This window comes from Gelidimonas diazotrophica (genome assembly GCF_055694025.1).
The window spans coordinates 3,221,096-3,277,515 of sequence record NZ_CM146349.1; the positions used below are offsets into that span (position 1 = coordinate 3,221,096).

General features: G+C 56.4%; 55 protein-coding genes and 1 riboswitch (1 of these 56 cut by a window edge). Of the genes, 21 read left to right on the top strand and 34 right to left on the bottom strand.

Annotated features, from left to right (window positions below):
- The 6 genes from folE2 to KGFNPO_RS14995 form a co-directional block, all read right to left on the bottom strand.
- Positions 1 to 195 carry the beginning of a GTP cyclohydrolase FolE2 gene (gene folE2 / locus KGFNPO_RS14970; protein WP_472632030.1) on the bottom strand. It extends 621 nt beyond the left edge of the window, so only the first 195 of its 816 coding nucleotides appear in the window; the start codon lies at positions 193 to 195; its stop codon lies off the left edge, out of view.
- A 55-nt stretch (positions 196 to 250) separates the two neighbouring features.
- The gene (gene dxs, locus KGFNPO_RS14975; RefSeq protein WP_472632032.1) at positions 251 to 2,149 is read right to left on the bottom strand and encodes a 1-deoxy-D-xylulose-5-phosphate synthase; all 1,899 of its coding nucleotides are present in this window, start codon (positions 2,147 to 2,149) and stop codon (positions 251 to 253) included.
- Position 2,150: 1 nt separating this feature from the next.
- Complete coding sequence (locus tag KGFNPO_RS14980) at positions 2,151 to 3,014, bottom strand: polyprenyl synthetase family protein (RefSeq protein WP_472632033.1); 864 nt, start codon at positions 3,012 to 3,014, stop codon at positions 2,151 to 2,153.
- A gap of 69 nt (positions 3,015 to 3,083) precedes the next feature.
- Positions 3,084 to 3,344 carry an exodeoxyribonuclease VII small subunit gene (locus tag KGFNPO_RS14985; protein ID WP_472632034.1) on the bottom strand — a complete coding sequence of 87 codons (261 nt, stop codon included), beginning with the start codon at positions 3,342 to 3,344 and terminating at the stop codon, positions 3,084 to 3,086.
- Between the two features lie 112 nt (positions 3,345 to 3,456).
- The gene (locus tag KGFNPO_RS14990) at positions 3,457 to 3,927 is read right to left on the bottom strand and encodes a CreA family protein (protein WP_472632035.1); all 471 of its coding nucleotides are present in this window, start codon (positions 3,925 to 3,927) and stop codon (positions 3,457 to 3,459) included.
- 153 nt (positions 3,928 to 4,080) lie between these two features.
- Positions 4,081 to 4,953: an S-methyl-5'-thioadenosine phosphorylase gene (locus tag KGFNPO_RS14995; RefSeq protein ID WP_472632036.1), complete on the bottom strand. Its 873-nt coding sequence runs from the start codon at positions 4,951 to 4,953 to the stop codon at positions 4,081 to 4,083.
- A gap of 205 nt (positions 4,954 to 5,158) precedes the next feature.
- Here KGFNPO_RS14995 and KGFNPO_RS15000 point away from each other — a divergent pair, with 205 nt between their 5' ends.
- Positions 5,159 to 5,521, top strand: coding sequence for a translation initiation factor Sui1 (locus tag KGFNPO_RS15000; RefSeq protein WP_472632037.1), 363 nt, complete (start codon positions 5,159 to 5,161; stop codon positions 5,519 to 5,521).
- A 112-nt stretch (positions 5,522 to 5,633) separates the two neighbouring features.
- Positions 5,634 to 6,242, top strand: a complete 609-nt coding sequence (locus tag KGFNPO_RS15005; protein ID WP_472632038.1) for an HD domain-containing protein — start codon at positions 5,634 to 5,636, stop codon at positions 6,240 to 6,242.
- Positions 6,243 to 6,527: 285 nt separating this feature from the next.
- Here KGFNPO_RS15005 and KGFNPO_RS15010 read toward each other — a convergent pair whose 3' ends face one another.
- From KGFNPO_RS15010 to KGFNPO_RS15020, 3 genes are read right to left on the bottom strand one after another with little or no spacing between them, the layout of a single operon-like run.
- On the bottom strand, positions 6,528 to 7,901 hold the full coding sequence (locus KGFNPO_RS15010; protein WP_472632039.1) for a sensor histidine kinase: 1,374 nt from the start codon (positions 7,899 to 7,901) through the stop codon (positions 6,528 to 6,530).
- Between the two features lie 25 nt (positions 7,902 to 7,926).
- Positions 7,927 to 8,601, bottom strand: a complete 675-nt coding sequence (locus KGFNPO_RS15015; protein ID WP_472632040.1) for a response regulator — start codon at positions 8,599 to 8,601, stop codon at positions 7,927 to 7,929.
- Positions 8,601 to 8,903 carry a PepSY domain-containing protein gene (locus KGFNPO_RS15020; RefSeq protein WP_472632041.1) on the bottom strand — a complete coding sequence of 101 codons (303 nt, stop codon included), beginning with the start codon at positions 8,901 to 8,903 and terminating at the stop codon, positions 8,601 to 8,603. The genes KGFNPO_RS15015 and KGFNPO_RS15020 overlap by 1 nt, the downstream gene beginning before the upstream one ends.
- Before the next feature lie 164 nt (positions 8,904 to 9,067).
- Here KGFNPO_RS15020 and KGFNPO_RS15025 point away from each other — a divergent pair, with 164 nt between their 5' ends.
- The 3 genes from KGFNPO_RS15025 to KGFNPO_RS15035 are packed head-to-tail and all read left to right on the top strand — an operon-like array spanning position 9,068 to position 10,605.
- Positions 9,068 to 9,445: a DUF1924 domain-containing protein gene (locus KGFNPO_RS15025; RefSeq protein ID WP_472632042.1), complete on the top strand. Its 378-nt coding sequence runs from the start codon at positions 9,068 to 9,070 to the stop codon at positions 9,443 to 9,445.
- A 33-nt stretch (positions 9,446 to 9,478) separates the two neighbouring features.
- Entirely contained in the window at positions 9,479 to 9,946 is a 468-nt protein-coding gene (locus KGFNPO_RS15030) for a diheme cytochrome c (protein WP_472632043.1), read from the top strand.
- Complete coding sequence (locus KGFNPO_RS15035; protein WP_472632044.1) at positions 9,943 to 10,605, top strand: cytochrome b/b6 domain-containing protein; 663 nt, start codon at positions 9,943 to 9,945, stop codon at positions 10,603 to 10,605. The genes KGFNPO_RS15030 and KGFNPO_RS15035 overlap by 4 nt, the downstream gene beginning before the upstream one ends.
- A gap of 138 nt (positions 10,606 to 10,743) precedes the next feature.
- Here KGFNPO_RS15035 and KGFNPO_RS15040 read toward each other — a convergent pair whose 3' ends face one another.
- Both KGFNPO_RS15040 and KGFNPO_RS15045 read right to left on the bottom strand, forming a co-directional pair.
- Positions 10,744 to 11,070 (bottom strand): helix-turn-helix domain-containing protein, encoded by a 327-nt coding sequence (locus tag KGFNPO_RS15040; protein WP_472632045.1) that lies wholly within the window; start codon positions 11,068 to 11,070, stop codon positions 10,744 to 10,746.
- Between the two features lie 13 nt (positions 11,071 to 11,083).
- Positions 11,084 to 11,404: a type II toxin-antitoxin system RelE/ParE family toxin gene (locus KGFNPO_RS15045; RefSeq protein ID WP_472632046.1), complete on the bottom strand. Its 321-nt coding sequence runs from the start codon at positions 11,402 to 11,404 to the stop codon at positions 11,084 to 11,086.
- A 234-nt stretch (positions 11,405 to 11,638) separates the two neighbouring features.
- Between KGFNPO_RS15045 and KGFNPO_RS15050 the strand changes: the two genes are divergently transcribed.
- The 3 genes from KGFNPO_RS15050 (at position 11,639) to KGFNPO_RS15060 (ending at position 16,782) form a co-directional block, all read left to right on the top strand.
- The gene (locus KGFNPO_RS15050; RefSeq protein WP_472632047.1) at positions 11,639 to 12,586 is read left to right on the top strand and encodes a DMT family transporter; all 948 of its coding nucleotides are present in this window, start codon (positions 11,639 to 11,641) and stop codon (positions 12,584 to 12,586) included.
- Positions 12,586 to 13,464 carry a sulfurtransferase gene (locus KGFNPO_RS15055; protein ID WP_472632048.1) on the top strand — a complete coding sequence of 293 codons (879 nt, stop codon included), beginning with the start codon at positions 12,586 to 12,588 and terminating at the stop codon, positions 13,462 to 13,464. Before KGFNPO_RS15050 ends, KGFNPO_RS15055 begins: the two co-directional genes overlap by 1 nt.
- Before the next feature lie 300 nt (positions 13,465 to 13,764).
- Complete coding sequence (locus KGFNPO_RS15060; RefSeq protein WP_472632049.1) at positions 13,765 to 16,782, top strand: transglycosylase domain-containing protein; 3,018 nt, start codon at positions 13,765 to 13,767, stop codon at positions 16,780 to 16,782.
- 326 nt (positions 16,783 to 17,108) lie between these two features.
- On the opposite strand, the gene KGFNPO_RS15065 is transcribed toward KGFNPO_RS15060, so the two are convergent.
- Complete coding sequence (locus tag KGFNPO_RS15065) at positions 17,109 to 17,873, bottom strand: DUF3108 domain-containing protein (protein WP_472632050.1); 765 nt, start codon at positions 17,871 to 17,873, stop codon at positions 17,109 to 17,111.
- 2 nt (positions 17,874 to 17,875) lie between these two features.
- Positions 17,876 to 19,069: a DUF3108 domain-containing protein gene (locus tag KGFNPO_RS15070; RefSeq protein ID WP_472632051.1), complete on the bottom strand. Its 1,194-nt coding sequence runs from the start codon at positions 19,067 to 19,069 to the stop codon at positions 17,876 to 17,878.
- 89 nt (positions 19,070 to 19,158) lie between these two features.
- On the opposite strand from KGFNPO_RS15070, the gene KGFNPO_RS15075 reads away from it, so the two are divergent.
- Positions 19,159 to 20,460 (top strand): branched-chain amino acid ABC transporter substrate-binding protein, encoded by a 1,302-nt coding sequence (locus tag KGFNPO_RS15075; RefSeq protein ID WP_472632052.1) that lies wholly within the window; start codon positions 19,159 to 19,161, stop codon positions 20,458 to 20,460.
- Between the two features lie 90 nt (positions 20,461 to 20,550).
- Positions 20,551 to 21,207: a PhaM family polyhydroxyalkanoate granule multifunctional regulatory protein gene (locus tag KGFNPO_RS15080; RefSeq protein WP_472632053.1), complete on the top strand. Its 657-nt coding sequence runs from the start codon at positions 20,551 to 20,553 to the stop codon at positions 21,205 to 21,207.
- A gap of 166 nt (positions 21,208 to 21,373) precedes the next feature.
- Here the strand turns inward: KGFNPO_RS15080 and KGFNPO_RS15085 are convergent, their stop codons facing one another.
- From KGFNPO_RS15085 to adh, 9 genes are all read right to left on the bottom strand, one after another.
- Positions 21,374 to 22,183: an ABC transporter ATP-binding protein gene (locus KGFNPO_RS15085; protein WP_472632054.1), complete on the bottom strand. Its 810-nt coding sequence runs from the start codon at positions 22,181 to 22,183 to the stop codon at positions 21,374 to 21,376.
- Positions 22,184 to 22,418: 235 nt separating this feature from the next.
- The gene (locus KGFNPO_RS15090; RefSeq protein ID WP_472632055.1) at positions 22,419 to 23,216 is read right to left on the bottom strand and encodes an ABC transporter permease; all 798 of its coding nucleotides are present in this window, start codon (positions 23,214 to 23,216) and stop codon (positions 22,419 to 22,421) included.
- Positions 23,201 to 24,223: an ABC transporter substrate-binding protein gene (locus KGFNPO_RS15095; RefSeq protein WP_472632056.1), complete on the bottom strand. Its 1,023-nt coding sequence runs from the start codon at positions 24,221 to 24,223 to the stop codon at positions 23,201 to 23,203. The genes KGFNPO_RS15090 and KGFNPO_RS15095 overlap by 16 nt, the downstream gene beginning before the upstream one ends.
- Positions 24,224 to 24,268: 45 nt before the next feature.
- Positions 24,269 to 25,066 (bottom strand): ABC transporter permease, encoded by a 798-nt coding sequence (locus KGFNPO_RS15100; RefSeq protein WP_472632057.1) that lies wholly within the window; start codon positions 25,064 to 25,066, stop codon positions 24,269 to 24,271.
- Complete coding sequence (locus KGFNPO_RS15105) at positions 25,063 to 26,316, bottom strand: ABC transporter substrate-binding protein (protein ID WP_472632058.1); 1,254 nt, start codon at positions 26,314 to 26,316, stop codon at positions 25,063 to 25,065. Before KGFNPO_RS15105 ends, KGFNPO_RS15100 begins: the two co-directional genes overlap by 4 nt.
- Positions 26,309 to 27,298, bottom strand: coding sequence for a PQQ-dependent catabolism-associated beta-propeller protein (locus KGFNPO_RS15110; protein ID WP_472632059.1), 990 nt, complete (start codon positions 27,296 to 27,298; stop codon positions 26,309 to 26,311). The genes KGFNPO_RS15105 and KGFNPO_RS15110 overlap by 8 nt, the downstream gene beginning before the upstream one ends.
- Before the next feature lie 22 nt (positions 27,299 to 27,320).
- A complete protein-coding gene (locus KGFNPO_RS15115; protein WP_472632060.1) occupies positions 27,321 to 28,037 on the bottom strand; it encodes an ABC transporter ATP-binding protein in 717 nt (238 codons plus the stop codon).
- A 1-nt stretch (position 28,038) separates the two neighbouring features.
- Positions 28,039 to 28,413, bottom strand: coding sequence for a DUF779 domain-containing protein (locus tag KGFNPO_RS15120; RefSeq protein ID WP_472632061.1), 375 nt, complete (start codon positions 28,411 to 28,413; stop codon positions 28,039 to 28,041).
- A gap of 141 nt (positions 28,414 to 28,554) precedes the next feature.
- Positions 28,555 to 30,075, bottom strand: a complete 1,521-nt coding sequence (adh, locus tag KGFNPO_RS15125; protein ID WP_472632062.1) for an aldehyde dehydrogenase — start codon at positions 30,073 to 30,075, stop codon at positions 28,555 to 28,557.
- 461 nt (positions 30,076 to 30,536) lie between these two features.
- On the opposite strand from adh, the gene KGFNPO_RS15130 reads away from it, so the two are divergent.
- The gene (locus KGFNPO_RS15130) at positions 30,537 to 32,255 is read left to right on the top strand and encodes a PQQ-dependent methanol/ethanol family dehydrogenase (protein ID WP_472634501.1); all 1,719 of its coding nucleotides are present in this window, start codon (positions 30,537 to 30,539) and stop codon (positions 32,253 to 32,255) included.
- A gap of 426 nt (positions 32,256 to 32,681) precedes the next feature.
- Here the strand turns inward: KGFNPO_RS15130 and pqqE are convergent, their stop codons facing one another.
- The 5 genes from pqqE to pqqA form a co-directional block, all read right to left on the bottom strand.
- A complete protein-coding gene (gene pqqE / locus KGFNPO_RS15135) occupies positions 32,682 to 33,866 on the bottom strand; it encodes a pyrroloquinoline quinone biosynthesis protein PqqE (RefSeq protein ID WP_472632063.1) in 1,185 nt (394 codons plus the stop codon).
- Positions 33,844 to 34,107, bottom strand: coding sequence for a pyrroloquinoline quinone biosynthesis peptide chaperone PqqD (pqqD, locus tag KGFNPO_RS15140; protein WP_472632064.1), 264 nt, complete (start codon positions 34,105 to 34,107; stop codon positions 33,844 to 33,846). Before pqqD ends, pqqE begins: the two co-directional genes overlap by 23 nt.
- Positions 34,108 to 34,116: 9 nt before the next feature.
- Entirely contained in the window at positions 34,117 to 34,854 is a 738-nt protein-coding gene (gene pqqC / locus KGFNPO_RS15145; protein WP_472632065.1) for a pyrroloquinoline-quinone synthase PqqC, read from the bottom strand.
- Positions 34,851 to 35,771, bottom strand: a complete 921-nt coding sequence (gene pqqB, locus KGFNPO_RS15150) for a pyrroloquinoline quinone biosynthesis protein PqqB (RefSeq protein ID WP_472632066.1) — start codon at positions 35,769 to 35,771, stop codon at positions 34,851 to 34,853. Before pqqB ends, pqqC begins: the two co-directional genes overlap by 4 nt.
- Before the next feature lie 94 nt (positions 35,772 to 35,865).
- On the bottom strand, positions 35,866 to 35,940 hold the full coding sequence (gene pqqA, locus KGFNPO_RS15155; protein WP_472634502.1) for a pyrroloquinoline quinone precursor peptide PqqA: 75 nt from the start codon (positions 35,938 to 35,940) through the stop codon (positions 35,866 to 35,868).
- 110 nt (positions 35,941 to 36,050) lie between these two features.
- Here pqqA and KGFNPO_RS15160 point away from each other — a divergent pair, with 110 nt between their 5' ends.
- Positions 36,051 to 36,989, top strand: coding sequence for an alpha/beta fold hydrolase (locus KGFNPO_RS15160; protein ID WP_472632068.1), 939 nt, complete (start codon positions 36,051 to 36,053; stop codon positions 36,987 to 36,989).
- Between the two features lie 29 nt (positions 36,990 to 37,018).
- Here the strand turns inward: KGFNPO_RS15160 and KGFNPO_RS15165 are convergent, their stop codons facing one another.
- A complete protein-coding gene (locus tag KGFNPO_RS15165) occupies positions 37,019 to 38,923 on the bottom strand; it encodes a sigma-54-dependent Fis family transcriptional regulator (RefSeq protein WP_472632069.1) in 1,905 nt (634 codons plus the stop codon).
- A gap of 290 nt (positions 38,924 to 39,213) precedes the next feature.
- Here KGFNPO_RS15165 and pedF point away from each other — a divergent pair, with 290 nt between their 5' ends.
- Positions 39,214 to 39,687, top strand: coding sequence for a cytochrome c-550 PedF (gene pedF, locus KGFNPO_RS15170; protein WP_472632070.1), 474 nt, complete (start codon positions 39,214 to 39,216; stop codon positions 39,685 to 39,687).
- A 72-nt stretch (positions 39,688 to 39,759) separates the two neighbouring features.
- Positions 39,760 to 40,593: a substrate-binding periplasmic protein gene (locus tag KGFNPO_RS15175; protein WP_472632071.1), complete on the top strand. Its 834-nt coding sequence runs from the start codon at positions 39,760 to 39,762 to the stop codon at positions 40,591 to 40,593.
- 20 nt (positions 40,594 to 40,613) lie between these two features.
- On the opposite strand, the gene KGFNPO_RS15180 is transcribed toward KGFNPO_RS15175, so the two are convergent.
- Complete coding sequence (locus tag KGFNPO_RS15180; protein WP_472632073.1) at positions 40,614 to 41,645, bottom strand: FAD:protein FMN transferase; 1,032 nt, start codon at positions 41,643 to 41,645, stop codon at positions 40,614 to 40,616.
- Positions 41,646 to 41,655: 10 nt separating this feature from the next.
- Complete coding sequence (locus KGFNPO_RS15185; protein WP_472632074.1) at positions 41,656 to 43,761, bottom strand: 4Fe-4S binding protein; 2,106 nt, start codon at positions 43,759 to 43,761, stop codon at positions 41,656 to 41,658.
- Positions 43,762 to 44,184: 423 nt separating this feature from the next.
- Here KGFNPO_RS15185 and KGFNPO_RS15190 point away from each other — a divergent pair, with 423 nt between their 5' ends.
- Positions 44,185 to 45,075, top strand: coding sequence for a cache domain-containing protein (locus tag KGFNPO_RS15190; protein WP_472632076.1), 891 nt, complete (start codon positions 44,185 to 44,187; stop codon positions 45,073 to 45,075).
- 294 nt (positions 45,076 to 45,369) lie between these two features.
- On the opposite strand, the gene KGFNPO_RS15195 is transcribed toward KGFNPO_RS15190, so the two are convergent.
- Positions 45,370 to 46,416 (bottom strand): porin, encoded by a 1,047-nt coding sequence (locus KGFNPO_RS15195; protein WP_472632077.1) that lies wholly within the window; start codon positions 46,414 to 46,416, stop codon positions 45,370 to 45,372.
- Positions 46,417 to 46,875: 459 nt separating this feature from the next.
- Between KGFNPO_RS15195 and KGFNPO_RS15200 the strand changes: the two genes are divergently transcribed.
- A complete protein-coding gene (locus KGFNPO_RS15200; RefSeq protein ID WP_472632078.1) occupies positions 46,876 to 49,032 on the top strand; it encodes a TonB-dependent receptor family protein in 2,157 nt (718 codons plus the stop codon).
- Between the two features lie 12 nt (positions 49,033 to 49,044).
- On the opposite strand, the gene bluB is transcribed toward KGFNPO_RS15200, so the two are convergent.
- The 3 genes from bluB to KGFNPO_RS15215 all read right to left on the bottom strand — a co-directional run bounded on the left by bluB (position 49,045) and on the right by KGFNPO_RS15215 (position 53,084).
- Complete coding sequence (bluB, locus tag KGFNPO_RS15205) at positions 49,045 to 49,794, bottom strand: 5,6-dimethylbenzimidazole synthase (protein WP_472632079.1); 750 nt, start codon at positions 49,792 to 49,794, stop codon at positions 49,045 to 49,047.
- 42 nt (positions 49,795 to 49,836) lie between these two features.
- Positions 49,837 to 50,024, bottom strand: a riboswitch (cobalamin riboswitch).
- A gap of 382 nt (positions 50,025 to 50,406) precedes the next feature.
- The gene (locus KGFNPO_RS15210; protein ID WP_472632080.1) at positions 50,407 to 52,662 is read right to left on the bottom strand and encodes a TonB-dependent receptor; all 2,256 of its coding nucleotides are present in this window, start codon (positions 52,660 to 52,662) and stop codon (positions 50,407 to 50,409) included.
- 80 nt (positions 52,663 to 52,742) lie between these two features.
- A complete protein-coding gene (locus KGFNPO_RS15215) occupies positions 52,743 to 53,084 on the bottom strand; it encodes a DUF2946 family protein (RefSeq protein ID WP_472634503.1) in 342 nt (113 codons plus the stop codon).
- Between KGFNPO_RS15215 and KGFNPO_RS15220 the strand changes: the two genes are divergently transcribed.
- The 5 genes from KGFNPO_RS15220 to KGFNPO_RS15240 all read left to right on the top strand — a co-directional run bounded on the left by KGFNPO_RS15220 (position 53,017) and on the right by KGFNPO_RS15240 (position 56,317).
- Positions 53,017 to 53,178, top strand: a complete 162-nt coding sequence (locus KGFNPO_RS15220) for a hypothetical protein (protein WP_472634552.1) — start codon at positions 53,017 to 53,019, stop codon at positions 53,176 to 53,178. The two genes, KGFNPO_RS15215 and KGFNPO_RS15220, sit on opposite strands and share 68 nt — an antisense overlap.
- A gap of 157 nt (positions 53,179 to 53,335) precedes the next feature.
- The gene (locus KGFNPO_RS15225; protein WP_472632081.1) at positions 53,336 to 53,740 is read left to right on the top strand and encodes a DUF2946 domain-containing protein; all 405 of its coding nucleotides are present in this window, start codon (positions 53,336 to 53,338) and stop codon (positions 53,738 to 53,740) included.
- Between the two features lie 379 nt (positions 53,741 to 54,119).
- Entirely contained in the window at positions 54,120 to 54,797 is a 678-nt protein-coding gene (locus tag KGFNPO_RS15230) for a Crp/Fnr family transcriptional regulator (RefSeq protein WP_472632082.1), read from the top strand.
- 194 nt (positions 54,798 to 54,991) lie between these two features.
- Positions 54,992 to 55,360: a copper homeostasis periplasmic binding protein CopC gene (copC, locus tag KGFNPO_RS15235; protein WP_472632083.1), complete on the top strand. Its 369-nt coding sequence runs from the start codon at positions 54,992 to 54,994 to the stop codon at positions 55,358 to 55,360.
- A 216-nt stretch (positions 55,361 to 55,576) separates the two neighbouring features.
- Complete coding sequence (locus tag KGFNPO_RS15240; protein ID WP_472632084.1) at positions 55,577 to 56,317, top strand: copper resistance D family protein; 741 nt, start codon at positions 55,577 to 55,579, stop codon at positions 56,315 to 56,317.
- Positions 56,318 to 56,420: the final 103 nt, after the last annotated feature.

The window sequence follows — 56,420 nt, forward strand, 5'->3', positions numbered from 1 at the left end:
CGTGCCCTTCTGGTGCTCAGACAAATGCACATACATGTTCCAGTTGCCGATCGTAGCCTGGACCCCTGCCGAGGTTTTTACTGCTACCGGGTAGCGCACGCCTTTGACGCCGACGCGCTGGATTGCAATGTGCCGGGTATCGGGCGTGCTCTGGACATCGGGAATGCTAGTCATAGGATCGTCATGAGTATTCATCAAAAACCTTTATGTTGGCGTGCAAGCGCGCAGCTTGCACGCTTCCACTTAGATATTATTTAATTGCAATCGACTGCGGTATCGACTGTGGTACCCGCTGCTGCGCCGGCTGCAAAATATGTTCAAAACGCTGCTGTATCGATGCCTTGATGCCATCTGCGTCGAGGCCGCACAACGTCAGCAATTGCGCGCTATCGCCATGATCGATGAAGCGGTCCGGCAAACCCAGCATCAACATTGGTTTGACTATGCCGGCAGCCGCCAGCGCTTCAGCCACCGCAGACCCGGCGCCGCCCATGATCGCGCCCTCCTCGATCGTCACCAGCGCATCATGACTAGCAGCCAATTGCAGCACCAGTTCGGCATCGAGCGGCTTGACGAAACGCATATTGGCGACGGTTGCATCCAACGCCTCCGCCGCTAGCAGGCTTGGCGCCACCATGCTGCCGAACGCAAGTATGGCAATGCTTTTTCCAGTACGTTGGATTTCACCTTTGCCGATTGGTATCGTGCCCAATGCCGGAGATACTGCGGCACCGATACCGGCACCGCGCGGATAGCGCACTGCTGCCGGACCATTATATTGGAAAGCGGTGGTGAGCATCTGACGGCACTCATTTTCGTCTGACGCGGCCATTACGACCATATTCGGAATGCAGCGCAGATAGACCAGATCGTAATTGCCGGCGTGGGTGGCGCCGTCGGCACCGACCAAGCCGGCCCGGTCGAGCGCAAAAGTCACGTTCAAGTTTTGCAGCGCGACATCGTGAATCAGTTGGTCGTAACCGCGCTGCAGGAAAGTCGAATAAATCGCCAGCACCGGCTTCATGCCTTCGCACGCCATGCCGGCGGCGAAAGTTACTGCATGTTGCTCGGCGATGCCGACATCGTAATAGCGCTTCGGAAACAGTTGCTCGAAGCGCACCATGCCGGAGCCTTCGCGCATGGCCGGCGTGATGCCGACCAGGCGCTGATCGACAGCGGCCATGTCGCACAGCCAGTCGCCGAACACCTGGGTATAAGTCAGCTTGCCGGCAACCGCCGGTTTAATGCCTATCTCCGGGTTGAACTTGCCGGGGCCGTGATACAGCACCGGATCGGCTTCAGCCAGCTTGTAGCCCTGGCCTTTTTTGGTGACCACATGCAAGAACTGCGGCCCTTTCAGTTTTTTCAAGTTTTGCAGGGTCGGGATCAGCGCGTCCAGATCGTGGCCGTCAATCGGGCCGATGTAATTGAAACCGAATTCCTCGAACATGGTGGCCGGCATGATCATGCCTTTGGCGTGTTCCTCGAAACGCTTGGCTAGTTCCAGCATCGGTGCCGGCAGCACGGTCTTGCCGACTTGCCGGGCGGCCGCATAAAACTTGCCCGACATCAGGCGCGCCAGATAGCGGTTCAAGGCGCCGACCGGCGGTGAAATCGACATGTCGTTGTCGTTCAGGACTACCAGCAGGTTGATGTCGTCGTAGATGCCGGCGTTGTTCATCGCCTCGAACACCATGCCGGCAGTCATTGCGCCGTCGCCGATGACCGCAATCGCATGCCGGTCTTCGCACTTGGTACGGGCCGCCAGCGCCATCCCGAGCGCGGCTGAAATCGAGGTCGACGAATGGGCGGTGCCGAAAGTATCGTAAATGCTTTCATCGCGGCGCGGGAAGCCGGAAATCCCGTTCAATTGACGCAGCGAGTGCATCCGCTCACGCCGCCCGGTCAGGATTTTGTGTGCGTAGGTTTGGTGGCCGACATCCCAGACGATCCGATCTTCCGGCGTATTGAACGCGTAATGCAGCGCAATCGTCAGCTCGACCGTGCCCAGATTGGAGGATAAATGGCCGCCGGTTTTGGATACCGAGTCGATGATGAAGTGGCGTAATTCATCGGCCAAAGGTCTGAGCTGCGCACGCGTCAATTTCCGCAAATCTGCGGGGCTGTCTATCTGTTTGAGTAGGTTCATACTAGGTTTTCCGCTGCACGATCAGGTCCGCCAGTTCACGTAACCGCTGTGCGTTGTCTCCGAAAGGCAGGAGCGCTGCATGCGCATCCTGCCGTAATTGTTCCGCCAACACCAAAGATGCATCCAGCCCCAGGATCGAGACATAGGTCGGCTTGTTGTCGGCCGCATCCTTACCAGCAGTCTTGCCCAAAGTGGCCGAATCGGCAGTGGCGTCGAGGATGTCGTCGACCACCTGGAACGCCAGCCCGATGGCGGCGGCAAAACGATCCAGCGCCTGCTCTTCTGCGGCTGTCAGCAGCTTGCCCGCCAGCGCGCCGAGCAACACGGCTGCGCGCAGCAAGGCGCCGGTTTTCAAGCGATGCATCTGTTCCAGTTGATGCCGTGACAGATGCAGGCCGACGCTGGCCAGGTCAATGGCTTGACCGCCGCACATGCCCAGCGAACCGGATGCCTGTGCCAACAAACGCACCATCGCCAGCTTGCAACTGGCGTCGCCGGCACCTTCAGCCAGCACCAGAAATGCCTGCGCCTGCAACGCGTCGCCCGCCAGCAAGGCCGTAGCCTGACCGAATTTGACATGCACGGTAGGTTTGCCGCGGCGCAGCGCATCGTCGTCCATGCACGGCATGTCGTCATGCACCAGCGAATAGGCGTGCATCATTTCGACGGCGGCGGCGGCGCGCTGCAATTGCTGTTGCCCGGCTGCGAACAATTCGCCGGCCGCGAATGCCAATAGAGGGCGGACCCGTTTGCCGCCATCCAGCACAGCGTAGCGCATGGCTTGATGCAACACTTCGGGCGCGCTGGTGTCGGCCGGCAAAAAGGACGACAGCGCCTGCTCCATCGATGCCTGCACTGAATTCATCCAAACACTGAAAGGTTGCACAGGAGCTTGCACAACGGGTTTCATCGCTACTTTGCCAGCGTCCGCCATCTAGGCATCCCTCACAGCGTCGGCATCGGTATCGGACACAAAGGGTTTCAGCATTTCGCCTTGCAGCACCTTGACCTGGTTATCCACCTTGTCGAGTTGCGCCGCGCAATACTTGATCAGCTCCGAACCGCGCTGATATGCGGCTACGGAAGCCTCCAGCGGCAAGCTGCCGGCCTCCATTTGCGCTACCAGCTGCGCGAGTTCTGCCATCGCGTCTTCAAATGAAGCGGGCAGATGGGCGGAAGGCTGTTTTTTGGACATAAGTGATCGAATCAAGCTCTGAATGAATAGGTAATGAACAGATAAGCCGCTATTTTAGAGCAAACCGCCCGCGTTCAACGCGCAGCGAACCACGATCAAGCCTGCAAACCCGCTATTTCTTGAGTGGAATGACTGTCGTGCGCGGCACCGCCACCGCGGTCACCGCATTCTTCGGGCTGCCCGTGATCAGCTTGTCGGAATAGGTCAGGTACACCAGCGTATTGCGTGCGGCGTCGACCATGCGCACCACATGCAAGGTCTTGAAAACCAGCGAACGGCGCTCGGAAAACGCATCTTCCTGGCGCGGCAGCGCTTCCTTGAAGCGAATCGGGCCGACCTGACGACAGGCAATCGACACATCCGACACTTCTTCCGCCACTCCCACCATTCCGGCCACGCCGCCGCGCTCGGGCTTGGAAACGTAGCAAGCCACGCCTTCCACCTTGGGATCGTCGTACGCTTCCACCACCAGTTTGTGCGAGCCCATCAGTTTAAATTCGGTATTGACGCTGCCGATCTGCTGCGCCAGCGCAGTGCCGGACAACAGAACCGAAGAGATGAACAACAATAAAGTTTTATGCATGATGATCGCGCTTTCTGTGTTGAATAAAAATAGTTTCGTAGGATGGATGAAACCCATCACTTTTCAGTTGCTATCAACGCTAATGATGGGTTTCACCCATCCTACTTCCGGCTCGTGCGGCCTTGAAAGTGCGTAAAAAGTGCGCAACATCAGTTACAAGTACTTGCGCAACAGCGGCTCCAGCCTCTCGCGGGTTGCCGCCGGCATCGCTGCCGGCGGCGTCACCAGCGCTTGCGCCAGCGCCTGATGCGCCAGCGACGGCGGCGGATCGGCGGCCAGCCGCCGGATGCATGCGCGCAACACCGCTTGCGCATTCTGCGCGTTATGCATCAAATTGCCGATCGCCATTTCGGCAGTAACTGCCGCATGACTCTGATGCCAGCAATCGAAATCGGTCACCAGCGCCAGCGTCGCGTAAGCGATTTCAGCTTCGCGCGCCAGCCGCGCTTCCGGCATATTCGTCATGCCGATCACCGCAGCGCCCCAGGAACGATATAGCTGAGACTCCGCATAAGTCGAAAACGCCGGCCCCTCGATGCAGAGATACGTGCCGCCGCGATGCAGCGTGGCGCTCGGTAGTTTGCAATCGAAAAAAGCTTGCGCCACCAGATCGGACAATGTCGCGCACACCGGCTGCGCGAAGCTGATGTGCGCCACCGCGCCCTGGCCGAAAAACGAGCCTGCGCGCTGCCTGGTCATGTCGATGAACTGATCCGGCAGCACCATGTCGCGCGGCGTCAAATGCTCCTGCAGCGAACCGACGGCCGACACCGACAGCAGGTAATCGACGCCGAGCTGCTTCATGGCCCAGAGATTGGCGCGAAACGGAATTTCGGACGGCAGCAACGCATGATTGCGCCCATGCCGCGCCAGAAACGCCACCGGCACGCCGTCCAGCAGGCCGGTCAAGATGGCGTCGGAAGGCGCGCCGAACCGGGTTTCGATATGGACTTCCCGCACCTGCTGCAAGCCGGCCATGCTGTACAGGCCGCTGCCGCCGATGATGCCGAAACGGATTTTGTTCATGATGTGTCCAGAGTGTTATTCTGTTATTTAAAGAAACGTATGGAGTATGCTTAAAAAGCATGACTTTACCGCATTCATTCAATGACTTTCAAAAAATACACAATAGCGTATATGGATTGCGCAAAGACCTTCAGCGGCGCGCTGTCAGCAGCGTCTGCCAATCTGGCGGTGATACACACTTCACAAACTCCAGAGCACATACATCATGAATCGTAGCGCAAAAGGCGGCCTCGTATACTCCACCGATGTCGGCCGCACATGTCCCGAATGCCGGCTTGCGCTCGCGGAGTGCGCCTGCAAGGCCAGCGCCAGGGCCGCGCTGGCAGGCGATGGCGCGGTGCGCGTGTCGCGCCAGACCAAGGGCCGGGGCGGCAAGAGCGTGACCCTTATCAAAGGGCTCGCGCTCGATTCTATTGCGCTGGCCGCGCTGGGCAAGCAGTTGCGCACGGCCTGCGGTTCGGGCGGGACGGTCAAGGATGGCGTGATCGAAGTACAGGGCGACCATTGCGAACTCGTCATGGAGGCGCTTAAAAAGCTCGGCCATGGCGCGAAGCGGATGGGCGGCTAGGCATTTGAAATGCATTCACCTGCGACCGAGTCACTGGCCGCAAACGACCCAAAGCAGACTGTCATCGCAGCCGTTCTATATACTATGAAGTCACATTTGGATTAAAAAGATTATGCAATTAACAGCATTAGAAAAGCAGTTAAGTTTTCTAAGAGAAATCGACCGACTGAAGACCGTAGTACGGCAATCACCTCTGCTTGACAAAAGTCGGAAAGAAAATTCTGCCGAGCATTCTTGGCACTTAGCGATGTATGCCTTGCTACTGAATGAGTATGCCTGCGGACCTGTGAATACAAATCGCGTTATACAGATGCTCTTACTGCATGACGTTGTCGAGATAGACGTTGGCGATTTTCCAATCCATAGTGGGTCTTCAAGCGAATTGCAGTCTGAACAAGAATTTAGAGCAGCAGCGCGATTGTTTGGCTTATTGCCACAGCAACAAGGCAACGAACTTTTGGCTTTATGGCAGGAATTTGAGCGTGCAGACACGGAGGACGCGAAGTTTGCGAAGGCGCTCGATCGCTTTCAACCTCTCCTTATAAATGTATTCACGGGTGGAGGCACCTGGACAGAAAACAGCGTTTCACTTGAACAGGTTTTCTCCCGCTATGGTCCCGTCATTAAAAGAGGTGCACCGCTGCTATGGGCCGTGTGTGAGCAATGGGTAACCCAACACTTTGCAGCGCAAGCATCAGGAATGCCGAAGCAAGCTAGTTGAGCATAAGGACAGGGCAATTATGAATGACTCGCTATGCGTACTTTGGTTGCGAGAAGAAGTACTTGTAGCGACTGGGCCTGTCCCAATGGGCTGTCCGCTTCTGGCCGGAAAGCCGCCGGTGAAGCATCGCTGGCTTCCCGCCAACCTTTGACAAGCTCAAACATGCATAGTCTCATCCAGTATCGACTTGATGTGGAGTATGCATAAAAACCATGCATTTACCGCACGATTCAATTGACTTATAAAAAATACACAATAGTGTATATATTTCAACGCAAAACCGCGTCAGGCAGCGCCAAACGCCGGCAGCGTCACATCGACCCGCACTCCGCCCAACCCACCTTTCGGCACAATTGCAAGGCTGCCGCCATACAGGACCGCGATTTCTTCGACGATTGCCAAACCCAGGCCGAAGCCGACTTGCGCTTCATCGAGTCGTTCGCCGCGCTGGCGTGCCAGCGTGCTGGCGACTTCATCCGGCATGCCGGGGCCGTCATCCTGTATCCGGATGCTGATCCGGGCTTTAGGATCGGCATCGGCCTGCGGACATAACCCGATCTCGACCAGACACAGCGAGTGCGCCCATTTGATCGCGTTTTCCATCAGATTGCCGAGCAGTTCGATCAAATCCTGGCGATCGATTGCGGCTTGCAGCGCTGCATCGCCTTTGACCACGATCTCGATCTGCGGCGCAATCCGGCGCAGGGCGGCGGCAACTTCCTGCGCAATCGCCAGCGGCGTGGCGCCGGTCTGCGCACTGTGCGCGGCGCTGCGGGCTGAGATGCGGGCGCGCGCCAAATGGTAAGCCACCGTGCGATTCAGTAGCGCAATTTGCTGCTGCGCCAGCGTCAAGTCCGGCGTACTGCTGGCGAGCGCATTGGTGACTACCGTGAGCGGCGTCTTCAGCGCATGCGCCAGATTGCCGACGTAGCAACGGGCGCGCTCGACGGCTTGATGATTCTCCGCCACCAGCGCATTGATCTCAGCGAACAACGGCGCAATTTCATCCGGCGCGTTCTCCGCCAGCCGTGCGTTCTGGCCGCGACGTATCGCGTGCAGCGCATTTTTAGCCTGGCGCAAGGGCCGCAATCCGGCAATCACGATCACGCATACGCCGGCCACCAGCAGCGCGCCGAGCGCAGTCAGGCCAAACAGCAGGCTGCGCCGCAGGCTGGCAATTTCGCGTTCGGTATTTTCCTGCGCAACCGCGACTTGCACCCACACCGTTTGCTTGAAATCCGGCAGCGTGATGGCGCGAGCCAACAGCCGCACATCTTCATTGCGCGGGCCTTTGATGGTGCTCCACTGCGAGCCGCTATTATTAGCGCTGTTGTTATTGTTGGACTGCGGCGATGGCAGAATTTCGTCCCACAAGGATTTGGAACGCAGCAGATTGCCGGCCGCAGTGATTTGCCAGTAGACGCCGGACAGCGGCTGATCGAACTCGGGCGTGGGCAAACTGTGCGGCAACTGGATCAGGCCGCGCGCATCGAATTCGACATTCGCGGTGACCGCGTCATGCAGGGCCGAGATCCTGGCGTCGGCGGCGTTCTGCAACTGGCGCGTGGTGGTCTGGTTCACATATAAACCGACCACCGTCAAGCCCAGCACCACCCATAGCGCGGACAGAATGGCGAGGCGCAGCGTGATGGATTTCATTGTGATGCCGACGTGTTAGACCACATTAGGCAACATTAGAAATCGGCAGCACCAGCCGGTAACCCTGGCCGCGCAGGGTTTCGATCTTGTCGTCCCCGAGCTTCTTGCGCAGGCGCGCCACCAGCACTTCCAGGGTATTGCTGTCGCGGTCGAAATCCTGGCTATACAGATGCTCGGTCAGTTCGGTTTTCGAAATCGGGCGGCCGGCGTGGTGCGCCAAATAGGCCAGCAAGCCGTATTCCATCGCGGTCAGCCGCACCGGAGAACCGGCCAGACTGACGCTTTGCGTGACGGTATCCAACTGCAAATCACCGACCACAATCGTCGCACTGGCGCGGCCCTGGGTGCGCCGCACCAGCGCATTGATGCGCGCCAGCAGCTCGGCCATCACAAATGGCTTGACCAGATAATCGTCGGCACCGGCATTCAGACCATCGACCTTGTCGGTCCAGGCGTCGCGCGCAGTCAGAATCAAAACCGGCATCGTGTGCCCATCCTGACGCCACTGGCGCAGCACGGATAAGCCATCGAGTTGCGGCAAGCCCAAATCCAGAATCACGGCGTCATAAGGTTCCGATTCGCCCAGGAATTTGCCTTCGCACCCGTCCGCCGCCTGATCGACCGCATAGCCCTGCTCCAGCAAAACGGTCTTGATTTGCCGGGCGATTTCAATATTGTCTTCCACTATCAGCACCCGCATCAGCGCTTCTCCTGTACCTGGCCCTTGGCGCCGATGATGCGGCCCGTTTGTGCATTGATTTTCAGTTTATAGACGCGGCCATTTGCCGGCAGCAACTTGAGTTTGTAGACCCAGATTTCATCATAGCGCTCCAGTTCGGTCTTGACCACCCGGCCCACATAGCGCTGCTCGACCTGGTTCAGGATTTCGGCCAAAGGTTTGATGTGCCCGGCGGCCATGGCGGCGCGGGCCAGGTCGTGCTCTTCACGCTCGTCATCATGATCGTCAGCCTGCAGGCCGCCGGAGGCGAACGCGATTAACACACTAAATAAAAGAAATCGAAATATTTTCATATACCCAAGCATGGCAACGCAAACATGAACTGTAGCTGAATGAAGCGATAAGCGCCGGTTCAGCAGCAGGTGATTAGCATCCTGCCATGGCTTGCACATCCCGTCGCCGGCCGCCATTGAATTTGGAGAAAAAAATGCAAAAAACCCTGTTACTGATGGCGATGATGCTCGGCACACCCGCTTGGGCAGCAAGTCCGCAAGAAATGATGCAGCCGTATCAAGCCGCTCCCGGCAAACCGTCGGTGCAGCGCGGCCAGCAATTTTTCACCAGCAAGCACGGGCGCGAATGGAGTTGCGCCAGTTGCCATAGTGATGTCCCGAATAAAACCACCCAGCACATTGTGACCGGCAAAAGCATCCTGCCGCTGGCACCGGCGGCGAACGAAAAACGCTTCACCGACGCCGCCAAATCCGAAAAATGGTTCAAGCGCAATTGCAAAGACGTGCTGGCCAGGGAATGCACCTCGCAGGAAAAAGTCGACATCATCGCCTGGCTGCTGACCATCAAATAAGCAATTCAATAAACAACTAACCAGGACCCCATCATGCATAAAATCACCCGCCTGATCATCACCGGCAGTTGTGCCGCGCTGCTATCGGCCTACGCGTTGGCCGATAACGTCGGCATGCCCAACAGCATGCCGAAATCCTATACAGCCGAATGCGCCAGTTGCCATATCCCGTATGCGCCGGGCTTGCTGCCGTCGAAATCCTGGCTGGGCATCATGCACTCGCTGGACAAACATTACGGCACCGATGCCAGCATCGATGCGAAGTCGGTAACCGAGATTTCCGCCTGGCTGGACAAATATTCGGCCGGCTCGCGCAAATTTGCCGAGTCGTCGCCCGACAACCGCATCACCAGCAGCGCTTGGTTTGCCCGCAAGCATCGCAAAATCGGCGATGCGGTCTGGCTGCGCACCGCGATCAAGGGTCGCGCCAACTGCTCGGCTTGCCATACCCAGGCGGCACAGGGCGATTTCGATGATGACAACGTCAGGATTCCGAAATGAAACCGCAACCCGCCGACCTGACCCTGCATCAGAATTCTGAAATGAAAGTGCAAAAGCCAGCCTTGGTGTGGGATTTGCCGACCCGCGTCTTCCATTGGTCGCTCGCGCTCTCTTTTCTGGGCGCATGGCTGACCTCGGAAAGCGAGCGCTGGCAGCTCTGGCATCTCAGCTTCGGCTATTCGATGGCGCTGCTGATTGCGTTTCGCCTGATCTGGGGCCTGATCGGCACGCGCTACGTCCGCTTCAGCCAGTTTGTGCGCGGACCGGCGGCAGTGATCACGTATTTTCGCTCCTGGCTGCAACGCCGGCCGGCCCATTATGTCGGCCACAATCCGGCTGGTGCGCTGGCGATTCTGGCAATTCTGAGCGTAACCGCGGTGTTGGTCGCCAGCGGTTACGCCAGTTACACGGAAATCGGCGGCGACTGGCTGTCCGAGGTCCATGAAACCTTGGCGAATCTGTTAATGGCAATCGTCGCGATCCATATTGCAGCCGTGATCCTGACTTCGCTGGCGCACCAGGAAAATCTGGTGCGCGCGATGTTGACCGGCAAAAAAATCGTTGCCGCAGGCGAACAAATCCGCACCGCCAAGCCGCTGCTGGCGCTGGTTTTGGTGGGCTTGCTGGCGGGGTTGTGGTGGTTTATGTTTTTTGCGTGATGCTGGCAGCCAGACATTTGAATTTAGCCTTGACATGCCTGGACTGCGTGTCGAGCTTCGCAAACCATACTCTCGTAGGGGCGGGTTCCAAACCCGCCCTTTCACCGTCAAAGTGCAGGGCGGGTTTGGAACCCGCCCCTACTGGCGGATAGACCTGCGCTTCACGTCTTTAAGCGCACGCTTAAATGCTTTCAGATCACGCGTTGAGAACAGTCGATTGCGGCCTAGCGCGCCACTTGGTTTGACTTTGCCATCATGCACATAGCGCTGGAATGTGGATATGGAAATTTCCAGGTATTCGGCAGCTTCCTGAGCGGTAAATTCAGCGTTGGCCAGATGCCCGAATACTTGCTCATGGTTCAGATTTTCATCACGAAATGCATTGATGGACAGCAGCGTAAAAAAGCGGGCGCGCTCGTTCACAGGCATCGTTTTTAGATCTTGGAAAAGTTCTTCGGCTGTCATCGTACTCATCTTGCTATCCTTCCGACTTCAAATACCGTTTGAGGTCATCGTAAAAATTCTCATGTACACCCAATTGGTAAAAATCGATCATCAGTAATTCAACCTTTACAACTTGGTGGCGCTGCTCCTCCGTTGGCGGCCGATAAGCCACCAGATATTCCTGGCGATTGAATGCAAACTTATAGACCCGAATTCCCGCCAGGTCGCCGCCTTTTGCCTCTCCTATGTCTGGATTGGCGCATACGTCCTCGACCGCATCTTCAATCGCGAGCTGCAACGGTTTATGTGCTTTTTTGACATACTGGCTAAATGGGCGTTTGTAATTAGGCTGCATGAATCAATATTAGTTCAAATATGAATCGAAATCAATTCAATATAATGAATTTTCCGGCAACCGGCGTTGCGCGCTGCGATGCCAGCTTCCCGACCACAAAACCGCACCATTTGTAAAATCTCTCAGCCAGCCCAGCTCGGCTACACTATCGGCTTTGCGATTTGCGCAAACGATTCTTACCTGAATCTCGCTTAATTCGCGCCGCCACCTCCACTTTTTTCCCGGCCCTACCCTATGCAATCACTCTGGATGCTGTGCGCCACTTTTCTGTTCGCCATCATGGGCGTCTGCGTCAAGCTCGCGTCAGACTTGTATTTGACTTCTGAAATCGTGATGTTTCGCGGCTTGATCGGTGTCCTGTTCATGCTGGCGCTGGTGCGCTTGAATGGCGGCACGCTGCGCACTGCGCTGGGACGCGAGCATCTGTGGCGCGGCGTGGTTGGGGTGATCGCGTTCTGGTGCTGGTTTTATTCGTTCAGCGTACTGCCGCTGGCGATGGCGGTCACGCTCAATTACACCGCGCCGATCTGGCTTGCTGTGATCCTGTTTGCAATCGGCTGGTGGCGCGGCAAGACGCATCTGGAGTGGGGCTTTGCGGTGGCGATTGCGGCCAGCTTTGCCGGCGTGGCGCTGCTGCTGCAACCCACCATCCATGCCGACCAGTGGGTCGGCGGCGTGTTTGCGCTGGTCTCCGGCATGCTCTCTGCGCTGGCCTATTTGCAGGTGCGCCGGCTGGGATTGATGGGCGAACCCGAGTACCGGGTCGTGTTCTATTTTTCGCTGATTGGCTTGAGCGCCGGCTTGTGCGGCACGCTCATCATGAGCCCGTCAGCGCTGCTGCAAACGCATAGCGGCCGCGGGATCGCACTGCTGCTGGGCGTAGGCATCTGCGCCACAATCGGCCAGGTCGCCATGACGCGCGCCTACCGGCTCGGCAATACGCTGGTCACCGCCAACCTGCAATACAGCGGCATCGTGTTTTCCAGCCTGTGGGGCATCCTGATCTGGGGCGATATGCTGGGGCTCAATAGCTGGATCGGCATCGCGGTGATCCTGATCAGCGGCATCAGCGCCACTTATTACAATGCCCGCAATGCCACCGATGCCCGTAATGCTACATTGGCGGCAGACGCAGAAACCATTGCGAACGACCCGGAAACCATCAACCCCAGGAGCGCCTGATGTCATTTACTACCGCATTCACCACCCTGATCACCGCCACCGAACTGGCGCAATGCCTGGCGCAAGCCCGACCCGACAACAACTGGGTCGTGCTGGATTGCCGCCACGACCTCGCCCATCCCGAAGCAGGGCGCAGTGCCTATGCCGCCGGCCATCTGCCGCAAGCGCAATTCGCGCACCTCGACTGCGATCTGGCCGGCCCCAAGACCGGCCACGATGGACAATTCTGCGGCCGCCACCCGTTGCCGGAGCGCGACGTATTCGTGGAAACGCTACGCAACTGGGGCATTGATAATGACACCCAAGTAGTCGCCTACGACGCCAGCGGCGGCATGTTCGCGGCACGCTTGTGGTGGATGCTGCGCTGGGTCGGGCACGATGCGGTCGCGGTGCTTGACGGCGGCCTGCCCGCCTGGCAACAGGCCGGCCACCCGCTGACCACCACCGCGCCGGCGCTGCGACGCGGCACGCTCACCGCCCGCGCCACGCTGACCGCCAGCGTAGACGCTGCCGCCGTGCTGACCAATCTAGCCAGCGGAGCGCGCACGGTACTGGACGCCCGCTCGCCGGACCGTTTCCGCGGCGAAAACGAAACCCTGGACGCGATTGGCGGCCATATTCCCGGCGCCAAAAACCGCTTCTTCAAGGACAACCTGCAAGCCGACGGCAGCTTCAAACCGGCGGCCCAATTGCAGGCCGAATTCGCCGCCCTGATCGACACCCCGCAAACGACCATCTCCCAATGCGGTTCCGGCGTCACTGCCTGCCACAACCTGCTGGCAATGGAAGTCGCCGGCCTGTCCGGTGCGGCGCTGTATCCCGGCTCCTGGAGCGAATGGTGCGCCGACCCAGCGCGTCCGGTGGCGACTGGCGGGTAGACATACTATTATTGGTATTTTTATTCGCCGCTTTTCTTATATGCGGAAAATTGCATATTTTTTCATATACTCCTGATATTTAATTAATATCCCTGAAAAAATATCGAATATGCCAATGTTGATGTAATGCATTTCTTGCGCCGTCTCGCGCTGCCCTTATCGTCACTGCGAGAGATATCTGCCGTACAGAAGTGTGGTTTTTAAGTGACAGGATGTTTGCTGCGCCCGTCTGGCGGGGATGTATCATACGCCCCTGACCCGCGCAGAATAATCCTCACTAAACCTCACTCAACTATCTATATGCGGGAAGAAAAATCATTATATTTTTGGTTCAAGGCAGCGCTGGCAGGCACGCTATTGATTGCACTCGTCGTCGTTGGATTGCTGACAGTGCAGGAAATGCGCACTTCGGCTTATCAGGCGCGCTTTTTTGCCTCACTGGCGCAGAAGATGACGTATGCGGTCGGACCCGGCCCCAGTCCGTCGATCCGGTTCCCGCAGAAAACACCGTATGACGAGCGCCTCGGCTATTCCGAATTACCGACTTTGATCGGCAATCTGCAAAAGCACGACTTCGAAATCATGCAGCAGGCCCGGATCTCGCCGCGCATGGCGCAGTTGGTCGACGACGGTTATTTCGCCCCGTATCCGGAGAAACTCCAGAGCGGCCTGACGATTTTCGACTGCCACAACGAGCGTTTGTTTGCGGAGCGCTATCCGCAGCGGGTCTTCAAGAATTTTGACGAACTGGCGCCGACTCTGATCGATAGTCTGCTGTTCATCGAGAACCGCGAATTGCTCGATGTGCGCTATCCGAAGCGCAATCCGGCGGTGGAATGGGATCGGCTGGCAATCGCGTCGTTCAATCAAGCCTTGCAGAAGGTCGGCGGTACCGGCAAAGCCGCCGGCGGCAGCACGCTGGCGACCCAGATCGAAAAATACCGCCACTCTCCCGACGGACGCACCGCCTCGATTGAGGACAAGCTGCGCCAGATGGTGTCAGCCTCGTTGCGCGCTTACCAACAGGGCGAAGACACCCGCGCGGCGCGGCGTCAGATCGTGGTCAATTACATGAATACCATGCCGCTCTCGGCCCGGCCCGGCTTCGGCGAAGTGCATGGCATCGGCGACGGTTTGTGGGTCTGGTACGGGCGCGACTTCGCCGAGGTGCAGCGCATCCTGAAATCCGGTCCGACCGGCGACCAAGCCGAGCAGGCGCTGCTGTACAAACAGGCGCTGAGCCTGCTGATCTCGCAACGCCGGCCGTCCTATTATTTCAACGGCAAAGAAGCCGAACTGGAGCAGTTGACCAACAGTTATCTGCGCTTGCTGGGCAGCGTCGGCGTGATTCCACCGGCGCTGCGGGATGCGGCGCTGGGGGCGAAGCTGAACCGGAATCCGAGCCGGGACGCAGCGCCCGCGTTTTCCTTCATTACGCGCAAGGCGGCCAACACGGTGCGCACGCATCTGGCCGGCTTGCTGGGCGGCAGCCGCCTGTACGATCTGGACCGGCTCGATGTCAGCGTGGCCAGCACGCTGGACGCGCCGGTGCAGGCGGCGGTCGCCGATTTGCTGCGCGGCTTGCGCCTGCCGGCCAACGCCGCAGCGGCCGGACTCGACAGCAAGAATTTACTGGGGCGCGGCGATCCGGCCAATGTGGTGTACAGCTTCACCCTTTACGAGCGCGGCTTGAGCGCCAATATGCTGCGGGTGCAGACCGATAATTTCGACCAGCCGCTCAATATCAACGAAGGCACCAAGCTCGACCTCGGCTCGACCGCCAAACTGCGCACGCTGCTGACTTATCTCGACATCATCGCCAATCTGCACCAGCGCCTGGCGCCGCTGGAGAATGCGCAATTGCGCGCGCAGGAAGTGGACCCCAAAGACGTTCTGACGCGCTGGGCGGTCGATTATATGGCCAGCGCACAAGACAAGAACCTGAGCCCGATGCTGGCTGCAGCGCTGGAGCGGCGCTATTCGGCCAGCCCGGCGGAAGGGTTTTATACCGGCGGCGGCCTGCACCATTTTGATAACTTCCAGCACGCCGACGACAGCCGTGTGATGTCGGTGCGCGACGCCTTGCGCAATTCGATCAACCTGGTGTTCATCCGCCTGATGCGCGACGTGGTGCATCACTATATGTTCCAGATCCCCGGCTCCACCGCCAAGCTGCTGCACGACGCCGACGATCCGCGCCGGGCCGAATATCTGGCCCGCTTCGCCGACCGCGAAGGGCAGGTATTCATGCGCCGCTTCCTGGTCAAATACCAGGGCAAGACCGCGCAGCAGGCCGAGGATGTGCTGCTGGAAGACGTGCGTCCGAGCGTGTCGCGGCTGGCCGCCATCTTCCGCACCATTTTGCCGGATGCGCCGGCCGATCAGTTTGCCGCCTTTCTGAAGAACCAGCTGCCGCCCGAAACCGATCTGGGCGAAAAAAGAATCGCCACGCTGTATCAGCAATACGCGCCGCAAAACATGTCGCTGGCCGACCGCGGCTATCTGGCCCGGATTCACCCGCTGGAATTGTGGCTGGTCGGCTATCTGCGCAACCATCCGGGCGCGACCCAGACCCAAGTCATGCAAGCCAGCGCCGAGCAGCGGCAGGAAGTGTACGCATGGCTGTTCAAGACCCGGCGCAAGAATAAGCAGGACACGCGAATTCTGAATCTGCTCGAAGGCGAAGGTTTTCTGGAAGTGCACCGGCAATGGGCGCGCCTCGGTTATCCGTTCGACACCATGGTGCCGTCCTATGCCTCGGCGCTGGGAGCGTCGGCCGATCGTCCGGCGGCGCTGGCGGAATTGATGGGAATCATCGTCAACGATGGCGTCAGAAAGCCGGATCTGCGCATCAAATCGCTGCATTTCGCCGCCACGACGCCGTATGAAACCTTGCTGCAACACAAATCAGGGGCGGCGGAACAAGTGCTGGCGCCCGAAGTGGCGCAAGCGGTGCGCGGCGCGTTGCGGCTGGTGGTGGAAGACGGCACCGCCAAACGGGTCCGGGGAGCATTCATCCGGCCCGACGGTAGCAGCATCCCGGTCGGCGGCAAGACCGGCACCGGCGACCACCGCTTCGACACTTACGGCGCGCACGGCCAGTTGATTTCATCGCGGGTGGTGAACCGCACCGCCACCTTCGTCTTCAACATCGACGAGCGCTTCTTCGGCACCATCATCGCCTACGTAGCCGGCCCGCAAGCGGCCGATTACGATTTCACCAGCGGCTTGCCGGTGCAACTGCTGAAAGTGCTGGCGCCGCGGCTGCTGCCCTTGATCAATGCAGCGCCAGACGGAGCCAGCGCTTGCGTGCATTGAGGCTGGGATGTTGCAGTAGGGGCGGGTTCCAAACCCGCCCTCGTAGTTTGGCGGAGAAAGGGCGGGTTTGGAACCCGCCCCTACTGGCTGGCAGCGCCGTAGGTGCGAATTTATTCGCATCAGCTTTCACATTGAATCGCTAAGTGTGCGAATAAATTCGCACCTACAAGCTAATGGCTTTCCAGTGGGGATAATCGCCAATATTTTTCACTTGCCACAGTGAGCGCAACCCAACCCACAAATTTAAAAAATTCATGAGTATAGGTAAAAACATGCCATTTACCGCATGCATATAGCGCGGTTTTAAAAATACTTTTGTCTGTATATTAATTAACCCGGTCGATGCGCTCCAGCGTTTGTTCGATGAAATCGCTATCGGCCTCGGAAAAGCGCAGCCGCACCGGATACCAGTCGCGCGTGGGCGCCAGCCAGATGTCGAGTTGCTGTTCCTTAGAATCGGCCGGCGGCATTTTAAGTACATGCATCGCTTGCAGCGTGCCGAGCGGCGTGTCGATGGCTTCTTTCCCGATCACCTTGAAGCTCCAGGCTTGTGCATCGTGCTGCCCGGCGACGAAAAACCGCCATTGCGATCCGGCCTTGAACTTGTTCGGTGCGCCGCGCGCGACCGCTACCAATTGCCAGATTGCGCTGGTGCGGTCCTGTTCGCCGCCTTTGAGCGGGTAACTAAGCTCGGATTCGGTGAAGCGGATGACCTTGTTTTGACGGTCGAAGCTGGTGGTGGTGAGCGGCTTGCGAAAGCGTTTTTCGGTCGATTGCAGCGGCGCCAGGCCAAATGCATCAATCGCGCCGCTGCTGCCGGCGTCCAGAATCCGCCCCAGAATCGCGGCCTCGGTCTGGGTGCTGATGCTGTATTGCCGATCCTGGGCGCGCCATTCGACGTTGGCCTTGCCGCTCAGGGAAATGCCGCTCTGCCTGGCTTTGATGCCGTAGAACAAGTCGGCGGAAGGCGCCAGGTTGGTGGCATAACGCTTGACCGGATGCTCGGGCAGCGGCTGCGCTGTGGCTGTGGCCGTGGCAGCAGCGCAGCACAAGCACAGGGCCAGCAAGTTGGAGTAGGTATGGCGCAACATATTTATTGTTCCTGTGGGTTGGTAGAGGGTGGCGCGATCTGCTCGATGACCGAGGCGGCCATGTCGAGGTAATCGCCATTATTTTCGGTATAGCGCAGCCGGACCGGATACCACTGATTCTGCGGCGCCAGCCAGATGTCGATCTTCTGCTCAAACGAAGCGGCGCGCGGTTGCCGCACCAGATGCCATGCCTGCATCTGACCCGCCGGCAACTGGATCTGTTCCAGTCCGATGACGCGGATAGGCCAGGTTTCGGCGTCGCGCACGCCGGCCACCATGACCTCGATCTGCGCCCCGGGCGCGAACAGGCTGCTATCGCCGCGGCCCAAAGCGGCCAGTTGCCAAATGATGCTGGCCCGATCCTGCTCGCCGCCCTGACGCGGATACGTCAGGGTGGAAGCGGAAAAGCTGACGACCTTCGGTTCGCGCCGGAAGTGGGTATTGGTGGCCGACTTGCGGAAGCGTTTTTCGGTATACAACAGCGGCGCCACGCCGAAGCTATCGAGCGCGCCTTCGCTGTGGAATTCCAGTACGGTAAAGAACAATACGCTGGCTTCGCCGTTGACGGTATAGGCATTGCCATCGGTATTCCAGGCGATTTTGCCGCTGCCGTAGACGGCCTTGCCATCCTTCTTCGATTGCACCTCGTATTTGATCAGCACCGGCGGCGGCGGGTCGATTGCCTGCTGCAATGCGGCGGCGGACTTGGTGTCGGATTCGGCGATAGATTCGGATTCAGCGTCGGGCCCAGTGCGCGCTGCCGCCACATCGTCCGGCGTCAGCACGATGGCGGGCTCGATGCTGCTGCCCGGCACTTCCATGCCGGCCATCGCATCCGCCAATGCTGTTGTCTCAACTGGGATGGTCTCTGGCGGGGCGACCGCGCTCATTGCCGGCGCGCTCGGGATGGCGTCTGCCGGCTTGGACGCCGGTTGATGCTTTGGTTTTGGCGTCGTCTTAACGGCCGGCTTGCGCACTGCGCGTGGCGGCGCTACAGAAGCCGGCGTCGGCGTCTGACGCAAGTGCAATTGCGCGGTGACGACGTTATGCGACGGTGGTGGCGCAGTTGGCGTGGGAATGCCAATCTGCCAGCCGGCCTGATTCAACACCATCCCATGCAGCAAGACAGAGGCAAGCAGCAGGGCAAGCCAGCGTTTTGGCTGGGCTGATGGCGCTGAATGGATGGATTTCGTCATCCCGCAAGTGTATATGCTGGCAGCCGGAAGCGCAGTGCAACATATTTTGGTCAGCGCGTAAAATAAGCGTTTTTTTCAGGCCGCCACCTATGCCGAAATTTTTAATCGCACTGATTTCGCTATGCTGCATTCTGTCGGCCCACAGCGCAGTCTCAGCAGCAACAGCAGCTGCCGCAACTACCGCAGGCACGCCAGCGCCGATCGAAATCGGCATGATCGAGGGCATGTCGGGCCCGTTCGCCAATGCCGGCGCTGCAGTGCAGCGCAACGTGCAACTGGCTATTGAGCGGATCAATGCCCGCGGCGGGGTCGCTTTGCCGGACGGCAAGCATGCGCTGCAATTGCGCATTTTCGACAACAAGCAAAGCGTCGAAGCGTCGCTGGTCGAATTCAGGCGCGCCACCGATTTGGGCATTCCCTTCATTATCCAGGGCAACAGTTCGGCGGTAGCGCTGGCCTTGGTCGATGCAATCAACAAGCATAACCAACGGGTACCGAAGCAGCGCGTGCTGTTCTTGAATTATTCCGCCGTCGATCCGGCCCTGACCAATGACAAATGCAGTTTCTGGCACTTCCGTTTCGATGCCAGCGCCGACATGCGCATGCATGCGCTGACCGAAGTCATCAAGACCGATAGCCGCGCCCGGCGGGTGTATCTGATCGGCCAGGATTACAGCTTCGGCCGCCTGGTGGCGCAGGCGGCGCGCAGCCAGTTGCGCGTAAAACGGCCCGACATCGAGATCGTCGGCGAACTGCTGCATCCGATCGGCAAGATCAAGGATTTCGCACCCTATATCGCCAAAATCAAGGCCAGCGGGGCCGATACCGTGATTACCGGCAACTGGGGCAATGACCTGACCTTGCTGGTCAAGTCGGCCCGCGAATCCGGTCTGAACGTCAAGTTTTATACCTTCTATGGCAACGGCCTGGGCGCGCCGGCAGCCATCGGCGAGGCGGGCGTGGGCAGCGTGCGCGCGGTGGCCGAGTGGCATCCGAACGCCGGCGGCGGCAAAAAATCGGCTTCCGACCAGTTCTATCGGGCGTTCCGGCAGCGCTATCCGCAACCGGAAGACGATTACGTCCACCTGCGCATGCATCTGATGATAGAAATGCTGGCCAGAGCCATCGAAAAAGCCCACAGCACCGAGGCCGCAGCGGTGGCAACTGCGCTCGAAGGAGCGCGTTTTGCCAACGCCTTCCATAGCGCCGCCATGCGCGCCTCCGACCACCAACTGATCCAGCCGCTGTATGTGTCGGTGATGCAAAAACTGGCCGACGGCAGCATCCGCTTTGACAACGAAGGCAGCGGCTTCGGCTTCAAGACCGAACTTTACCTGAGAGGCCCGGCCACCGCATTGCCGACCAGTTGCCGCATGGCGCGCCCGCATTGAAGCTAAAACCAGCCGCGTAACATGCGTCGTTTGCCTGCCGCAAGGCGCTGATATCTGCTACGCTGATAATTTACATAACGGAGAACAATCATGACCCAAGGTAATATGTTTGGCGCAGGACCGATGACCGATACGCTCGATTTCGTCAAGAAGCTATGGGGCGGCATGAGCGTTCCCGGCATGCCGGCGATGGTAGCGCCGACCCTGTCGGTGGAAGAGCTGGAGCAGAAAATAGCCGACCTGAAGGCGGTCGAAACCTGGCTCAACGTCAACATGACCATGTTGCGCAATACGATCCAGACCATGGAAGTGCAGCGCGCCACCATCGGCACACTGCAATCGATGAGCAGCGCCTTCCAGACGGCAGTCAATAGCAGCACCGAAGAAAAATTCGATACCAGCGCATTCTGGTCGGCACTGCAATCCGGGAACACCAGCCCGGCTGCGCCCGCCATCACTCCGCCTACGCCGCCAACACCGCCAGCACCAAAGGCGACGGTGAGCGCGCCGTCGGAACTTGCGGCCCAGATGGCCAGCCCGGCCGCATGGTGGGACATCCTGCAGAATCAGTTCAAGCAAGCGGTCAGCAATGCGATCGTCGAACCGGAAACCAAAGCCACCAGCGTTGCCGCAACGCCCACAACCCCAGCCGCGCCGCACAAACCCGCCGCCAAACCTACCCCAAAACCGGCTGCAGCAAAACCTGCGCCAGCCGCACCCAAGCGCAAGCCTGCGCCCAAAGCCTGAACCGGCAGCAAGCAGCGCGGCTTACCGCCGCTCCGGCTTGCTTTGCCGCATTGGAAGTCCTGGGTTCCGTCGCTGATTACAGGAGTATGACTGAAATATGGCACTTTTACGCATGGTTTAATTGACATATAAAAAATACACAATACAGTATATTCTCACCCTAAACTCAGCCAAGGTTGCCCTTTACCGCATACAGGGATGCGCTATGCGTGGTTTTCCCGCGCAAAGGCGCGATCTTCCCTGCCAGCAATTGCGGATATTGATCCAGCAGGGATGTATGCAATTTCTGCACCGACACGTCTTCGATGGTGCGTGGGTGCGGCAGATTGACTGGAAAATCCAGGATCACTCTGGAAGGCTGGGCCGAGAGGAACAAAATCCGGTCGGCCAGACTGAGCGCTTCGCGCAGGCTGTGGGTGACGAACAATACGGTGGGGCACGTGCGTTGCCACAGGTCTTGCAGCAGGATTCTGAGCTGATTGGCGGTGGGTGCATCGAGCGACTGAAACGGCTCGTCCATCAGCAATACATCCGGCTCGACGATGAAGGCCCGCAGCAGCGCAACCCGGCGCTGCATGCCGCCCGATAATTGGCCGGGAAACATGGCGCCGCAACCCGGCAAGCCCACTTGCGCCAGCAAATCCGGCAATTTCGCGACTTGGTGTGCGTGCGCTTGCGCGCTTAGAACCAGCGCCAAATTTTGCTGCACGGTGAGCCACGGCATCAGGCGCGGCTCCTGGAACATGAAGCCGGTCCCGGGGCTGGCCTGCCGCGCTGGCACCGAGTGCAACGCGATGCTGCCATCCATATCCCGATCAAGCCCGGCGATCAGATTGAGCAAGGTCGTCTTGCCGGTGCCGGACGGGCCGACAATCGCGACAAACTCGCCCGGCTGCGCGGTAAATGCCAGATTTTCAATCGCGCAGCAGCCGTTCGCATACGTTTTCTTGCGGATATCTACCGTCAGCAAAGCCATCCTAGATTCCTTAGTTGGACAGGCGTGAGTGTGCATTTTTCCGGCCCTCTGGCTAGGCGAGACGACGAAGCGGACTGCATTCCGCTAGGAGGAGCAACAACGCCAGAGGGCCGGAAAAGTGTGCAATCGCACATGTAGCGTGCTCACCCAAACGGCGAACTGCTTAATCATGAAAAATTTCAATGAATTCATATGTTTATCGAAGATAATAAGCGGTCAACTGAGGAATCTAGGATCATATTCGCCACCGGTTCAGGTGCGTTTCCAGCGGGCGCAACAATAAAACTTCGACACTGAATATGACCAATGCAAAGGCTAGCGTGTAAGCCAGAATGCCGGTGATATCAAAAAAGTGGAAAAAACTACTAATCTGAAAGCCGACCCCGTTGCTGCGTCCCAGCAGTTCCACCACCAGTACGATTTTCCAGATCAGCGCCAGGCCGTTGCGGGCCGAACCGAACAGATAGGGCGTGAGTTGCGGCAAATACACTTTGAAGAAAGTATCGCGGCGCGATAAGCGATATACCCTGGCCACGTGCAGCAGGTTTTTATCCACCGCTCGCGCACCTTCGCGCAGGCTGACGGCAACCATCGGGATTTTATTCACGGTGACGGCGATCACGGCCGCCGTTTCGGACAGGCCGAACCAGATGTAGCACAGGATAATGGTTACCAGCGCGGGGATATTCAGCCCCAGAATAAGGAAAGCGTCGAGCAAGCGATCCCAGTTCTTCGATCCGCCCATGAGTATCCCCAAGGCCACGCCAATCAGCATCGCAGCGACAAAACTGAGCGCGACCCGGCGCAACGTCATGCCGAGATGAAACAGTAAATCACCGGCATAAATCTCTTGCCACAAAGTGGATATCACCGCGCTTGGTGACGGCAGGGTTTTGCTTTCCAGTGTTATCGCCAGCACTTGCCACAGGCAGACAAACAGGAAAACAGGCAGGATGCGGGCCCACCGGCTTTGCGCGAACCGGGTACCGGGGCGCACAGCGGATTTCAATGCGGGTTTCAAGGCGTTTTGCATGGCGGAAGGGTAAAACCGGGCCAAAAAGTACCGCTGGCTAGGCTCTTTGACTTGCCGACCAGTTTTTCGCCGCCGCTGTCTGCCAGAATTTTGAAGGTGGCGGCGACCGCCTTCAGTGTGTCTGGATCGGAGCAGACTGGAATACCGGCGCGAAATTTCGCCCGCAGCGCCTTGAATACCGCATCGTTTTCAGCCCGCATTTTCGGTCTCAGCCGGTCCCATTGCGCGTCCGAAGTAGCCAAGATGGCTTTCGCTTCATACGATGCAGCCAGGAAATTTTTGACCGCCGCACTATTGGCTGTCGCCCAATCTTCACGAAACACCCAGCCGATCAACGGAATCGGCTTTGCTATCCCCAGCCCCTTGAGAATTTCCGGCACTTCAATTAATGGATGCATCCCGCTCACTTCCAGGCGCGCCGCATAGTGCCAGAAATTCAGAGCCGCATCGACTTGCCCGCGCAACGCCAATTCATTCAGCAATGGCGGCGCTGCATAGCTGGGCTGGGTGAATTGGGTCAGATCGACGCCGAGCTTGCGCTGCGCGTAAGCGCGCAGCAATAGCCAGGTTTTATCCGCCGGGCCGCCGGCAATGCCCAGCTTTTTGTCCTTCAAATCGGCTAACACTTTAATGCCGCTATCGGACTTGACCATCACCGAACCCACCGCGTTGGAATACGGGGCGAAGGTGTACAGATTGGACTCGGCGCGCTGGCGGTTGACCCAGATCCAGTCGGATACGATCATGTCAACCGCGCCGCCTTGCAGCGCAATCGTGGAGGCATCGCCCGACGCCAGCGGTACGATTTGCATATCTATGCCGCGCTTCTTGGCCAGTGCCAGGGTTTGGATTACATCCAGTTCCCAATTGACGGTGCCGAATTCCAGCACGCCCACCCGCACTGTTGTTAATGTTAATGGCTGGTCATTCGCGTATAGATTGGTCAGCGGGAGCAGTAAGAGCAACAGCAGTGCGCCTAAAATACGAAAGTAGAAACGAGTGGACATAATGCTGCTCCATGCGAAATAGCGGAGGATGGTTTCAACCCGGGTTTACACCGATTTAATCAATCCCCGTTGCGGGTCATAGCCGACTGCGGCAATCAGGTAAAAGACCACGGTGCTGGCGGCAACCACTGCCAGCGAAGTCGGCTCGATCTGGCCATACAAGCTAAAGCGCAGTGCTTCGATTGCATGGGTAAACGGATTGAGCCGGGTCAGCAGATGAATCCATAGTGCACCGGATTCCTCGATTTTCCACAGCGGATACAAGGCGGTCGACAAGAAGAACATCGGAAAAATCACGAAGTTCATGGTGCCGGCGAAATTTTCCAATTGCTTGATGTAGACCGACAGCATCAGACCGAATGCAGACAGCATCAACGCGCCCAGCGCCAAAACTGGCATGGCGATAACGATTTGCCTGATGGTAAGGTCGATGCCGAACAGCAGCGCCAGTATAAAAAAAGCGATTGCCTGCAGGACCGACAGGAAAGTGGTGCCAGCCAGCTTGCATCCCAACAAATAAGCGCGCGGTAACGGCGCGGTCAGCAACAAACGCATCACGCCCATCTCGCGGTCGTACACCATCGCCAACGAGGATTGCATGCCGTTGAACAGGCACACCATCATCGCCAGCCCAGGCACCATATAGACCCGATATTCGACGTAAGTGTCATACGGCGGCAGGATCGCCACCCCGAAAACGTTCTGGAATCCGGCGGCAAACACCACCAGCCACAAGGCTGGCCGCACCAGCGACGAAATCAACCGCCCGGGCTGGCGCAAGAACTTGTGAATTTCGCGGCCGGCAATCGCGCGCAGAGCCAGCAAGGCGTGCGCGGTTCTCATTTCTTGTTTCCTGAGACGTTGTTACCGCTATCGCTGAGTTTGCAGGGCGATTCCCTCTCATCTGCGCCCAAGGTATCGAGATTATTGCGGGGGTGCAAAAAACCATCGAAAGGCGCCACTCCGGCGATCCCGCCGCCGATGCCGCCGTGCGCCAGAAACACCGGTTGCCGTAACTGCTGATCCCAAAGGCGAAACGACACGCGCGCGCCTTTGAAGCCATCCAGCACCAGATCCGTGCTGCGCAAGGCGCGCCGATGTTGGCGCGCATCCGGCACTTTGAGCGCGACATCGATGATGGCCTTGGTGGCAATCCATGCGGCCCAATCGGCACCCGCCATCGGCCGGTTCGCCACTTTCTTGAAACGCCGCGACAATTGCGGCGCGCCATAGCGCTCCCATGAGGTTTGCCAGGCTTCGGCCACCAAGCCGGCGCTACCAACCACCGGACGCGGCAGATTGGTGCGGTAAGGCACATCGCGCGCGAATTCACCGTCGGCGTCCACCACCCACACCGCATCGGCATCAATCCCTGCCGTGAGCAATGCCACATTGCCCAGATCGCGCTCGCGCGGATCATTCGACAGCTTGAAAAGCTTGTCGGCCACCACCTTGATACCGTAGCGCTTGATCGCCTTCCTGGTCGCTGCGATGCGGGATGCATCGGCAGCTGCGGTGCTGGTCAGCAGCAGCACTCTGGTCCACTTGTGCGCGGTGAGGAATTGTGCGGTCGCATCCGCCATCATCGATTCGTCCGGCAGCGTATGAAACAGGTTCGCGCTGCAGGCGGCGCGGCGCAAGTTGTCCTCCGGCGCCGATACATTGAACAGCAGGACGTCGGTGGTTTGCAGTGCTTTACTCAATTCCGCCACAGTCGCGCCAGGCAGATCCAGCAGAAAATTCCGAACGCCCTTCTGCGCCATTGCAACGATCTGCTTCTGTGCCTGTTGGACGTTATCCAGCGGCACATCCTGCAACGCGATTTTCAAACCCGCATTGGCTAGCTGAAAGTTCGATTCAGCGATGGCGACTTCGGCCCCCGCTTTGGGCCGGCCCAGCGGATGGCCGGGATAACTTTTATCCAGCAGCTTAGCTGCATAGCGCGCATCGTCCGGCGCATACACGACGCCGATCGTCAATGTGCGCGCCTGTATTGCGCAACTTGCAGTTGCCAGCAAGATGCACGCCAGAACCTTGCACGCCAGCACCCTGCGCCAGCGGCCGAGTCTGAAATCAATAGCCGGATTAATCATCGATCACCACGCTATGCGGCACCCGGCCGGCCTTCACTGTTTTCACGGCGCGACCCTGGGCAACATCGACCACCGAGACATCGTCCGACAAGCCGTTGGCAACATACAGCGTCGCATTGTCGCGCGACAGCGCCAGGCCCCAGGCGCGTTTGCCGACCAGGATCAGGTTCTTCACTTTCCGGCTCGCCACGTCGACCACCGCCACATGGTTGGCCTTGCCCAGCGCCACGTACGCGGTTTTGCCATCGGCGGCCATCAGCAGGCCCACCGGAGTGACATCGTCGGCGCGGAAACCCTTGGGCTGGAATTTGACGGTGCCGGCAACGCTATTGTCAGCAGTGCGGATGATGCTCACCGAACCGCCACGTTCACAGGTAACCCATAGCTCTTTGCCGTCCGGGGTCAGCGCAAAGCGGCGCGGCCGCTTGCCGACTTCGATATTCTTGATGATCTTGCCGCTGGCAATGTCGATCACATGCACCAGGCTGGCCACTTCCGAGGTCGCATATAAGGTCTTGCCGTCCGGCGTCACCAATACGCCTTCCGGCTCTTCGCCTACCGTGATCTCGCTCAGCACTTTTTTGCTGGCAAGATCAACCGCCACGATGGTGGCATCGTCTTCATTGGAGAAATAGAGCTTCTTGCCATCGGGTGACAGATCGAAAATTTCAGCGCCCTCTTGCAACTTGATCTTGTCGACTACTTTTTTGCTGGCGACATCGACCACGATGGCACTGCCGTCATCGCCGCATAAGGCGATCAGCCGTTGTCGATCGATTGTCAATTGCATGTGACGCGGGCGCTTGCACGCGTTGATGGTTGCGATCTGTTGCTGCGTCTTGCCGTCCAGTACGGTGATCTGATTGTCTTTTTCACTGGAGATAAACACCGCTCCGGTTTGTTTGGCCGCTGCCGATGCAGAAAATGCAATCGCAACAGCCATTGCACACGTGGGCAAAAGTTTTTGGATTTTTATTGTCATGCTGCTGCGTCTCCCTTGGTACTTATTCAGTCAAGCGTAAAAAAGCATCGGTCAATGTTGCGCATTCCTGGCTGGCAAGCAGTTGTGCCGGCAGCCCATCGAATTGGACCCGGCCTTTGGCCATCACGATGATGCGATCCGCACTGTCGGCTTCATCCACCAGGTGCGTGGCCCACAAGACCGCCATGTTTTGTTCCCTGCACAGTGCTTTGACATCCGCAATGATTTGCATCCGCGAAGCCGGATCGATGCCGACGGTGGCTTCATCCATCAATAGCAACTTGGGGCGCGTCATCAACGCGCGCGCCAACTCCACCTTGCGCCGGTTGCCGCCGGACAGAACTCGGGCGCTGTCTTGTGCCCGTTCCGACAGGCCGAAGCGCGCCAGGCAATCTGCGATGCGCTGTTTTGCTTCAACCCGCGCAATGCCGTGCAGGTTGGCCTGAAACTGCAGATTGGCTGTAACGCTCAGATCCAGATCCAGGGCCGGCTGCTGGAACACGATCCCCAGTTGCGCCAAGGCGGGAATCGGCGTGATGCCGATATCTGCGCCGCAAATAACAGCGCTGCCCTGGTCGGCGATGAAGAGTCCTGAAAGTATTTGAAATAGCGTGGTTTTGCCGGCGCCGTTGGGGCCGAGCAGCGCCAGAAATTCACCGGCGGCGACATGCAGGCTGACGTTATCCAGCGCTTTGCGCTGCCCGAACGATTTGCAAATTGAAGTCACGCGCAGCGTCATGCTATTTATCCTGTTGTTCCAGGGTCGCACATTCGGCATCGGTGAATAAGCGCGAGCGCGTCAGAAAGCGTTGGCCTGAACCGTTTTCCAGTGAAAACATGCCGCCATTGCCGTTCACCACATCGATGATGAGTTGGGTGTGTTTCCAGTATTCGAACTGCTCGGCACCCATGTAAAACGGCGTGCCATTAATCTCGCCCAAATGGACGTCGGTAGCGCTGATTGCGAATTCACCTGCGGGGTAACACATCGGCGCGCTACCGTCACAGCAGCCGCCGGATTGAAAAAACATCAGCGGCCCGTGTTTCTGATGCAGCGTCTGCAGCAAATCCAGCGTTGCCTGGGTTGCCGTCACGCGTGGGATTGTGTGCGTCATAGATTGACTCCAACGTAGGTTGGTACTGAGCAAAGCGAGCCGGAATCGGTAGGTTGGGTTAGCGGCTTCATCGCGTAACCCGACATTTGCGACTGTGGATGTCGGGTTACGCTGCGCTTACCCAACCTACAACATCAAGGCTTAAAAGAAGCCGAGCGCTTTCGGGCTATAGCTGACCAGCAAGTTTTTAGTTTGTTGGTAATGATCCAGCATCATCTTGTGATTTTCGCGACCGAATCCGGACTGTTTGTAACCGCCGAACGCAGCATGGGCTGGGTACAGGTGATAGCAGTTGGTCCAGACGCGGCCGGCCTGGATTGCACGGCCGACGCGGAAGGCGCGCGAACCATCGCGGGTCCACAAGCCAGCGCCCAAACCGAACATAGTGTCATTGGCGATTTCCAGCGCTTCTGCCTCGTCCTTGAAGGTCGTGACCGATACCACTGGGCCAAAAATTTCTTCCTGGAAGATGCGCATCTTGTTATTGCCGTGGAATATCGTCGGCTTGATGTAATAGCCGCCAGCCAGATCGCCACCCAGATCGCAACGCTCGCCGCCGATCAGTTTGTCGGCGCCTTCCTGGGTGCCGATGTCCATGTAGGACATGATCTTATCCATCTGCTCTTGCGAAGTCTGAGCGCCCATCATCGTAGTTGCATCGAGCGGATTGCCTTGCTTGATGGCAGCCACGCGTTTTAACGCACGTTCCATGAATTTTTCATAGATCGATTCCTGGATCAATACCCGCGATGGGCAGGTGCAAACTTCACCCTGGTTCACCGCAAACATCGCGAAACCTTCCAGGCATTTGTCGAAGAAATCATCGTCTTGATCCATCACATCGGCAAAGAAGATGTTGGGCGATTTGCCGCCCAGCTCCAGGCTTACCGGAATTAGATTTTGCGCCGCGTATTGCATGATCAGGCGGCCGGTGCCGGTCTCGCCGGTAAAGGCTATTTTGGCGATGCGTTTGCTGGAGGCCAGCGGTTTGCCGGCTTCCAGGCCAAAGCCATTGACGATGTTCACCACACCGGCTGGCAGCAGATCCTGGATCAGTTCCATCAGAACCAGGATGGATGCCGGCGTTTGTTCGGCTGGCTTCATCACCACGCAGTTGCCGGCAGCCAGTGCAGGCGCCAGTTTCCAGACCGCCATCAGAATTGGGAAATTCCACGGAATGATCTGACCGACCACGCCGAGCGGCTCATGGAAGTGATACGCATAGGTTTCGGAATCGATCTGCGAAACGCTGCCTTCCTGAGCGCGGATGCAACCGGCAAAGTAGCGGAAATGGTCAATCGCCAGCGGGATATCGACATTCATGGTTTCGCGAATCGGCTTGCCGTTGTCGATGGTTTCGGCAGTAGCGATCAATTCCAGATTGGCTTCGATCCGATCGGCGACTTTGTTCAGGATATTGGCGCGGTCGGCTGGCGAAATTTTGGCCCAGGCATCTTTGGCGGCATGGGCTGCATCCAGCGCCAGTTCGACGTCTTCTGCGGTGGAGCGTGCGATTTCGCAGAATGGCTGGCCGGTAATCGGTGTGATATTGGCGAAGTATTCACCCTTGACCGGCGGCACGAATTTGCCGCCGATGAAATTGTCGTAGCGTTGTTTGAATGGGTTCTTGACGCCTAATTTGCTGATGTCTGCGAGATTCATGTCGTCCTCTTTCTTAAGTGATTATGTCGATTGGTCTTTGCCACAAGTGCGTCGTGCACATACCTGCTATTGCAAGCGCCATGCCAGCCTGGTTTTTCGCGCAGCAAGCCCTGCAATGGCGCATCACTTAGGGTGCCAACGCTCTAGCGGCCTAGGTGAACACATCGATCTGTCGCGCCTGATTTTGCTGAAAGTGGTTGTTTTTTGAACAGTGCAAGAATGACTGTTTCAAATTGACCCAATGTTGGACGCTGCAATCAAAAATGTACGGATACAAGCGATTGACTGGACGCGCGATGTCAGCCTGCTTTCTGCCTGCGAATGGCTGGAAAACAGGTTTTTCAAGGTGATTATCCGATGGCACGTACTTTGCCTATCTCCCTGCCGTTATGTGCTTCACATAATTGGTTCGTCTGTCATTTCAAGAGGAGATTGTTGTGCATATAAAATTATTAGGGTTAATGGTGGGCATTGCGCTGACTAGTGCATCCGCTGCGCATGCAGCGGGCGTAACGGATGCAATGATAGAAAAAAATTCAGACGGCAGCGTCTTGTCGTGGGGAATGGGGCAACAGGGACAGCGCTTTTCCAAACTGACCCAGGTCAACACCAAGACTGTCAACAAATTGACGCCTGCCTGGGCATTTTCATTCGGTGGCGAGAAGCAGCGCGGGCAAGAATCGCAGCCGCTGATTCACGATGGCAAGATGTTCGTGACCGGCTCCTATTCGCGCATTTATGCGCTGGATCTGAAAACCGGCGCCAAGCTATGGAAGTATGAACACCGCTTGCCCGAAGGCATCATGCCTTGTTGCGATGTGGTCAATCGCGGCGCCGCACTGTATGACAACCTGGTGATTTTCGGCACGCTCGATGCGCAACTGGTAGCGCTTGACCAAAACACCGGCAAAGTCGTCTGGAAAGAGAAGATAGACGATTATGCAGCCGGTTATTCGATGACGGCAGCGCCGTTGATTGCCAAGGGATTGTTGCTCACCGGCGTCTCCGGCGGCGAATTCGGCATAGTCGGCCGGGTTGAAGCGCGCAATCCGCGCACCGGCGAACTGGTCTGGATGCGGCCTATGGTGGAAGGACACATGGGCTACAAGTACGACAAGGACGGCAAAGGAATTGAAAACGGTATTAGCGGCACCGTCAACAAGACCTGGCCTGGCGATTTATGGAAAACCGGTGGCGCAGCAACCTGGCTCGGCGGCACCTACGATGCATCGACCGGCCTGGCCTATTTTGGCACCGGCAATCCGGCACCCTGGAACAGTCATTTACGCCCCGGCGATAACCTGTACTCGTCGTCCACCGTAGCGCTGGATGTGGACACCGGCAAAATCAAGTGGAGTTATCAAAGCACGCCGCACGATGGCTGGGACTATGACGGCGTCAACGAGTTCGTCACCTTCGACATGGATGGCAAACGTTTCGGCGGCAAGGCTGACCGCAACGGCTTTTTCTATGTAGTGGATGCAAAAAACGGCAAGCTTGAAAATGCCTTCCCGTTTGTCAAGAAAATCACCTGGGCCAGCGGCATCGACCTTAAAACAGGACGACCAAATTTAATTCCTGCCGGCCGCCCTGGCGACCCGACCAAAGGCGAGGAAGGCAAGAAAGGGAAAACCGCATTTGCAGCGCCCGGATTTTTGGGTGCCAAGAATCAGATGCCGATGGCATACAGCCCGCAGACCAAACTATTCTATGTGCCGTCCAATGAATGGGGCATGGATATCTGGAATGAGCCGATCTCGTACAAAAAAGGCGCAGCGTACCTCGGCGCCGGCTTTACCATCAAACCCAACTTTGACGATTACATCGGCGCGATGCGCGCAGTGGACCCCAAGACCGGCAAAATCGTGTGGGAAGTCAAGAATAACGCGCCTTTGTGGGGTGGCGTGATGACCACCGCCGGCGGCCTGGTATTTTACGGCACGCCCGAGGGCTTCCTGAAAGCGGTGGATGCCAAGACCGGCAAGGAACTGTGGAAATTCCAGACCGGCTCCGGCGTCGTGGCGCCGCCGGTAACCTGGCAGGAAGGCGATACGCAGTATGTCGCCGTCGTCTCGGGCTGGGGCGGCGCAGTGCCGCTGTGGGGTGGCGAAGTGGCTAAAAAAGTGAATTATCTGGAACAGGGCGGCAGCGTTTGGGTTTTCAAACTCGCTTCCAAATAAGGACCCGATCGGTAGATTGCGAGCGCTTGACTCCGGTAGTCGGCAGCAGCTTGTCTCCCTGCTTGCCTGGAGTCATTTTTACTGACGGCTGCGGTCGTCAGTTTTTTTATATCCGGGCTTACGCACGGCCGTAGGATGGGTGAAACCCATCGCATATCGAACCTACATGATGGCTTCACCCACCCTTGTATGCTGATTTATTCGCATTAGTTCGCATAGAATGGTGAAGAATGCGAATAAATTCGCACCTACAGGCAAATGGCATTACCTCGGGGAATGATCGCCGATTTTTTACTGGAGTATGTTAAAAAACATACTTATTTCCGAATTATTTTAATGAAATTTTTAAAATACACTAGAGCAGTATGATCTAAATCAGCACATTGGCAAACCGTGCTGCTCTCCGGTAACGACGCGGTCAGGTTGCTACTGATTCTTGGCTGATAGCTTGATGGAATTCGCGTCGGTGCGAAACAGGATGGGCTGGCTGTTTGATTGCGCGTTGCCATTTTGTGCCTGCTGCGCCTGCTGGACGATTTGCTGTAGCTGTGCGTGCTGCGGCGATTTGCTGCACACCGGGTCGGCGTTGGTGGCGTCGCCGGTAAGCGCAAGCGCCTGGCAGCGACAGCCGCCGAAATCTTTCGTTTTCTCCGGGCAGGTTTTGCAAGGCTCCTTCATCCAGGCATCGCCACGATATTTGTTGAAGGCATCGCTGTGGTACCAGATGTCGCGGATGCTGTGTTGCGTCACATGCGGGAAATCAATGCCCGGCAGCGATTTTGCCGCATGGCAGGGCAGCGCGGTGCCGTCAGCGGCAATGGCCAGAAATACCGCGCCCCAGCCATTCATGCAGGCTTTCGGCCGTTCTTCAAAATAATCCGGCACCACAAACAAGATACGGATCTTGTTGCCAACCTTGGCGCGATAGGCGTTGACGATGGCTTCCGCATGTTTGAGCTGTGCATGCGAGGGCAACAAGTGCGCCCGATTGACCAGGCCCCAGCCGTAATATTGGGTATTGGCCAGCTCCAGATATTCGACGCCCATGTCGAGCGCCATCTGAATGATGCGGTCGATGTGATCCAGATTGTAGCGATGCAGCACCACGTTGAGCACCATCGGATAGTCATATTGCTTGATCAGCTTGGCGACCCGCGACTTCAGATCGAAGGTTTTGGTGCTGGTCAGGAAGTCGTTCATTTCCTTGCTGGAATCCTGGAACGATAGCTGGATATGATCGAGACCGGCATCCCGCAGCCGCGCAATCCGGTCTTCCGTCAAGCCAACCCCAGAGGTGATCAGGTTGGTGTAATAACCGAGCCGGTAGCCTTCGGCAACCAAGTCTTCCAGGTCCTCGCGCAGCAGCGGTTCACCGCCGGAAAACCCCAGTTGCGCCGCGCCTAGTGCGCGCGCCTGCCGCATCACGTCGATCCATTGCGCGGTGCTCAGCTCATTGCGGTTCTGCGCATAGTTGACCGGGTTGTAGCAAAAGATGCAATGCAACGGACATCTATAGGTCAGTTCGGCCAGTAGCCACAGCGGTGGCGCGATGCCAGCCGGCTGATCCTGCTCGATAGTGGTGACGTGTTCAGACAAGCCAGCCGCGCGCATATGCTTCCTTCAGAAAATCCTGCACTTCATCATCCAGATTACTGACTGCAAACGCTTGCTCAAGATCGGCTACGATGGTCGCAACCGCGTTGCTGCCATCACAGCGCTTGAGGATTTCCGCTGCGCTTTGATTCAGCTTGACCATTCCTTCCGGATACAGCAGCACATAGGCATCCTGCACCTGTTCCCATTGCAGACGGAACAGTCTTGATAGTTTGGGCAACTCGGTCGATCTATCCATGTTGCGTCCTTAAATGCGCGCGGAATAGGCCAGTTCGATCGCATCCATCATCGACCACAGCACGTCGAGCTTGAATTGCAAAATCTCCAGTGCGCGCTGCTGCTGCATGCGTGTGGTGAAATGGTCTAGCGTGACTTGCAAGCCATGCACCACATCACGCTCGGCGAGCGAAATCCGGCTGCGAAAGTATTGCAGCCCCTGCTCTTCTATCCACGGATACAGCGTGGGCCAGTTGGCCAAACGTTCCTTATGGATCTTGGGTGCGAACATCTCGGTCAACGATGAACACACGCCTTCCTGCCACGGCGATTGGCGGGCGAAATTGACATACGCATCGACCGCGAAACGCACCCCCGGCACCACGTGGCACAAAGACCACAGTTCACTGCGCGGAATGCCGACCGCCTCACCTAAGCGCGCCCACGCCTCGATCCCGCCGGCATTGTCTTCCCAGCCGTCATGATCATGGATGCGCAAAATCCATTTGCGGCGGGTTTCCCGATCCGGGCAGTTGGCGAGGATCGCGCCGTCTTTTTGCGGAATATTGATCTGATAATAAAAGCGGTTGGCGACCCAACCGCGAATCTGCTCCGGGCTTAGCTGGCCGTTATTCATCCGGATGTTGAATGGGTGATGGATATGGTAGTGAATTTCCTGCGCCAACAACTGGCTCTTGAACTGTTCCCTGTCCCAGGGCAGATCGATGCGCGTTGCTGCTTGCTGCATGACGTTGATAGCGGCGTTCATAGCGTGATTTCCATTCCGTCGTGGGCGATTTCGATGCCATGCCGCAGCAGCGTCGCGTGTTGTTCCGAATCCTCATCGAGGATCGGATTGGTATTGTTGATGTGAATCAGGATCTTTCGGGCAGCATCCATGCGGTCCAGGCATTCGATCATCCCGCCCGGGCCGGATTGCGCCATATGCCCCATGTCGGCAGCAAATTTGGTGGAAAAGCCGTGCTGGATCATTTCATCGACGCTCCAGAAGGTGCCGTCCACCAACAGGCAATCCGCACTGCGCATTGCCGCTTCGACTTGCGGCTCGATTTCACCCAGACCGGGGGCATAAAATACTTTCTTGCCGGTCGCCCGATTTTCGATGATCAGACCGATGTTGTCGCCAGGATGCGGATTTTCCCGATGCGGCGAATATGGCGGAGCCTTGCTCGACAGCGCCAGCGCTGTAAACCGAATGCCATCGATACCCGGCAATTCGATTGCTTCCATACGGCCTTGCCTGATGGGCAGCGGATGCCATTGCACGCCGCAGTAATAGGACAACACCGGGACCAAAGGCAGACCGGTGCTCAGGTCGTCCCACACCGATGCGGTGCAATACAGCGGAATCGGCTTGCCTTCTCGCAGCATCAACAGGCCGGTCGTGTGATCCACCTGTGCGTCCATCAGCAACACCGCGGCAATGCCGGTGTCGCGAGACTGGCGGCAAGGTTGGAGCGCCGGCGTGGCGCGGATTTGGGTCAGGATATCGGGCGAAGCATTGATCAACACCCAATTCTCGCCATCAGCAGAAACCGCGATGGATGATTGCGTTCGTGCTCTGGCATTCAAGGTGCCGCGGCGCATTCCATCGCAATTGGCGCAATTGCAATTCCATTGCGGGAAGCCGCCGCCTGCGGAAGAACCCAATACGATGATTTTCATGATCTGGCCACAATGGCTATATTGAGTGCGGCGCTTGAGTTTGAAATAGCGCTTGAAATAGCATCAGACGCCGCACAGGGACAATTCCTTTAAATCAGCGATTGGCAATGTACATGGTAATTTCAAAGCCAAAACGCAGATCGTTAAAGGCCGGTTTGCTCCATTTCATGATGATCTCCAGGTGTTATAAAGTGTAGGTATGATTTGTGATTACCGCACTGCCATGACCGAATCGTATCGATGACAATGCCAACAATCAATCACCTAAACGCAATTTCCATGCCGCAGCCCGCACCCGCACTTTTGCGTCAAGGATATTTGCCGGTTGACAATGGCCACGCCGTCTATTTTTCCGAGCACGGGAATGCGTCCGGACCGGCCAGCGTGGTGCTGCATGGCGGTCCGGGCAGCGGCTGCAACCGTTCCATGCTCGACTGGTTCGACCTGTCACGCCAGAGGGTGATTTTGCTGGATCAGCGCGGCGCAGGGAAAAGCTTGCCGGCAGGCCATTTGGCCCACAATACGACTGCTGAACTGGTGTCAGACATCGAGCGACTGCGCCAAACCCTGAAGATCGCGCGCTGGTCGGTGGTGGGAGGCTCCTGGGGCAGCACTTTAGGCATCGTGTATGCGGGCAGCTTTCCACCAGCGGTAAGCAGTCTGATATTGCGCGGGATATTTCTTGCCAGCCGGCGTGAAATGCATTGGTTCTTCCAATCGCTCGCTGCGCTGGCGCCACAAGCATGGCTGCAATTGACGGCAGGCTGGACCCCGCAGCAGAAAAGCAATGTGCTCCAATCCTTAACGTCACTGTTGCACAATGGAGCAGCGGCAGAAATGCAAGATGCGGCGCAGCGCTGGAATGATTATGAAGCCGCCATCATGCAGGCAATGACAGGTCAACCAGCAGCACGCCAGTCACATGATTTGGGGAAATTAATCGGCAAATACCGCTTGCAATCGCATTATCTTTCGCAGCACTGCTTCCTGAATGCACGCGCCATTTTCCGCTACGCCCGCGCCGCATGCAAAGTGCCGACCGTGATCGTGCACGGCACCCATGACTGGATCTGTCCGCCGGAAAATGTCATCCGCTTACAGAGATGTATGCCCGATGCTGCGGTTCGCTGGGTCGAAAAAGGCACGCACACCGCATCTGATCCTGCAATCTGCGCCGCGCTAAGCAACGCCGTGCGTGACATGCTGCAATATTCTTGAAATAGGCGCTAAGCCCGGATGATAAGGTGTTACCTGGCTGCGGAAGTCTTGCGGTAAATGGTGTTGCGGGAGACTCCCAACGCCCGCGCAGTGGCGGAAACATTGCCGTGGTGGCTTTCCAACGATTTTTGTATCACTGAAATTTCCATCTGTTCGAGGTTGGTTCCACTGGCAACAAATTGGCTGGTGCTTGCAATCGATGCACGGTTTTGTGTGAATTCGACATCTTCAAAAAAATCGTCCGGAAGATGCTCTTTGCGAATTTCATGGCAGTCCTCGGCCATCACAATCGCGGTGCGCAGCAGATTGGTCAACTGGCGGAAATTCCCTGGCCAGTTATGCTGTTTGAATAACTGCATGATGTCCGGCGCCAACGAATAAATCACGGAGTTCGATTCCAGAGCGAGCACCTTGTTGATCACCGTTTCAAGGTCGGTGCGCTCTCGTATCGGCGGCAATTTGACGACCAGTCCGTTTAAGCGGTAATACAAATCCTCGCGAAACTCCCCTTTGGCAATCTGCTCGCGCAGATTCCTGTTGGTGGCGCAAATCAGTTCCACATTGACCGGAATCGATTTGGCACTACCCAGTGGCGTAACCATACGCTCCTGCAATACGCGCAACAAACGGGCTTGCAAACTCAGCGGCATGTCGCCGATTTCATCCAGGAACAAAGTGCCGCCGTTGGCTTGCAAAATTTTACCGAGGCTGCCTTTCTTGCGTGCGCCGGTAAAAGCGCCATCTTCATAGCCGAATAGCTCCGACTCGATCAGGGTTTCCGGTATGGAAGCGCAATTAACCGCGATAAATGCGCCTTTCGCACGCGGAGAATCGTTGTGGATGGCCTGGGCCAGCAGTTCCTTGCCGGTCCCGGTCTCGCCCATCACCAGAATCGGAATATCGCGCCCCAGAACTTTGGTGACTTTTTCGATCACCGCTGCAATTTGCGGGTCGCCGGTATTCAGGTAACGCAAGCCCGACAGCCGGCGCGTTGTCTGGATGGAGGTCTGCTGGCTGCCTTGCTGGTTTTGCTGTTGGTTTTGCTGTGATGCGCTGTCGGACTGCGGCGCCACATTGGACGAATGCTGGAATACGCTATGGGCCAAGCGCAATTGGGCCCGGCCGTATACGCGCACGCCGTTATGCAGGCACAGATTCAACAATTCCGGCGCTGCGGTACGGTAATGGTCGAACAGCGCGGACACCGGCAAGCCGAACAACGAACTGAATGTATGCGAGTGCAACGCGGAAAGCGACAAACCAAGCTGAAACAGCGCACTGCGATTGGCCGATAGAAACCGTCCATTCGGAGCAAAGGAGGCGATGCCCTCCATCAAGGTGCCGATGAACTCCGGGCGGGTATTGAAATGCAGCAGGATGCCGTCCTGAAAGGCTGACGAAAACAGCTGATTCTCGATCATTTGCGCCGACATGCGCACCAAGGCCATCGTGTGTTTATGGAAACTGCGCTGGTCGCCAGTGACATCGAGAACGCCAATTACATTGCCTAAGTAATCGAAAATCGGCGCGGCAGAGCATGTCAGAAAATGATTGGCCCGCAGGTAATGCTCGCCGGCATGAATCATGGTCGGCGTTTGCTCCACGATGGCAGTGCCGATTGCGTTGGTGCCCTTGCTTTGTTCCGACCAGATGACTCCGGGCTTGAGCGCCACCCGATCGGCTTTTTCCAGGAAATCGTCATCGCCCAGCGTATGTATGATCAAACCGTTAACGTCGGTCAGAATCACCATGTTGTGCGTATTGATGATTTGCTCATACAGCGTCTCCATCACCGGCAACGCATGAATATGCAAGTTCTGATTCTGCTCGACCAAGAACGACAAATCGGAACCGTCCAGCGCATTGAAATCGGGCTTATCGCCTTCAGCGAGCCCGTAGGCAATGGAACGCTGATGTGATTTTTCTATGGTCATGCAGATATTGCTGGCAGCAAGCGTGCCAGCCAATGATTTACAAATATTCACCATCACTGATAGTCCCGAAGTAGTTTTATATTGATATATCGATGCTGAAACTATTCACATTCGGCAAGATTTTTCAGATGAAATCATGAAATTCACCAAATGCATAATAGATATTATGTTTTTTAATGTAGCACTTGTTCAAAAAAGATGCAAAAGCAAGTTGCCATGTTGGGAAACTGCATGGCATGGCTATTGCATGTCGTCTGCCATTAGTTTTAAAACTTAAAAATGGAGACATCATGAAATCAACCCTGAACACCCTTGCCATTGCGTCTTTGCTAGCGGCGGTAACTTTGACGCCTTTCGCGGCCTTTGCCCACGGCGATGTTGTGCCACATGCGGTCGATGCCAAATCCTTGCCGCAACTCGGTGAAACATGGCGCGAAGAAAATCCTTACCGCAGCAACAAAGAAGCGGCAAAACTGGGCGCCTCGGCATACAACCAGAATTGCGCGCGCTGCCATGGACTGGAAGCAATCTCGGGTGGGATCGCACCTGATTTGCGATTATTGGATCGCGATTGCATGGGTCAGAAAAACGAGACTAAAAAACAGGCTTGCTACAAGGAAACCGATAATTATTTCCTGACCTCGGTACGTCGCGGCAAAGTCCGCAACGGCGCCGTGTACATGCCGCCGTTTGAAGGCATCCTCAGCCAGGAAGCCGTCTGGGCCTTGAAGGCATATCTTGAAACCGTTCGCGTAACAGAATAAGCAATTCATTCCATTTCTGCATGGCAGGGGTGGCTGTATCGATAATTCAATTACTTGACGGGAAATGCCATCATGAACAGTTTTTCTTTGCGCCGGACAGGCTTGGCGCTATCGCTGGCCTGTGCGGCCTTGACCGTCGTAGCGCCGGCGCATGCAGATTTGGCAAAAATCAGGCAAGCCGGAGTACTGAAAGTTGCCGTATACAATGATTTCGCGCCATTTTCAGCAAATAACGCTGGCATTGATATCGATTTGGCCCAAGCGCTGGCAAAAAAATTGGGCTGGAAAGTGAGCCTGTTGCCGTTTCCTGCTGGTGAAAACCTGAATGACGACTTACGCAACATGGTCTGGAAAGGACACTATCTGGGCTACGGCCCGGCAGACCTGTTGATGCATGTGCCAGTGGACCGTAATTTGATGGCAGAAAATGACAAAGTGGAAATTTTTGCGCCATACCACCGTGAAACGGTACGCCTGGTTCGCAACAGCACAGCAATTCCCGCATTCGACGGACTGGATGCATTGTCAGGGAAGAACATCGGCGTTGAAAAAATCTCTATTGCCGCCATCGTGTTGCTCGGTGAACAAGATGGCAAGTTCCGGGATGACATCAAAATTTATCCTACGCCGATTGAAGCTCTGGAAGACCTGAAGGCCGGCAAACTCGACGCCGTCTTGGCCAGTCAATCCGAAATCGAATCGGTATTCAAGGGCGATGTCGGTTTTCCGGTGAGCCCGGTTTCCTTCCCGCGCCTGCCGAATAAGGGCTGGGTGGTCGGAATGGCAGTGAAAAAAAATGATGCAGAACTCGCCAGGTTGTTGCAAACAGCGACCGACGAATTAATCGCTTCAGGAGAACTTGCAAAAATATTCGCAAAATATGGAGTACATGTCGTCACCCCGTAATTCAGCACTGTGTTCCCGTGTTATGCCTGTAATTCCGGGAAACGCGCCGTTTTCCGGACGGCGCCGTTTTTATCGATCAGCAGGAGATCCACATCCGGCAAGTGCGCGGCAAGTGCAAACGCCTGGTCCGCTCCCATGACCATGAAGGCGGTGGAAAGACCATCGGCCAGGATGCCGGTCGGCGCCACCACCGTGACACTGGCCAGCGCCGGAGGCGAGTCGCCGCTGGCTGGATCGAAAATATGATGATGGACGAAGTCTGAACTGAAAACCGTTGCATAGTCCCCCGATGTAGCCACCTTGCGGCCATCCATTCCCACTCTGGCCGAGATTGCATCGACTTGCCTTGGATGGCGAATACCCAGACTCCACGGCTGACCAGGCGTCTTGCTGCCAATCGAGCCGAACTCGCCAGTGTCCAGCAGCGCATGCCGCACGCCTCTTGCTTGCAAAGCCTCCAGCGCCAGATCCACCGCATATCCTTGCGCCAGCCCATTGAGCGTAATCGCCATACCCGTCGTGTGCAATCGCACTTGCTGCTGGCGAACCTCAAGCCGCCGCCAGTTGACCAGCGATTTGGCAGCGGCTATTTCTTCCGGCGCGGGAAGCGCGCTTCTGGATCGGGCCTCGCTGAATGCACGCCACAACGGTTGCACCGTGATATCGAAAGCACCCGCCGTCAGCATGGAAAGTTGCTGCGCGAACGCCAGCACATACAGCAGATGGCGATCGGGCGCATCCACGATGCCGTGCCGATTCAACTGGAAGACCTGGCTGCGCTCCTGATACAAACTCATCAGCGCATCGATTTTCTTGACCTGCTGTAAGGCGTCCTGAATCGCTGCCTGCGCCGATAGTGCATCGCCATGCAATACCTTGATAGTCACTGTGGTGCCGAAAGCCAGATCCGAACCTGAATACAGTGCCAATCCTGGGCCTGGCCATGAAGAACGGTGCAGCGGATTGGGCAGTGAACTGACGCTCGCCATGCCAGCCAGACCCGCCAGTGCGCCCAAACCGAGGGAAGCCGATAGTAATGTACGTCGCCGCATCGCAATGCCCTTAAGGTGTCAACTCAGTAGTCACATCAGTAGTCACATCCTGGATTGGAATGATTCTGGCGCGTTTCTTTTCCAGCATCAGCGGCGCGCATCTTGCATCGCTGGCATGAATCACCATGCACTCCATGCACTGGAAACATTCGTCATATTGGATATTTCCAACGGGCGTGATCGCCTGATAGGCGCATTGATAGCGGCAAGTCTGGCATGGCGTTCCGCACTCTTTGCGGCGCGGGAGCCAGTTCAGAATTCGAAAACGTCCCAGCACTGCAAGGCCGGCACCAAACGGGCACAGGAAACGACAAAAGAACTTGTACACAAACATGCTGGCGACCAGCAGGCCCAGCGCATACGCGACAAAGGGCAAGGAGCGCACGAAATTCAGGGTGATGGCGGTCTTGAACGGCTCCACCTCAACCAAGCGGTCCGTGATATTGGATGAAAAAAATGTGCTGGCCAAAATCCCCGCCAGTACCAGGTATTTAATCCGTTTCAGCCGGCTATCTGTTTGTGGCTTGAGCCTGATTTGCGGGATTTTCAGCAGCGTGCCGATTTTGGCGGCAAATTCCTGCAGCGCGCCAAAAGGACAGAGCCAGCCGCAAAATGTCCCGCGGCCCCAGATCACCAGCGAGATGCACACGAACACCGACAAAGTCACCGTCATCGGGTCGTATAGAAAAAAACTCAGGCTGCGACCAGCAATCAATGCCTGCAACACACTGGTAAAGTTGACGATGGACAATTGGCCCTGCGCATACCAGCCGATGAAGAACAAGGTGAATAACAGGTACATATTTCTGAATGCGGCGAAACGGCGCTGCTGCGCGACTAGTCTTTTTTGCCATGTCAGTGCCAGCGACAAGAGTGCCAGACCGATCACCAGTACGGCGATTTCACCCCGCCTGTCGCGCCAGATGCCGCCCCAGGATTTATTGTCGCCTTCCGGCACAGTATAAAAGCGTGCCGGGAGCTTAAAACTGAAGGTGAAATCCCGGGTGATTTTCTCTGGATAGATGACTCCTTTGGTGCGCGTTACCGGCAGCACGAAATCGAGCGGTCTGGATGGGTCCAGCCCTGCCTGGCTGATGATCCTGAAAACGGTGACCGACTCCATATCCAGAGCAGTACCTTGATCTGCCTTCAGTGCAAGATCGAGGTTCAAGTCCCGCATCTCAATCGGCAATTGATCCTGCTTCAACGCTATCCGATCCGGCGTGGTGCCGCGAATGAAGTCGTCACCAAGAATGCTGTAGCGCCCTTTCGACATCACCAGAATGGCTTGATCGCCCGGCTCCAGCCGCTCTTGCAGCTTGTTCCAGGCAGTCTCGCGCAGCAGATTGCGGCCGATGCTCGGCACCGACACATAGGCCATATATACATCAATGAACGGATCTTCCGGGTGCGCGATGGCGTCTGCATCGAGCCCGCTGCCGTTGGTCCCAACGAATTTCTTTTCGACCTCGGCATTGCCCAGCACTAGATGCTTGATCAGGCCGGCATCGATCAAATCCTTGACAGTGTGCGATTCCAAAATATCCGGTTTGATCCGCGCCATCAAATCCGGGTCACGGCCTTCGGCGAAACCGAGTTTCTTGCGCGCTACCTTGAGTGCGGAAGACAGGATGCTTTGGTTGATGATGCGCACCGATGCGGTGGCTTTCGAGACGCCGTCCAGTTGTGCGGTTGCAGCCGATGCACTCTTTACGCTATTGGAGCCGGTCAATATTTTGATGCTTTGCTTGAGCGACAGGCTCTTATATTGGCTGACGAAAGAATGCAGCGGGCCTTCGCCCAGACCATCGAGAAACACCGGCTCATGTTGCGAGATGACGCTGACATCCAGAAAATTGCCTTTCGGATCGAGTGCAATCAACAGATTGATCGGCACTCCGGAAAAACCGGGAATGGGCGCCAGATCGATCGATTCGAAAACATAAGCCACCAATCGATTTTCGGTTGCGTTCTGCTGGAAGATGGGCCACACCTGGATTGCCGCATCTTTTTCACCGACGATATAGGGCACTGGATATATTTTTACCAGTTCCGCGCGCGTCATGACTCCGGCCAGCGCGGCGGAAGCAGCCAATAGGCACCATAAAAAACTCATGCATTGCCAAAGCAGCACTGCGGATAAGTACCGGGAACCCGTGTTCAGCGAAAATAAATAGTGTGGGTGAATCTGATTTTTCATGCGCACGCCTGAATAGATATACCGGCTATTTTCTTTCGATCAATTTGATGTATTACGCATGATCTGTGCCAATACGGCATTCAGGCACTGCAGCGCCGATGTTGTTTCGATCGCATCTGCAATCATTATTTTCGATGTGTCATGCAATGGAACAACAGTTTCAGATTGGAGCAATCGGCCCCTGCGTAGCAGGCTGGCGCAATTGCTGGTACCGCGCGACTTGATGCAAAAAATGATGGCCTGTATTTTGCTAGTTCATCCCTAACACTTTTGCAATCCAACCACGCAACGCGCATTCCGGCATGGAATGGGCTTTCATCTTCTGACCTGGAGTACATCATGAAACGCAATCGCTTGGGCTTGCTCACTCTGGCCGTAGTTTCGGCCTTGATCGCAGCACCGGTAGCCAGCGCTGCCGAAGCTACCGCAACCAAACACCTGGGCGCGATTGAGCGCTCCGAAGCCAAGCGCGCCACCGGGCTGCTGGAGCGCGCGGTTGACTCCCTGCAGAAAAATGGCCCCGAAAAATCTTTCGCCGCCTTCAACGATCCCAAGGGTAGTTTCGTCAACGGCGCTTACTACGTTTTTGCGGTGGGACTCGATGGCTTCATGCACGCCAACGGCGGCTCAATGATTGGACTGGCAGGCAAGAATCAGATTGACCTGCGCGATGCTGCCGGCAAGCCTTTGATTCGGGACTTGCTGGAGCAGGCTCAAAATAACCCAACCGGCACCATTGAATATCGCTGGCTGAACCGCGTCAGCAATCACGTCGAAAGCAAGGTCAGCCAATACCGCAAGGTGGGGAAATATATTGTCTGCGTCGGTTACTACACACCGCGCGCCTCGATGGAAGAAGCGCAGGATTTACTCGACAAGGCAGTCGCATTCCTGAAAAAATCAGACGGTAATACCGCATTCGCAGCCTTCAATAACCCGCAGGGCGGCTTCATGCATAACGATCAGTATGTATTCGTGATCGGTATCGACGATGGCAAATACCGCGCATCCGGCGCATCGCCGCAGCTGACCGGCATGGATGTACGCGGCTTGCGGGATGCCGCCGGCAAAGCACTGATCGAAGACATGATCACCATGGCAAAACAGAAGGGCAGCGGCAGCGTCGATTACGTGTGGCGCAATCCGGCTACCAACGCGGTGGAGCCGAAGCATTCTTTAATCCAGCGCGTAGACAAACTGTTGCTGGGCGTCGGTTATTACACCAAGTAGCGTTGGCTGCGACTGGCGCCAGCGCTGCAATGACGCCTCGCATTCAACATATGAGTATATTTTATATTCACAATAAACATATGCGGTAAATGCCATTAAAATTGCAATACTCCATGTTTTTTATAGATCAGAATCGCATTTATCCGGGCCAGACCTTGCGCATTTCGCCGCTGGCTGCATGATCTGAGTCTTGTCTGAATCTTGTCTGAATCTGGTCCGATTCCCGCTGCCGCTTGCGTGTGCTGCAAATAAAAAAAGCCATCCCGCGGGATGGCTTTTCGCAGTTGCCTGCGCTTAGAACGCGTGCTTGATACCGACATTCAGCAAGCTGGTGTTGGTGTCGGACGCAGTGCCGCCGGCCACCACGGTAGTACGCAGACTGGCTCCCGCATCTGCCCTGGCATAGGCTAATTGACCATACAGCGTGGTGCGCTTGGACAGCGCATATTCGTCGCTCAAAAGAAACGTCGTGGTCTTGTCTGCGCTGTTATTTTTATCCTTGCCCAAATAAGCTGCAGCGATGACGGTGTTGTTAGATGCCGTTTTCCAATCCACCCCTAAACCAAGCACACCTACTTTGCTGGTCTCGACGAAGTTTGCATCTTTATTCACGCCCCGCAGGTAGTTCAGTTTGCCGGTGAAAGCGCCGATGGTATAACCGGCGCCCACCGTATAAATACTGCTGATCCGGTCGGAAGTGTTGGGCTTATTGGTGGACTGGTACGCGGCCGACAATGAAACCGGGCCGGCGTGGTAGGTGGCGCCCAGGGAAACCACCGCACCGTTACCTTCGGACACGCTATAACCGCCTGCAACACCTACCGGGCCAATCGTATTGCTATACGAAATGGCGTTTTGCAGGAATACGCCGACATCGTTGTTGCCGTTGTTACCGGTGGTAAGTGCGCCCGAGTTGTAAGCCCATGAATACAGGCCAGAGAAATTTTCGCGCAGACCGCGAGGATCTGTCGCAGCAAATGCCAAAATTGCAGGGCTGTACTGGTTGCCTAAAGTCACCGTGCCGAAGCTGGCGGACGAAATCCCGACGTTGGATTGGCGACGGAACAGGCGCGGGTCCGATACGCCGGTATCGGCATAGAAGTGACCTTCAAGATGAAAGCTTGCTTTCAAGCCATCGCCCAAATCTTCCGAACCGCGAAAGCCCCAGATGCTGGGTGAAATACCGCCATTCGCCAGGGAAGTCGAAGAAGCACCGGCTTGTGCATGATTTTGCGTCGATAAACCCAGATCCAGATTTCCATACACCGTAGTAGAAGTCTGTGCCGCAACAAAACCTGAAACCAATGCCAAGACGGCACCTGCTATTAATTTTCTTTTCATCGAATGCTCCAATATCGTTTGATTAAATCGCTACCGATTTTCCAGGCACCTGCCTATCACCTGAAATAGATGGAAATGGGTCAAGGTCTCCTCTAAATTTTCTTGGTATCGTTCAATGCATCAACTGTTTGATGCACGATGTCAAAGGCAAAAGGCATGCCTGATGGCAAAGAAATCGGTTTATGCCTGTGCGTCACGCAAGCAATCGCGGGCGATCGCAGATGCAAAACGATCGGGACTGTAGCGCCTGTATAAAATCGGATCACATGGAAAAAATTCTGCGCAATTTTCGATCGTTTCGAGTGCCGCTCAGATTGATTTAAAAATGGCATGAGCAGTCAACGAAACCATGGCAGGTATTTTGCTTATAGCTCTTTACGGTTTATTGCCATCCAGAAAATTACTTGATACATATCAGTTGGCAAAGAACCGCAATTCCAACAACGATAGAGACAAACCATGCCACCGCTTCGCCACTCCTTACGCCATCCTTTGCGCCTGACCCTGTTTGCGGCTATTGCCGCGGCCTTTGCGCCGCTTGCCAGCGCTGACGACAGCAGCGCCGAATACCCCGCAGCAGAAGTCAAGACGCTCGCGCCCATCGTGGTCACCGGCAGCCGGTTCGAACATTCCAGTTTCGATCTGCCAGCTTCAGTTGATGTGCTGAATCGAGAACAGATCACTGCAGGTCAGGCCCGGGTCAATGCGTCGGAAGCGCTGGCGGCGGCGCCCGGATTGGTGGTGCAGAACCGGCAGAATTACGCCCAGGATTTGCAGATATCGTCGCGCGGTTTCGGTGCGCGTTCCGCTTTTGGCGTGCGCGGCGTGCGCCTGCTCGCCGACGGCATTCCCGCCACCATGCCGGACGGCCAGGGTCAGGCCGCCACCTTCAACCTGGACATGGCCGAGCGCATCGAAGTATTGCGGGGCCCCTTTTCCGCCCTGTACGGCAACCATGCGGGCGGCGTAATCCAGCTTTTCACGCGCGACGGACAAGGCGCGCCATCAGTTGAAGCCAGTGTGCTGGGCGGCAGCAACGGCAGCTGGAAAACCGATCTCAGCGCCCAGGGCAAACCGGGCGCGGTCGGTTATGTGCTGGATGTATCACGCTTCAGCACCGATGGCGCACGCGACCATAGCGCCGCCACCCGCGACCAGGCGTTCGCCAAAATCACTACCCAGCCCGATGCCGACAGCCGCCTGATGCTGGTGGCCAACGGGCTGCGCCAGCACGACACGCAAGACCCGCTCGGCGTAAGCTGGGGCACCTTCCAGCGCGACCCACACGCCGGCGAGATCGACCCCACCGATACCCAGAACCCGCGACGCACCTTTGCCGAACGTTACAACACCCGCAAGAGCATCGACCATCAACAAGTAGGCGTCAGCTACCAGCGGCGCTTCGGCGCGGACAGCCTGCAGTTGACCGCCTATGCCGGCAACCGCAAAGTCACCCAGTACCAGTCTTTTTCCAAAGGCTTCCAGGCACCTGCCAGCCACTCCGGCGGCGTAGTCGATTTCGACCGCAGCTTCGGCGGCGTTGACCTGCATTGGACCAGCGTAAGCCAGCTCGGCAGCGGCAGCCTGACCAGCACCGTCGGCCTCGACTATGGCCGCTCCAGCGACGATCGCCAGGGTTTCGAGAATTTCATCGGCAACCAGTTTGGCGTCAAAGGCCGGCTGCGCCGCGACGAAACCGATACCGTCACCAGCCTCGATCCGTATCTGCAAACCGAATGGCAGAGCGGCGATTGGGTGCTCACTGCCGGCCTGCGCCACAGCAGAATGCGCATCGCGGTGGACGACCGCTTTATCAGCAATGGCAACGATAGCGGCAGCATAAATTACCGCCGCACCACGCCGGTACTCGGCCTGCTGTACAAGGTCACGCCGGCGCTGAATTTGTATGCCAGTGCGGCGAAAGGATTCGAGACGCCGACGCTCAACGAGCTGTTCTATTCCGGCAGCGGGGATGGCTTCAACTTCAACCTAAAACCGGCGCATAGCACCCATATTGAAGTAGGCGCCAAGGCATTGCTGGGCAGCGCTACGCGGGTCAATCTCGCGCTATTCCAGGTGCGCACCGACGATGAACTGGTGGTGGACGCTGCCAGCGGCGGACGCACCAGTTACAAGAACGCCGGCGCAACCCTGCGCCAGGGACTCGAATTGTCGCTCGACACTAGCTGGAAACACGGCTTTTCGGGCCGTCTCGCGTTGACCGGCCTGCACGCCGTCTACGACCAGAGTTTCAATAACGTGCCGGCCGGCAAAAAAATACCGGGCGTGCCAAAAGCCACCTTGTACGGCGAACTGGCATGGAAAGATACGCCTTCCGGCCTGAGCGCCGCAATCGAAGCGATAGCCAACAGCAAGGTCTACGTCGAAGACAGCAACACCGAAACCCCCGCCCCCGGCTATGCGGTCGCCAACCTGCGGCTCGGTGCCGAGCAGCAGGTCGGCGTCTGGCGACTGCAGCAATTTGTGCGGATCAACAACCTGCTGGACCGCAATTACATCGGCTCGGTAATCGTTGGCGACAACAGCAAGCGTTTTTACGAGCCGGCGCCAGGGCGCAACTGGATGCTGGGAGCCAGCGCGCAATACGTGTTTTAGAGCCGGTCTGGCTTAGCGGCCGGCTTCCTGTGCGGCGGCCTGGTCGCGTTGCAAGTGCCCGATCAGGGCTTGCTGGTCATCACGATTGCCCCACTGGTTGAAATACACCAGTTCTTCGATTGGCAGTCGGGGTAGCCATCCAGCACTTTCCAGTTCCGGTTTGGCATAGAAATGGCTGACGTAGCCGACGCACAGATAAGCGATGGGGGTGATGCGCTTCGGAATTCCCAGCGCTTGCTGCAGTGCGGCCTGGTGGAAAATGCTGACCCAGCCCACACCCAGACCCTCGGCCCGAGCGGCCAGCCACAGGTTTTGTACCGCACATACGCTGCTGTACAAGTCCATGGTCTTCATTTGGGTACGTCCGACTACCACTGGACCGGTGCGCTCGCGGTCGCAAGTGATGCAAATGCCGACGGGCGACTCCAGAATCCCTTCCAGTTTCAAGGTCCGATAGACGTTGCGTTTGTCTTCTTCGAACATTTCTGCTGCTTCGGCATGGGCTATGGCAAAGGCATCGTGCACCCGGCGCTTGACCTGGTCCGACTGGACTACCAGAAAATTCCAAGGCTGCATGAAGCCGACCGATGGCGCGTAGTGGGCGGCGGTCAGGACGCGACTCAGTACCGCATCGGGAACCGGCGTCGGCAAAAACTGGCCGCGCACATCGCGGCGGGAAAAAATGGCGTGATAGACCGCGTCACGTGCTGCGTCTGTAAAGGCGTGTGTATCCTGGATGGCTTGCGCCGACATTGTTTTCATGACATTCCCCTAGCGTGAAAAAAAATGCGCTGCCTGGCCGTGCAGCTTGATAATTTTCAGGCCGGTCTTCTGACTCGGATTCATCTGAACCAGGCGCCTTCCCGGCATACGCCAGTGGCATCTCGCCTGGGTCATCCTCCTTACAGCGTTGGGCACGTGGCGGAATCACACCGCCTTCCCGATTCTCCCCTCGCCTTGCAGCGACGGGCACCTGAAGCCGCCATCTTCGAGGTGAAGCAAGGATTGTGTCAAGCCAACGCGTTAATTCTTCTTAACAGCAGTTAGTAGGGCGGGTGCAACCCGCGCTGCTAATCTCTATAGCGTCACGGTGTGGGTTGCACCCGCCCTACCTGGCTTAGAAAACTTCTTGCGGCTATAAATATACTGGATAACGTATATTTTATTACCGCATACAAATAATGCGGAAAAGCACATTTTTATATGCATACTCCCGCATAAATGATAAATCAAACAAGCAGGTCGGCGCTGACTTTTTTTCTGCGTTTCTGTCATTTTCCGTACAAGACGGCTTATTTCAAATCCGCCTGTTCGCTATCGCTGCTTGGCTCTCCGGAGCACAAGAAACCTTATCTTGCGCCCCGTCGCCCAGTCTTAGAACTTGACGTTCAGAGCCGTGTAGATCGAGCGCCCCATGCCTGGAACCGGCACTCCATATGTCATTGGCCTTTGGCCGACATACGCGCCGCCCAACGGTGATGCGTAGAGTTTGTTCAACGCGTTATCCACACCAATATCGAGGCGGACTTGCTTCCATTCATAGCTAGTGCGCAGATTCAACAGGCTGTAGCCGGCGGTCTTGAGCTCGTTCCTGAGTTGCGATACGTTGGTCTTGCCATCGACAAACTGGCCTTCGATGGTGTTGGTCCAGTTGCCAACACGTTGCACCACAGCCAATTTCGCATTCAGCGGCATGATGTTGTAGAGATTGTCGCCGGTCGTATTGTTTTTGCCGTTGACATAGTTCAACATGCCCGTCGCAGTGAAGCTGCCGTAATTACTATTCTTAGCCAAAGGAATGTAACCGGACACATCGACGCCATACAGGCGAGCAGTTTGGTTGGCGAAGCTGAGGTTTACAAAGCCGTCGGTCCGGCTGGGGCAAGTTTTGCCAACGGTAGCGCAGGATGCGGCATCGATGTAATTCTCGACGTGCGTGTAGTAAGGCGTAACGTTCAGCGCCCATTTTTCCTGAGCCGCATCGTGCCAACTGGCGGTGGCGCTGATGGTGTTGGCTACTTCCGGTTTCAGAGCGAGGTTGCCGACATAACCATTGGCATCGCCAAACCAGTTGACCATGTTCATGACCATTTGGTTGTTGGTCGACCAGGCAAAGCGCTCATACAGATTCGGCGAGCGGCTCTTGCGGGCAAAACCGGCTTCGAAGGTGCTGCCGGCATCCGGCGTGTAGCGGGCCAGCGCGGTCAAATCGATGTTGTTGTCGGTCTTCTTGCGATCAGCTGCATTGAATGCCGCGTAAGTAGAGGGTGGATATATGGTCGTGTTGTAACCCTGGACGCTGCCGGTGTTCATCGTCATGGTGCTGCTGCGTATGCCCAATTGGGACTGCCACCGGGGACTCCAGCGGGCTTCCCATTCGCCGAACAGATCGAAACGGTCGCGCTGGCCATCGTTGATATTCCAGAACTTCCCGCCTTTCATCCCTTGCATTGGGCCGCTGACAAGCGGAGAAATCGGGTCCCACCAGTCGTTCAGGCGATAGCGCTGATATTCACTGCCTACCCTGAGCGTGTCGCGCTCGGATAGAACTATGTCGGCTTTGAGCAAGGCGCCGGTGGTTTTCCCCTCGGTATCCATAGGCATACCGGCCAGGTTCATGGTCTGTAGCTTATCTTCGAGAAAATTCATCTTGTGCCGCGTATTTTCGTTGTATACGCGCGCTTCCAGAGTGCCCCACTGGTATTGGCCGGCATAGCGAAGATTGATCTGTTCGCTGTCATTGCCGGTCATGTCCATGCGCTGATTCGGGAAGCCCTGATAAGGAATGTGCTGCAGCCCCAGCTTCAACTCAAGCATATGGTTTTCGTGGCGCAAAGCGACTGCGATTGCCTGATTTTCCGATTTATAGCTTGAGGAACCTACTTCATCACCCGCTAAAAAAGAACGGGTGCCAGCAGACTGCGCAGCTGCCTTGAAGTCCTTTGCAGCCGTATAGTTGCCCGCTTCTATCGTGGAACCGGTATAGATCACACTCAAATTTTCGTTTGCGATCGTGGCTGAAACATTTGCGCCTTTGGCGTTGCCATTGCTGCGATAAAAAGTGCCGGCTTGTCCTTTGAGCAAAATGCCCTCACCCGGCTGGGCAAATTCCGGTGCCGCAGAATTGACCTGGATCGTGCCGGCAATGCTGTCGCCGCCAGCACTGACGGGTGTGATGCCGGCGAACACTTTAATGCTGCCGACATTGGTCGGATCAATGTAGGAAAGCGGCGAATTCATGTGGTTGGCGCAGGCCGAAATCAAGTCCATGCCGTCAACTTTGATGCGTATGCGGTCATCGGCCATGCCGTGGATCGCCGGCAGGCTGGACACGCCGCCTGCACCGTAAAGGCTGAGGCCGGGAATATCTTTCAGAAGATTCGCCGTATCGCTGTTGGATGCACGCATCGGCGCCAGAATCGCGGCGTCGAGACTGGAATTGTTCGGCTCCACCATTTTGATGGACGACGCATTGACGATGACCTCTTTCATGACCGGTACCTGTGGTGGTTCTGGCGTCGGATTACTCTGTGCGATGGCGGTTTGCCACACAGCGGACAAGGCAAGGGTGACAAACGAAGGAGAAATACGAGAAGGGAAAATAAGAGAAGGAGAAATAATTTTTTTCATGTTGGTTCCTTTTTAGAGTTGACATGCCGCTACTCTTCCGCCAGTCATCTGGCAGAAAAATCAGCAGTATTTAAAATCAATCAGGAAGCAACAGGTGGCGCGCGCGAATGGGCTACTGCCCAGGAAAATAGGGGATGCGGAGATTGGTAAAACAAAGGCGGCATCAGACCCTGTTTTGCCGGCAAGGCAAAATGGGTTGCGCCAGGGGGAAGCAGAAATAGGGAACCATCGTGCGGCAAGCAAAACGGACAGTGACCGGATGCAGAGAGATTTTCTTCCTGACCGCCATTCAACTTCAAGGGCGCATCGGATGTTTTTTCTGCGGGTACGGAGATCAGTTTTGTGCCATGCGCAGTGCACACTTCCATCAAAAAGGATGACGTGCCAGAAAGCGCCGACATGGTGTGCATCGCGTATGACATGGACGGCGCAAGCGCATTGAGCAGTATCGCAAAGCATGCGATCCATATCGTCAATCGTCTCGGCTTGTGCAAGTTCAGCATGGCGGCATTATAACTATGATGACATGCATCACAGCAATTAAATTACCAGCCATTCAGGGCAGGCCAGCTCCCCCGATTTCATCCCCGCTCTTGATGCTACAGAACCCGAGAAAGTCTGTCGGATAGAGCGATTCCCGTATCGCGATTAATACTCGGATATAATATTTTCAATGGGAAAATTATTCAAACGAAGACAGCTACGGGTCTGGATCGCATGTTTTGCGATACTGCTCAATGCGCTTGCGCCTTCGATTTCCTATGCAATCTCAGTACTCAATCAGCAGTCTGGACAATCTTCATCATGGATTGAGATTTGTACTGTAGGCGGCCCGAGATTCATAGCAGTAGCGTCTGACAAGACGCACGATACGGCACCAGCGGAGATTGTCCATCAGTCCGCGCACTGCCCGTTCTGCCTGTCGCACGCAGGCACCTTTGGATTGCCGCCTCCTCCGACAACACCATTCGCCGTTTTCGGCGGACATGATCTATTCCCCTCTTTTTTCTATAAATCGCCACAGCCTTTGCTTTCCTGGTCTGCGGCGCATCCACGCGGCCCTCCTATCGTTTCCTGATTTGTCTCTGAATGGCTTGACTGGCTTCGCATTGGCGCGAGACCGGCCTATCTCGCTTGCCTTTAAAAACGCATTGCCTTTCATTACCTGGTCATTGCTATTTCGCACGGCATTCGTGAAAGGAAAGGGCAAGATGCGCAGGCACCTACAGAGCGCTCACAACACTATCAAAACAATGCCAGCGCATGGCATCCGCACTGCGGAGACGCCAAAAATGTGCCCGACAACATGATCAGTAAACGTGGATTTGACATGAAAAAAATATTGCAATGGATACGCCGTTTCAATCAACCGGACAATTGCGGCTGGAAGCGGCTATCGCACACTAAAGCAGCGCTATCAATATCGGTTTTGCGACACGCATCGTCGGAGAACAATTATGCGTAATGACCTGATGCACGCAAAAGCATCGCCCTTTCATCGTTCAGAAAGCCGGAAGCGTTGCCAACAGCACTTTGAGGCATGCCGGACCAAATCCTTTCATCAAGGCGAGCAAATATATTGTGCCCGCACATCTGGAATCGCTTGGCGTGTGATCAGTGGATCGGTGCGCCTAAATCGCATCGCTAACGATGGAGAGTTGCGGTTCGCAAATTTGGCAGTGGAAGGCGACGTGATTGGTACCGAGACCTTGCTATCTGGGCGATATGAATTTCTGGCCGTTGCGCTTTCTGATTGCGAACTGGCGCCTTGGCCGGAAGGGTTATCCAGTGTGTCAAAGGATTCTCTTTTGCACATTCTGGCTGCCGCAGAGCGTCGGACCGCGGATGTTGTTGCATTACGATCAGGGCTCGCAATTGATCGAGTGATGCGGCTCATCGGAATGATTGCGCAGCGTGATGAAAATCAGGAATTTTGTTTTGCATTGCCGAAGGGGCAGGATTTTTCGGAAATCACCGATCTTACGAAGGAAACTGTTTCCAGAACTATTTCTAGTCTGAAACATGATGGAATTTTGCGAAAAAAAGAAAATCCTGGTCACGCCGTCCATCGAAATTATATTTTTAGCGGAAGTGCCGCATTGCCGGGAGCGGGCTCGGCACCTGCCCAGTATTAACTGGAGTATATTTTTTATCGCAATGAATATATGCGTAAATTGCCATAAAAATGGTAATACTCATTGATTTGTGAAACTTGTTGGGTTCTGAATCCTGTTCGTACTTTGCCTGTCTTTCGTGGACATTGTTTTCCACAATAATGAACATGCATAACATCCGTTATTCATCTGTTTTTAACCAAAGAGGAAATGCCATGACTCGGTTGCACAGACTCCTTTGCACTTCTCTACTGGCAGGAATGACTTTTGTCAGCGCGGGTGCTTGGGCGCATGCAAAACTACAAAACGCGCTCCCCGCTGCGGGAGCGACGCTTGCAGCGCCGCCGCACGAAATTTCCCTGCATTTCAACGAAAAACTCGAAGCAGCATTCAGTTCGGTGAAGCTTACCGATAGCGCCGGCCAAAACGTCGGTGCAGCCAAGTCGCAGCTAGACCCGGCCAAGCCATCCGTACTCAGGCTTGCGCTGCCGGCCTTAAAACCGGGCATCTACGGCGTGCGCTGGGCGGTAGTTGGGCAGGACGGTCACCGCATAAAAGGCGAGTACACATTCACGGTAAAGTGAATGAACACGGTTGTGCTGTTTAAAGAAATTTCCACCGTGCTCTTGAATGCCGGTTTGGCCTGGATGACCGGAGCATTTTTCGCGCGCATTTGGTTAGCAAATTGCACGGCAAGCTGGTGTGATCGAGTGCGACGCCGGCTTTATTTCTCCGTGCTTGCCGCCGCAGGAATATGCGTCGCGGGCAGTTTCTGTACGCTCTGGGCGGAAACAGCGGTAATGAACGACTCCAGTCTTTGGGATGCGCGTGGCGCATTCTGGACCATGTTGAGCCTGACCCATTATGGACGCGCCGGACTGTGCGGACTGGTGGCGCTGCTGGGCCTCGGTTGCACATATCTGGCGCACGACAAATTGCACGACAGGCGCTTGTATGACGGCTTGATCGTAGCGCTTCTTTTGGCATTTGCATTCACACGCGTAAGCGTGAGCCACGCGGCCATCAATGGAATGTTCGGATTGCATGTAGCGGTGGAATGGCTGCACTTGCTTTTGATTGGTCTATGGGCCGGCGCAGTCATGGTTTCCGGATGGATGGTATTGCCGTGCGCTGGCGTTCTCCAAAAACCTGACTTACGTGCTACCGCCGGTTTCCTGAAAGCGCTTTCGCGTGCAGCGGCCATTGCGTTGGCGGGAATAGCGGCAACTGGCGCGTATAACGCATATCGGGGGCTGGGGAGCTTCGATAACCTGTCTGGAAACGCTTACGGGAACGCGCTTACCATCAAGCTGTGCCTGGTCGCTGTCGCAGTCGGCTTGGGCGCGTTTAACCGATTTATCGGATTTCCTGCAGTCGCAGGAATAGAAAATTCGTCAGATTCTTCAGACTTGCAAGCGATGACATTAGCGGCCGCCATGCATCGCCTTGTTTTCGTTCTCCGTCTGGAATCCCTTGTTTTGCTTGGGGTTCTGATGGCTGCAGCAGTGCTGACGGGCCAGGCTCCGCCCGCCTTGATTTGACTTAACTTAACTTGACGCGCCATAAATTTGGTTCTGTCGCCTTAACGTTCACTGGCAAAGCGAGTGGCCACTTTTTGCGCTGCCACTACGCAAGCTCGCGCAT

Coding starts and splice junctions, on each gene's coding strand:
- dxs (WP_472632032.1), bottom strand. CDS start 2,149: ATGAACCTACTCAAACAGATAGACAGCCCCGCAGATTTGCGGAAATTG.
- KGFNPO_RS14980 (WP_472632033.1), bottom strand. CDS start 3,014: ATGAATTCAGTGCAGGCATCGATGGAGCAGGCGCTGTCGTCCTTTTTG.
- KGFNPO_RS14985 (WP_472632034.1), bottom strand. CDS start 3,344: ATGTCCAAAAAACAGCCTTCCGCCCATCTGCCCGCTTCATTTGAAGAC.
- KGFNPO_RS14990 (WP_472632035.1), bottom strand. CDS start 3,927: ATGCATAAAACTTTATTGTTGTTCATCTCTTCGGTTCTGTTGTCCGGC.
- KGFNPO_RS14995 (WP_472632036.1), bottom strand. CDS start 4,953: ATGAACAAAATCCGTTTCGGCATCATCGGCGGCAGCGGCCTGTACAGC.
- KGFNPO_RS15000 (WP_472632037.1), top strand. CDS start 5,159: ATGAATCGTAGCGCAAAAGGCGGCCTCGTATACTCCACCGATGTCGGC.
- KGFNPO_RS15005 (WP_472632038.1), top strand. CDS start 5,634: ATGCAATTAACAGCATTAGAAAAGCAGTTAAGTTTTCTAAGAGAAATC.
- KGFNPO_RS15010 (WP_472632039.1), bottom strand. CDS start 7,901: ATGAAATCCATCACGCTGCGCCTCGCCATTCTGTCCGCGCTATGGGTG.
- KGFNPO_RS15015 (WP_472632040.1), bottom strand. CDS start 8,601: ATGCGGGTGCTGATAGTGGAAGACAATATTGAAATCGCCCGGCAAATC.
- KGFNPO_RS15025 (WP_472632042.1), top strand. CDS start 9,068: ATGCAAAAAACCCTGTTACTGATGGCGATGATGCTCGGCACACCCGCT.
- KGFNPO_RS15030 (WP_472632043.1), top strand. CDS start 9,479: ATGCATAAAATCACCCGCCTGATCATCACCGGCAGTTGTGCCGCGCTG.
- KGFNPO_RS15035 (WP_472632044.1), top strand. CDS start 9,943: ATGAAACCGCAACCCGCCGACCTGACCCTGCATCAGAATTCTGAAATG.
- KGFNPO_RS15040 (WP_472632045.1), bottom strand. CDS start 11,070: ATGACAGCCGAAGAACTTTTCCAAGATCTAAAAACGATGCCTGTGAAC.
- KGFNPO_RS15045 (WP_472632046.1), bottom strand. CDS start 11,404: ATGCAGCCTAATTACAAACGCCCATTTAGCCAGTATGTCAAAAAAGCA.
- KGFNPO_RS15050 (WP_472632047.1), top strand. CDS start 11,639: ATGCAATCACTCTGGATGCTGTGCGCCACTTTTCTGTTCGCCATCATG.
- KGFNPO_RS15055 (WP_472632048.1), top strand. CDS start 12,586: ATGTCATTTACTACCGCATTCACCACCCTGATCACCGCCACCGAACTG.
- KGFNPO_RS15060 (WP_472632049.1), top strand. CDS start 13,765: ATGCGGGAAGAAAAATCATTATATTTTTGGTTCAAGGCAGCGCTGGCA.
- KGFNPO_RS15065 (WP_472632050.1), bottom strand. CDS start 17,873: ATGTTGCGCCATACCTACTCCAACTTGCTGGCCCTGTGCTTGTGCTGC.
- KGFNPO_RS15070 (WP_472632051.1), bottom strand. CDS start 19,069: ATGACGAAATCCATCCATTCAGCGCCATCAGCCCAGCCAAAACGCTGG.
- KGFNPO_RS15075 (WP_472632052.1), top strand. CDS start 19,159: ATGCCGAAATTTTTAATCGCACTGATTTCGCTATGCTGCATTCTGTCG.
- KGFNPO_RS15080 (WP_472632053.1), top strand. CDS start 20,551: ATGACCCAAGGTAATATGTTTGGCGCAGGACCGATGACCGATACGCTC.
- KGFNPO_RS15085 (WP_472632054.1), bottom strand. CDS start 22,183: ATGGCTTTGCTGACGGTAGATATCCGCAAGAAAACGTATGCGAACGGC.
- KGFNPO_RS15090 (WP_472632055.1), bottom strand. CDS start 23,216: ATGCAAAACGCCTTGAAACCCGCATTGAAATCCGCTGTGCGCCCCGGT.
- KGFNPO_RS15095 (WP_472632056.1), bottom strand. CDS start 24,223: ATGTCCACTCGTTTCTACTTTCGTATTTTAGGCGCACTGCTGTTGCTC.
- KGFNPO_RS15100 (WP_472632057.1), bottom strand. CDS start 25,066: ATGAGAACCGCGCACGCCTTGCTGGCTCTGCGCGCGATTGCCGGCCGC.
- KGFNPO_RS15105 (WP_472632058.1), bottom strand. CDS start 26,316: ATGATTAATCCGGCTATTGATTTCAGACTCGGCCGCTGGCGCAGGGTG.
- KGFNPO_RS15110 (WP_472632059.1), bottom strand. CDS start 27,298: ATGACAATAAAAATCCAAAAACTTTTGCCCACGTGTGCAATGGCTGTT.
- KGFNPO_RS15115 (WP_472632060.1), bottom strand. CDS start 28,037: ATGACGCTGCGCGTGACTTCAATTTGCAAATCGTTCGGGCAGCGCAAA.
- KGFNPO_RS15120 (WP_472632061.1), bottom strand. CDS start 28,413: ATGACGCACACAATCCCACGCGTGACGGCAACCCAGGCAACGCTGGAT.
- adh (WP_472632062.1), bottom strand. CDS start 30,075: ATGAATCTCGCAGACATCAGCAAATTAGGCGTCAAGAACCCATTCAAA.
- KGFNPO_RS15130 (WP_472634501.1), top strand. CDS start 30,537: ATGGTGGGCATTGCGCTGACTAGTGCATCCGCTGCGCATGCAGCGGGC.
- pqqE (WP_472632063.1), bottom strand. CDS start 33,866: ATGCGCGCGGCTGGCTTGTCTGAACACGTCACCACTATCGAGCAGGAT.
- pqqD (WP_472632064.1), bottom strand. CDS start 34,107: ATGGATAGATCGACCGAGTTGCCCAAACTATCAAGACTGTTCCGTCTG.
- pqqC (WP_472632065.1), bottom strand. CDS start 34,854: ATGAACGCCGCTATCAACGTCATGCAGCAAGCAGCAACGCGCATCGAT.
- pqqB (WP_472632066.1), bottom strand. CDS start 35,771: ATGAAAATCATCGTATTGGGTTCTTCCGCAGGCGGCGGCTTCCCGCAA.
- KGFNPO_RS15160 (WP_472632068.1), top strand. CDS start 36,051: ATGCCGCAGCCCGCACCCGCACTTTTGCGTCAAGGATATTTGCCGGTT.
- KGFNPO_RS15165 (WP_472632069.1), bottom strand. CDS start 38,923: ATGACCATAGAAAAATCACATCAGCGTTCCATTGCCTACGGGCTCGCT.
- pedF (WP_472632070.1), top strand. CDS start 39,214: ATGAAATCAACCCTGAACACCCTTGCCATTGCGTCTTTGCTAGCGGCG.
- KGFNPO_RS15175 (WP_472632071.1), top strand. CDS start 39,760: ATGAACAGTTTTTCTTTGCGCCGGACAGGCTTGGCGCTATCGCTGGCC.
- KGFNPO_RS15180 (WP_472632073.1), bottom strand. CDS start 41,645: ATGCGGCGACGTACATTACTATCGGCTTCCCTCGGTTTGGGCGCACTG.
- KGFNPO_RS15185 (WP_472632074.1), bottom strand. CDS start 43,761: ATGAGTTTTTTATGGTGCCTATTGGCTGCTTCCGCCGCGCTGGCCGGA.
- KGFNPO_RS15190 (WP_472632076.1), top strand. CDS start 44,185: ATGAAACGCAATCGCTTGGGCTTGCTCACTCTGGCCGTAGTTTCGGCC.
- KGFNPO_RS15195 (WP_472632077.1), bottom strand. CDS start 46,416: ATGAAAAGAAAATTAATAGCAGGTGCCGTCTTGGCATTGGTTTCAGGT.
- KGFNPO_RS15200 (WP_472632078.1), top strand. CDS start 46,876: ATGCCACCGCTTCGCCACTCCTTACGCCATCCTTTGCGCCTGACCCTG.
- bluB (WP_472632079.1), bottom strand. CDS start 49,794: ATGAAAACAATGTCGGCGCAAGCCATCCAGGATACACACGCCTTTACA.
- KGFNPO_RS15210 (WP_472632080.1), bottom strand. CDS start 52,662: ATGAAAAAAATTATTTCTCCTTCTCTTATTTTCCCTTCTCGTATTTCT.
- KGFNPO_RS15215 (WP_472634503.1), bottom strand. CDS start 53,084: ATGTCATACGCGATGCACACCATGTCGGCGCTTTCTGGCACGTCATCC.
- KGFNPO_RS15225 (WP_472632081.1), top strand. CDS start 53,336: ATGGGAAAATTATTCAAACGAAGACAGCTACGGGTCTGGATCGCATGT.
- KGFNPO_RS15230 (WP_472632082.1), top strand. CDS start 54,120: ATGCGTAATGACCTGATGCACGCAAAAGCATCGCCCTTTCATCGTTCA.
- copC (WP_472632083.1), top strand. CDS start 54,992: ATGACTCGGTTGCACAGACTCCTTTGCACTTCTCTACTGGCAGGAATG.
- KGFNPO_RS15240 (WP_472632084.1), top strand. CDS start 55,577: ATGAACGACTCCAGTCTTTGGGATGCGCGTGGCGCATTCTGGACCATG.